A 54,858-nucleotide genomic window follows, 5' to 3' on the forward strand; every position below is an offset into this window, starting at 1 on the left:
AAGGTAAGCCATAGATTCCTGCGGGCTGTAGCTGTCTACTGGCGGCGCCATTTAAACCGATTGCCGGAAAGTATTGGCCGCCAATTTGTGCATTGACATTTTCTTGGGCAGAACGTAATGCGGCATCAGCAGCTCCGAGAGTAGGATTTTGTTGGAGCGCCTTTTTAATCAGGACATCTAACTCAGGGGATTTATAAAGCTCCCACCATTGCGCCTCAATATCTGCACCCTCAACAAACTCTTGCTCGGTCCCGCCTGGTACGCCTGGTGCAGTTGTGAGTTTTTGAGTAAGCGGGGACTCTGTATATCGAGAGGTCTTGGGTGGATCGGGTTGCTTAAAATCCGGGCCTACCGCGCACGCAGACAAAAACCCTGCAGACAAGAGCAGAAGCAAATGCAGTCGTGACAGAAGGTGTGCTTTTGGAAAAAACATGGCTTACAACAAATATCCTCTTTTACAAGAGTTATTTGAACACAGATTTCAAATCACAACCCTCTAACACTCTGATTTTTATAGCTAAATATGTCCACAACTATCGACAAGAGTCAAGTCTGAGAAAAAATTATTCGACAGTAACGCTCTTAGCTAAATTTCTAGGCTTATCCACATCAGTACCCCGTGCGCAAGCGGTGTGATAGGCCAAGAGCTGCAAAGGGACTACATGCAAAATCGGCGAGAGCTTGCCATAGTGCTCTGGAAGACGAATCACATTGATGCCGTCGCTATTCACAATCTCAGTATCGTGGTCAGCGAATACATATAACTTGCCACCTCGAGCTTTGACTTCCTGCATATTGGACTTGAGCTTTTCCAATAGATCATCTTTGGGAGCAACCGTTACTACCGGCATTTTGTCGGTTACCAGCGCCAAAGGACCATGCTTTAGTTCGCCTGCAGGATAAGCCTCTGCATGAATATATGAAATCTCTTTTAATTTCAGGGCGCCCTCTAAGGCAATTGGGTAATGTAGGCCGCGACCTAAAAATAAGGCATTCTCACATTTCGCAAACGCTTCACTCCAGGCAATAATTTGTGGCTCAAGTGCCAGCACCGCATGGATGGCTTTAGGTAGGTGACGCAATTCGCGTAGTAATTCTTTTTCATTTTCAGGCGAAATTTTGCCTGCACGCTTTGCTAATGAAACCGCTAATAGATAGAGTGCAAGTAATTGAGTGGTAAATGCTTTTGTAGATGCCACTCCGATCTCTGCACCAGCTTTAGTTAAAAAATGCCAATCGGTTTCTCGCACCATTGCGCTACTGGCAACATTGCAAATTGCCAAAGTGTAGCGGTGGCCTAAGGCTTTAGCGTGACGCAATGCAGCTAAGGTATCAGCGGTTTCACCTGACTGTGACACTACCACAATAAGAGTTTTAGGATTTGGCACGGTAGTGCGATAGCGATATTCGCTGGCAATCTCTACCTGCGTTGGAATACCTGCAATATCTTCTAACCAATATTTAGCAACACAAGCAGAGTAATAACTAGTTCCGCAAGCCAAGATCAAAATTTGATCAAAGCCTTTCCAATCTTCAGGATTAGCTTCAAACAATTGAGGACCAAAGGAAGCAATATTCGCTAGAGTGTCGCCAATTGCTCGGGGCTGCTCAAAAATCTCTTTTTGCATGTAATGCTGGTATGGGCCAAGATCAACCGAGTCTGCTTGGGCTGGCATTGCCTTACGATCACGCTGAACGGCATTACCGCCTTGATCAATAATCTGTACGCTATCGGCCTGCAAGATAGCTACATCGCCTTCTTCCAAATACATCATTTCCTGGGCGCGGCCGGCCAATGCAAGGGCATCGGAAGCCAGAAAGTTTTCATGGTCTCCCAGCGCTACTACCAATGGAGATCCAACCCGTGCACCAACCAATACCTTAGGACTATCTTGAGCAATGACACCAATAGCATAGGCCCCGTGTAATTGTGGCAATACAGAACGCACCGCAGCTGGTAAATCTTTTTGTGATTGAGCAATATACGCTTGATGAATTAAATGCGCGATGACTTCTGTATCAGTCTCGGAAGTAAATACATATCCGGCTGCCTTTAAATCTGTACGAAGCGTTTCATAATTCTCAATAATGCCGTTATGTACTACAGCGATTAATCCATTAGAAACATGTGGATGAGCATTTTGTGTGTCAGGCTTACCGTGTGTAGCCCAGCGGGTATGCGCAATACCTAAGGTGCCATGAAAGTCTTTGCCCTGCTCAGCCAATTCAGAAACACGTGCTGTAGTGCGGGCTCTTTCAATGGGGTGCGCAGAATCATCGCTATTGATTACGGCAAATCCACAAGAATCATAACCTCGGTATTCTAGGCGGCGTAAGCCTTCTACCAAAACGCCCACAATATTTTGATGTGATGCTGCGCCAACAATACCGCACATTATTTTTTACCCTTACTTGATTTTGATGCGGACTTCTTTGCGCTTACTTTTTTAACAATGGCCTTTTTGGCTAAAGGCATTTTCTCAACCTTGACAGGACGTTTCCAAGGCAAGGAAATTTGTTTAGCTCTAGAAATAGTCAGTTGATTTGCAGGTGCATCTTTAGTAAGGGTAGTACCAGCGCCTAGAGTGGCGCCACGCCCTACACGAACAGGCGCAACTAATTGCGTATCCGATCCAATAAACACGTCGTCTTCAATAATCGTTTTATGTTTATTAACGCCGTCATAGTTACAAGTAATTGTTCCAGCACCAATATTGACTCTAGAACCCACGATAGAGTCACCAACATAAGCTAAATGATTCGCTTTGCTATTAGATGCAATTTTGCTGTTCTTAACTTCAACAAAGTTGCCAATGTGAACATCATTTGCCAAGTCTGCACCAGGGCGTAAACGAGCATAAGGTCCGATGACCGATTGATTGCCCACTTTAGCGCCATCTATATGGCTATACGCCTGAATGGCTACTGCCTTACCAATCACGCTATTACGTATCACGCAATATGGGCCGACCTTTGTGCCACTAGCTAAGGTAACCGCTCCCTCAAATACACAACCTACATCAATAAATACATCTGTGCCACACTCAAGAGTGCCACGCACATCAATACGTGCAGGATCAGCAAGCGATATGCCTGCATCCATTAATTGATTGGCAATATTGAGTTGATGGACTCGCTCAAGTGCTGCCAACTGATCACGACTATTGACGCCGACAGTTTCAAACTCATGATCTGCTTGTGTAGTGCGAATGGGCACGCCGTCTTTTACAGCCATCGCAATCACATCAGTTAAGTAATACTCGCCTTGAGCATTGCTAGAGCGTAATGATTTCAACCATTTCTTCAAAGAATTGGTTGGAAGCACCATGATGCCGGTATTAATTTCTTTAATTGCTTTTTGAGAAGGCGTTGCATCCTTCTCTTCCACAATCTCTTGAACCGAACCTTCAGCATCACGGACGATGCGGCCATACCCCGTTGGGTTAGCGAGGTTTTGAGTGAGGAGCGCCAAAGCACAATCTTTACCACGCACACCATCAGCCAGCTTTTCTAACTTACTCAATGTTTTTTTACTGATCAGAGGCACATCTCCGTAAAGAACCAAGGTTGGCTCTTGCACGTCTAATTTAGAAAGGGCTTGCAATAATGCATGTCCTGTACCCTTTTGCTCAGCTTGAAGCGCAGTACTGACTTTTTCAAATGCGGAATCTTCTTTACTGACATCGGCTAAAAATGTTTTGACCTCAGCAGCACCATGACCCACCACAACGATGGGGCCGTTTTTAGTTGCCTTGCCCTGCAACGCCAATGCTGTTCCAAGAACATGCTGAAGAAGGGGCTTTCCTGCTAATGTTTGCAGGACCTTGGGCAGGGCGGACTTCATCCGCTTTCCTTGCCCCGCAGCCAATATGACGATATTCATAAAGGGGGATTATAAGTCCCCTGAATCAGGGTTCCACACGACAGTTCGTCTAATTCAGCCTCGTCAATTGCCTTATCGCCACTGGATCTAGCGGCTATCCCAGACAACTGTGTAGAAATCTCTAAATTTTGGAAATCAAATGCTTCGCCATCCATCAAATGTGAGGGAACGATGTGATGCATGGATCTAAAGAGATTTTCAACGCGTCCAGGATGCTTCTTTTCCCAATCGCGCAGCATTTCCTTCATAACCTGACGCTGCAAATTTGGCTGACTGCCACAAAGATCACAAGGAATGATCGGGAAATTCATATCAGCTGCATAACGCTCCAATAATTTTTCTGGAACATAAGCTAGTGGTCGAATCACAATGTGCTTACCATCATCAGAGCGCAACTTAGGCGGCATTCCTTTGAGCTTGCCGGCATAAAACATGTTGAGCATAAGTGTTTCAAGAATATCGTCGCGATGATGGCCCAAGGCAATTTTTGTCGCACCCAACTCATCAGCTACTCGGTACAAAATTCCTCGACGTAAGCGTGAACATAATCCACAAGTAGTTTTACCTTCCGGGATAACGCGCTTGACAATGCTATAGGTATCCTGCTCTTCAATGTGATATTGCACGCCCAAATTCTTTAAGTAGTTCGGGAGAATTTCTGCGGGAAAATTCGGCTGCTTTTGATCTAGATTGACTGCTACGATTTCAAAGTTGATTGGCGCACGTTCACGCAACTTTAAGAGAATGTCGAGCATGGCGTAACTGTCTTTGCCGCCAGAAACACAAACCATGACTTTATCGCCATCTTCAATCATGCCAAAGTCACCGATAGCTTGACCCACTAAGCGACAGAGTTTTTTCTCAAGCTTGTTTTCCTCGAAAATGACTTTACGAATATCGCCCATGATTAGTAAGTTCTTTACTTTGAATTAAGCTTGCTTGATACGAAATACTTCGACGCCAACGGATTGACAATCAGGGTACACATCTGGCTTGGCCGTACTAACGCATGCAGCCAATACCTTAGGGTGCGCCAACATGGCCGCAACGATGTCATCACAGAATGTTTCTTGTAAATGAATATGTCCCTGAGATGCCCGTGCCTTAATGGTTTCACGCATGAAATCATAATCTACCACTTCATGAAGCTGATCATTTGATGGGGTGTTCATCGATAAGGGAATATAAAGATCTACATTCAAAATAACCCGTTGCTCGGCTTTCTTTTCAAAATCATGAACACCAATATTGATATATATCTCGTAGTTCCGCAAAAAAAGCCGACGGCAATCTGCAAGGGCAGGGTGGGAAATAATCGCGCGCATGATTTGTTCTCTTTATTGTTTTTATGAATTGGTTTTAAACATCACATCACGTGTCGAAGGTAAAAGATGTTGCCCACCATCGACGTACAAAGTTGTACCAGTAATGGCATTTGCTTCTGCTAAAAAGACGGCTGCTTTAGCTACATCCAAAGGAGTAGAAGATTTATTCAGCGGTGTCATTTGATGGGCTTTTGTAAAGCCTTCAACTGTTTGATCGCCAGACAGTAATGAAATTCCAGGGGCTAAACCCACTACGCGTAGGTGAGGCGCAAAATCTAGCGCCAACACTTCAACAGAAGTTAATAAAGCTGCTTTCGATAGGGTGTAAGACAAATAATCTGGGTTGAGATTAATTAATTTTTGATCCAACAATTGAATCACCGATGGCAATATCACCTCTCCTTGCTCATCTAATTTTTTTGGTTTGCTTTTTTGATAGTGAAACATCAATTGAGAAAGCAAAATGGGGGCCGTCAAATTAACCTGCATATGGTCTTGCAGCATCTTGCTGCTTAAAGGGTTTGCAGAATTTGCGCGGTCATATTCAAAAATCGATGCGCTATTGACTAGGCAATGTAAATCTGGGAATCGCTGACTTACTGCGTTGAAAAGGTCTTTCACGGCAGATTCTTGAGAGAGGTCTGCCTGAAAGGCTTGCGCCTGGCATCCCAGATTCTGAATTTGGGTCACAGTTTCGCTGGCCTCAGACTCAGATCGCCCATAATGAACTGCCACATCCCAGCCCTGACGTGCAAATTGCATGGCAATTTCTCGACCAAGCCGCTTTGCGGCACCAGTCACTAAAACGGCCTTGTTTTGCGGGGATGGAGGTGTCGAACTGGGGTTCAATTAAATTCTCTTAGACTAGCGAGCTATGGATATTACCTTGACCAGCCTTGAAACGGAGCATAGCAAGCTTCTAAGCGCCAAAATAGCTGCCCAAATCGCCTCTGAGGGCGGTTGGATGTCTTTTTCTCGCTATATGGAGATGGCGCTATATGAGCCTGGTTTTGGGTACTACAGTGCGGGAGCCCATAAATTAGGGGCTGGGGGCGATTTCACAACAGCCCCTGAGTTGAGCCCCCTCTTTGGAGCGGCCATCTGCTCAACGCTGCTGCCAGTTCTGGAGGGGCTCAAGGAAAAGGGATTGCCAGCCCAAATTTTAGAGTTTGGAGCCGGCTCCGGAAAGCTAGCCCAATCCATCTTGACCCGCTTGCAAGATCTGGGTTTTTCTTTGGATCGCTACGACATTATTGAAATATCACCTGATTTAGCCCAAAGACAAAAAGCACTCTTAACCAGCACTCTGAATAATTCAAAATCTTCCACCCAATGTAATTGGTTAAGCGCCTTACCCGAAGACTACAAAGGCATCGTCCTGGCGAATGAAGTCATTGATGCTATCCCCTGCGATACCATCATTTATCAAAATGGATTTTGGTATTGGTACGGCGTTACTGTAAACGATGAAAAATTTTCATGGAAAGCAGGTAAGCCTGTAGAGCAACATTTACTTCCAGAAAATTTATTGCTTGAACATTTTTCTGAAGGCTATGTCACTGAACTGCATATACCCGCACATTCTTGGATGCGCCAAGTTGCCCAGCATCTTAATACTGGCTTGTTTCTAACGCTTGACTATGGCTTTCCAGAGGGTGAGTATTACCATCCTCAACGATTAGAGGGAACGCTGATGGCACACCATCGCCATCATGCTATTCAAGATCCTTTTTACCTACCGGGTCTTTGTGACTTAACGACCCACGTAGAGTGGTCTCAAATTGCTCGCTGTGCTCTTGAAGAAAATGCCGATGATGTGTATTTAACAAATCAAGCAGCCTATTTGCTGGATGCAGGCATTGGAGAAATTGCGCTCGAGTTAGGTGACCCAGGAAATCCAGAAGTCTTCTTGCCTATTTCAAATGCATTACAAAAATTATTATCAGAAGCAGAAATGGGCGAACTCTTTAAGGTGTTTGCCTTTTCAAAAAATCTAGATGCCTTACTGCCAGGCTATCAGCTTGAAGATCTACCCGGCCTGCGTGGCAGAAATAGACTCTAACTATCTATGAGTTAAGTGCAGCAGTAATAGCTGCCAATCTTGCAGACTCAAAGGCACTGCCAATGCGCTCACCATTCGAGCGGTCTTGCGCTTCAACCCCAGCAATAATCTCAGCCGTGTTTAATGCCTGTGTATTACGCATTGCCAAAACGAATGCGGCAACCGGAAACCCAATTTTTTGAGCAAGATTTAACAGTACCTGCACTCTATCGGGCTTGCGCCAAAGATCAGCCCGATTAAACCAGGCCAATATATCTACTGCTTGATAGACGCCATCAGGATGTTGTTTGACGAGTAAGCTCAGATCGCTAAAGATTTCACTAAAGTCGCGCACCTCTATTGGCATACGCACATCATCAGCCCAGGCGCGTATTTCAGTTGAGGGCAAATGCATCAAGGTAATTGCACAGCGCTCTTCAAGACTGCTATCAGCCACATCTAAATGCGCAATGAGTTCTTCTCGAAACACTTCATTTGCCAAAAGGGTTGCCAACTGAGGCGGGAGCATAGTACTTGCTGCGCCCGTATTGAGCAAAACTTGAAACATATGCATTGGCTTATGAGCAAGCAAACCCCTTGCAAGCTCTTGCCAAATACGCTCAGCAGAGAGCACCTCTAACTCGCCAGACTGAACAATTGACTGGAGTGCTAAAAGTGTTTCGTTGGCAATCGAGAATTCTGGGAAGCGCGCTGAGAATCGGGCGATACGTAATAAACGCAAAGGATCCTCAGCAAAGGCATCCGATACATGACGAAATACTTTGGCAGCTAAATCCTCTTGCCCGTTATAGGGATCAATGATGGGGCCTACCCACTGACCATTTCCGCTCACCTCTTGAGCCATGGCATTGATTGTTAAATCACGACGCTCAAGATCTTGTTCGAGACTAACGCTTGGATCGGCGTAAAAATGAAAGCCTTTATATCCCACGCCTGTTTTGCGCTCAGTTCTAGCAAGCGCATATTCAGCTTGCGTTTCTGGATGCAGAAAAACTGGGAAATCTTTGCCAACTGGTCGAAAACCTTTGGCAATCATCTCTTCCACACTAGACCCTACAACGACATAATCCACATCATGAATAGGCAAGCCCATTAAGGTATCCCGGATGGCTCCGCCAACGGCATACACTTTCATTACTGCATACCTTCCAAACTACGTCGGCTAACTTTAAAAACGTCTTTAAGCACATCAATGCCTTTTAGAGGAAGAATATTCGGCTGCTGCATTGAGGCAATGTTGTCACGCGACATCAAGGTCGGACCCGGTAAGAATTCAAATGCAAGGGCCTGCAAATACCCTACAAATGCTGGCACCGGAATAATGGCGCAAGAAGCGCCTGCCTTACGTTTAGCAAGCTCCACAATCTCTTTCATGGTGTAAACCGTAGGGCCTACCAAATCATAAGTTTGATGAATGGTCATTGGCATTGTCAAAGCACTAACAAAAGCACTTGCAACATCGTCCACACTGACGGGCTGAAACTGAGCAGTATGGTTAGCCAATGGCATTACTGGAAATAACTTAGTTAACTTAGCAAACAAATTAATGAATTGATCTTGCGCACCAAAAATGACAGAAGGTCTAAAGATTGTCCAATCGAGATTGCTAGCCCTCACTGCAGCCTCACCATCCCCCTTACTCCGCTGATACATTGAAGGGCCATTGGAATCCGCACCCAATGCACTCATATGTAAATAGCGCTTTAGGCCATTCATTTGCATGGCCGTAATAATATTTTTTGCTAGGTCTACGTGCGCTGCCTGAAATACCTTTCCGTAAGGCTGAGCAGGCTTGTCGTGGAGCACACCGACTAAATTAATCACTGCACCAGATGGACTCACACGCGAGCAAAGATCTTGTAGCGCATCAAACTCGTGAACATCTGCATCCTCTAAATGCACCTTTGGCAATAAACGCAATTCACGTCCAGCAGCCAAATGGCTGGTAGGAATTAAAACGGAATAGCCTGCAGACTGTAATTGCGCGGCTAAAACACGGCCTACAAAACCGTTGCCACCAATGAGGAGAATGTCATATTTCATGTGAGGCCTTTTATTGATGCTTGCTTATTATGGTAATTCAGTTTGAGTGGCTGCCTTAGGCGCAATCACACCAAGGCGCTGCTTCAAGGATTGGGTCTGCCCATTCATTACAGACGAATAGTAATTTGCATTTGACAACACATTTTTTACATACACACGCGTTTCGGTGAAGGGAATCGTTTCAGCAAAAATGGCACCTTCAGTCGGACTAGTCAATTTTTCGCGCCAGAGCTTTGAACGTGACGGCCCAGCGTTATATGCTGCAGATGCTAAAACCCATGATCCGTCTAGATCAATCAGCACCATATTTAAATAATTACTACCCAAGGTCAAATTCGTATTGGTATCACTTAATTTGTCATTGGTGTAATTGGTCATCCCAATTTTCTTAGCGACATACTTCGCCGTATTGGGCATAACTTGCATTAAGCCGGATGCGCCCACCGAGGAGGATGCATTCATGATGAAGCGAGACTCTTGACGTATCAGGCCATAAGCCCAAGCTAAGTTCAGATCAATTTGTCGAGCAATAGGGGATAACTCATCGCGAAAAGGGGTTGGATAACGCAAACTAAAGTCATGCTCTTGCTTAGTTCGATCGGCGGTATTAACGACACGGTCATACAAATGAATACGCTTTGCGTATTCTGCGGCTGCTAGCAATTGCTTATCCGTCATATTGCGCAATTCCCAATTCCACTCGCGATTACCTTCGAAACGCAAATTCATGGCATAAAGACGCTCACCTCGAATGAAACCTTTACGACTGGCCATAGCTTCAATTTCTTGATCAAAAACCTTAGTGCGCGATGGGGCGTTATTGGACTTACCGAGCTCTTCCCTAGCGAGCTGGCCATAAAAGTTATATTGCTCATCGAGCATCTCAAAGCTCTCTTTGGCTTTGGCATCTTGACCTTCGGCTTTTAATGCGCGCCCATACCAATATGTCCAGGCAGGATCGCGACTTCGTATAGCGGGATTCATGCCTTCAATCGCATTCTTCACTAAGGCCCAATCTTTGGCGCGTAGTCCTGCTCGCACTTTCCATTCCTGAGTTTCAGCAGAGAGCAATTCGTTATAGCCCAACTCTTGTTGCAAACGATAAGCATCGTCTGCATTAGGATCCAACTTTTTAGCTAAGAACTGTCCAATCACACCCCAAGCTAGCGCTTGATTCTCTTTGCTATAGCGCGAAGCGTTTTGAGAAAAGTCTCGATATGCTTTAGCAGGATCTGCTTTTGCAGCTTTCACAATCTCTGCAATGGGATCCTCACCACCAAGCCGTCTGGCCATAGTGTCATATCCCCTTTCACTCGCAGCCCGACCAATTGCCTTTGCTTCACTGGGTGTCATACCACCAGCCGCTACTAATGAAGGCACTAGCTCTTGGCATGCCTGCCCAAAATATCCGGGATCTAATAACACCGAGCGAGAATCCATCGCCAGCTTGGTGGGATTCTCTCCTTGAGATAACTTAGATAGCAAGGAGTAGCACTTCACCTGAGTGTCGTCATCCAAAACAAACTTTGCATACTCAGCATCAAAACGTGACCAGTCCTTTCTTTTCCCCAATACCAGCAACCAATCATTCCGCATCCGATCGGCCAAAGCAGTTCCCTGATATTGATTCAAAAATGCAACCACTTGAGAGTCTGCGCTGTAGTCACCCCTGGCGCCACCGGCACTATCAAATAACTGAGGCTTAATACGGAAATAAGCTACATAGTCATCAAAGGGATAGTTAACTAGACTGCCAGCTAGTTGCTGCGTCCGAAATACATCATTCTTTTTGGCTGCTTCGCGCAAATCAATAAACATGCGGTCTGCGTCCGAAATCTCCGGGGGAGCTGCTTTGCTCTCATATGATTTTGGTAACTTTGGCTTTTTTGGCTTTTCTGCAAAAGCAGAATTAGCAGCCAAAGCCAAGCCTAGAAAGAAGATTCCTGCCAAGTGACGACATTTTCTTTTTTGAACAGCAGACTTCATATTCACTATCAAACCCTATGCTTATTTACTTGGTGGTAATGTAATTACTATATCTGTTAATTTTCGCCTGATAATCATGGATATGCACGGTAATTCGCTAAAAACACTAAGACAAGATTTATTAAAGCGGCGCAAAGAATTTGCGGCGGGGCAAAATCATGCCCCCTCAACAAATCAGCTTATTAAAAACCTCAATCAATTTTTAACTGGTGCTGGTAGCGCAATTCAATCTATAGCCCTCTATTGGCCCATACAGGATGAAATTGACTTACGAACCACCTTGCTGGAGTGGGTCAAGACTCAGCCCAATAGAGAGTTAGCCCTACCCCTGGCGCGCCCTGATAAGCACCTTGATTTTTACCAGTGGCAGGAAGGTGATCGCCTTGTTCCCAGTCAGCACGGAATCCCTGAGCCCGATCCTCTACAGACTCAAAGACAAGCCCTCATACCGGACTGCATCTTGCTTCCCTGTGTAGGTTGGTCAAGCTCGCATGAGGGTAATGCAGCGCAGTACTGGCGGCTTGGATATGGGGGCGGATACTTTGATCGCACCTTGGCTCAACTCAGAAAAAAGAAGCCAAGCCTGATCTGCATCGGGATTGGCTTTGATTGGCAAAAACTGGATGATGCTCAGTGGTCAGCTCAAACGCATGATGAGCCACTGGATATGCTGGTCACTGAATCAGGCGTTTTTAGTTAAACCTAAATTATCAGTGATCGCCAAGACAGCATCGGCCTGATTTAAAGAGTAGAAGTGCAGGCCAGGCGCTCCAACTGCTAAAAGCTGGTCACATAAATCCGTTACTACCTCTTCACCAAAAGCACGAATAGAGGCAATGTCATCTCCATAAGACTGCAAACGTAAACGGATCCAACGTGGAATCTCAGCACCACAAGCATCGGAGAAACGGAGCAACTGCGTGCTATTCGTAATCGGCATAATGCCCGCAATCACAGGTTGGGTAACGCCGAGATCATAAGCCTCATCGACGAAGCGGAAATACGCATCACTGTTATAAAAATATTGTGTGACTGCGGAGTTAGCGCCAGCTTTCATTTTCTGCACAAAGAAGCCCACATCACTAGCGGGTGACTTAGCCTGAGGATGCGTTTCTGGATAGGCGGCTACATCAATATGAAACCAGTCGTCCGTCTCAGCACGAATAAATTCTACTAACTCATTAGCATGATGAAATTCGCCATACTGACCCATGCCAGATGGAAGATCTCCACGCAAAGCAACAATCCGTTTTATGCCTAAGGCTTTGTACTGTTGCAACATTTCACGTACGCTCTCACGAGAGCTACCTACACAGGAGAGATGGGGAGCAACTGCAGCACCTGCCGCATGAATATCGCTCACTACCTTTAATGTGCCAGACTGTGTAGAGCCACCGGCACCAAAGGTCACGGAATAAAATGCTGGCTTGAGAGTTTCACTCAAGCGCTCGCGCACGAGATGTAGCTTCTTCTCACCTTCAGGTGTCTTGGGTGGGAAAAATTCGACGCTTAATTCCATGATCTTGGGCATGTTTATCTAAAGTGGATTAATAACGGTAATGGTCAGCCTTGTATGGGCCTTCCTTGGTTACGTTAATGTAGGCAGCCTGCTGATCAGACAGCACTGTCAACTCCGCATTTAAAGTCTTGAGCTGCAAACGCGCAACCTTTTCATCCAGGTGCTTAGGCAAGGTATAGACGCCAACTGGATATTTGTTTGTGCCAACTGCATTCCACAATTCGATTTGCGCAATCACTTGGTTTGCAAATGAAGAGCTCATGACATAAGAAGGATGTCCAGTACCACAACCTAAATTCACTAAACGGCCTTTTGCCAAGATGATGATGCGCTTCTCAGGTTTGCCATTGGCTGCAGGGAAAATCACATGGTCAACTTGTGGTTTGATTTCTTCCCATTTGTATTTTTCAATACCAGCTACATCAATCTCATTATCGAAGTGGCCGATGTTACATACGATGGCTTGATTTTTCATCTTAGCCATGTGGTCATGGGTAATTACATGGTAGTTACCTGTTGCAGAAACAAAGATATCGGCCTTATCAGCAGCGTAATCCATCGTCACAACACGATAACCTTCCATTGCCGCCTGCAATGCACAGATTGGATCTACTTCAGTAACCCAAACTTGAGCAGACAAGGCGCGTAATGCCTGAGCAGAGCCCTTACCTACGTCGCCATAACCACAAACTACGGCTACCTTACCGGCAACCATCACATCGGTTGCACGCTTGATCGCGTCAACTAAAGACTCACGGCAACCATACAGGTTGTCGAACTTGCTCTTTGTAACTGAGTCATTAACGTTAATCGCTGGAAACTTTAGTTCGCCCTTAGCAAACATTTGATACAGACGATGTACGCCTGTCGTAGTTTCTTCTGTAACGCCTTTTACTTTTTCTAAGCGAGTGGAATACCAAGTTGGATCTTGTGCCAATTTTTTCTTAATGGCAGAGAACAAAATGGTTTCTTCTTCGCTAGTTGGATGATTCAAGCACGCTTGATCTTTTTCAGCGCGCGCACCAAGATGCAATAGCAAAGTCGCATCGCCGCCGTCATCCAAAATCATATTGGTGAAGCCGCCATCGGCCCACTCAAAAATACGGTGTGTAAAGTCCCAATACTGCTCAAGGGTCTCACCCTTAATAGCGAACACAGGCGTGCCATTCGCAGCGATTGCAGCAGCAGCATGGTCTTGAGTCGAGAAAATATTGCATGAAGCCCACTGCACTTCTGCGCCAAGCGCTTCTAGCGTCTCAATCAATACAGCAGTTTGAATGGTCATATGCAATGAACCAGTAATACGTGCACCACGTAAGGGTTGTTGTGCGGCAAATTCGTCGCGAATGGCGATCAAACCAGGCATCTCTGTTTCAGCAATAGCAATTTCCTTACGGCCAAAATCAGCCAAAGTAATATCCGCAATCGCGCAACGAGTGGCTACGAAGTTATTTAAGTCAGAAACGGTATTCATTAATGCTCCAGCTAAATACGATCCAATGCTGGAGTAGGAACTCGCTAGCCATTGAATCATGGGTTAGCGAGCGCGGTTGCAATTAGCAATTTCCGTTTAGGAGATCGCTCCCTTCAAGCCTGGGGAAGTACTGGGTCTCAGCATTCCTTGCAACGCTCCTTGAAGGTATGGCGTAATTGTAAACAATTACGCCATATTTGGCTTCAGTACAACGCAATACAGCTTATTTGATGCTTATAAGCCTGCTGCAGCACGTAATGCAGGTGCCTTGTCAGTTTGCTCCCAAGTAAATTCTGGCTCCTCACGACCGAAATGGCCATAAGCAGCAGTTTTACGATAAATCGGACGCAAGAGATTGAGCATCTTCACAATGCCTTTTGGACGCAAGTCAAAGTGCTCTGATACCAATTGAGCGATCTTCTCGTCAGAGATCTTGCCTGTTCCAAAGGTGCTCACCATGACAGACGTCGGCTTTGCAACACCGATCGCGTATGAAATCTGAATCAAGCACTTGCTTGCCAAACCTGCAGCAACCACGTTCTTAGCAACATAGCGACCAGCGTAGGCGGCAGAACGGTCAACCTTGGATGGATCCTTACCGGAGAAAGCGCCGCCGCCGTGAGGCGCTGCACCACCATAGGTATCCACAATAATTTTGCGACCGGTTAAACCGCAATCGCCTTGCGGACCGCCGATAACAAAGCGACCTGTTGGGTTTACCAAAAAGTTAATCGCACCTTTGATCAAATGCTTCGGCAATACTGGCTTGATGATCTCTTCGATCACCGCTTCACGCAATTTCTCAAGACCGATTTCTTCATCATGCTGAGTTGACAGAACAACCGTGTCAATCGAATCAGGCTTACCATCAACATAACGCAGGGTCACTTGTGACTTGGCATCTGGACGCAACCAGTTAAGGCGGCCATCGCGACGCAATTGAGATTGACGCTCCACTAAACGATGGGAGAGATGAATCGGCAAAGGCATCAGCTCTGCGGTCTCATCGCAAGCGTAACCAAACATCAGGCCTTGGTCACCAGCGCCTTGATCTAAACCGTCGTCATGCGCTTTATCCACACCTTGTGCGATGTCAGGACTTTGCTTGTCATAGGCAACCAATACCGCACAACCTTTGTAATCAATGCCATACGCAGTATTGTCGTAACCAATTTCACGCAGTGTGTTACGCGCTACTTGAATGTAGTCTACGTTTGCATTAGTTGTAATTTCACCAGCCAATACAACAAGACCGGTATTACATAAAGTTTCTGCAGCAACACGTGCTGTTGGATCTTGAGCCAAGATGGCATCCAAGATTGAATCTGAAATTTGGTCTGCTACTTTATCGGGGTGACCTTCAGAGACTGACTCTGAGGTAAAGAAGTAATCGTTTGCCATTGCCTATTCCTTTAAAAAATTAACACGCTCTATTGGACAACTCGACGTGCCAGGAACTACAACGGCGACGCTTTAGCAGAATTTATAAATCGCCCTGCAAGTTGTCTTAACTCAGCGATGGGAGAATTCTATCTGAAAAGCAGCAAATCCACCAAGACCAAATCAAATTTGGCCCTTACGGCAGCATTGAATATCATTAGGGGGTGCGAAAACCCCTTCTAAAACTTAGTCTTAATGTAATTGCAGCGCTTCCCTTGACTGTGGCTCAGGTGCTTGGGGCCTGCTTGGGCATTTTGGCTTATGTCGGATCGAAGCAATACCGCGGCCTATTCCGGCCACAGTACGAGGCTGTTGTCAGATCCAGAAATCTTCCCTTTAAGTTATGGCCTGCCATTAGAGCCTCTGGAATGCTTTTTTCAGACAGCTTATGGATTTGGCGCAACCCGGAGAAAGCCCTGGCCCTAGTAGAAGTACAGAATTGGGATCTAGTAGAAGCTGCCATCAGCGAAGGCCATGGCTTGGTGATGTTGACTCCCCATTTGGGTGGCTTTGAAATCATTCCGCGTGTTTTAGCACAGCACTTTCCAGCAACAATCCTGTACCGCCCTTCACGCCAAGCTTGGCTCAATGAAGTAGTTGAAGAGGGACGTGCCTATCCCAATATGCACTTTGTCCCCACCAATCTCCATGGTGTGCGACAAATGACACGCGCATTAACGCGTGGTGAAGCCATAGGTATCCTCCCCGATCAAGTACCCAGCGGTGGCGAGGGTGTGTGGGTGCCATTTTTTGGTAGGCCCGCTTATACAACTCCATTACCTGCGCGACTTGCTAATCGCAACAACACGCCTGTTGTGATGTTTACTGCCAAGCGCAAAGTCTTGGGTCAGGGTTGGTTGATGCAAGCAACGCGCTTATCTCCATTATCAGAAGACGCCACCCTAGGCGCAGCCGAACTCAATCTTGCGATTGAAAATGCAGTGCTAGTCGCACCTGAACAATTTATTTGGTCCTATAACCGTTACAAGCATCCAGCTGGTGCAGAATTGCCCCCAAAGGCCTAAGCAACTCGTTATCTTTTTTTAAAATGGCCTGGTTACACAACCTCTTCAATTTTTTAGCGCTTAGCCTTCTGCGCCTTTTTGCCTTTTTGCCTTACAGCTTTACCGTCCATGTGGGTTATGGGCTTGGCTGGTTAGCAGCCCACATTCCAAACGATCGCGCGCAAGTAGTTAAAACCAATCTACGCCTGTGCTTTCCCAATTTAAGTGAGCCAGAAATTGATGCGCTTGCCCTAGAGCATTGGAAATTATTTGGCCGAAGTGTAATCGAGCGTAGCCGAGTATGGCTTGGTACTAGCAATCAGATACTGTCATTTGTACATCTTGAATCCGCTGTTCCACTGGGTGATCGCAAACCACGCATTCTAGTGAATCCACACTTTGTTGGCCTTGAGGGAGGCTTCATGGCCCTCTCTGCATTGGGCATGAAGAATGACTGGCCACGCGGAGCAGGCCTCTATCAAAAAATGAAGAATCCCTTCTTCAATCAAAAAATGGTGGAGTGGCGTGACCGCTTTGGCGCCATGTCCATTGAACGGCAAAGTCGCCTACGCGATCTCATTCGCGAAACTCGCGCGGGTAATTTTGTCGTGATTGCACCCGATATTGATTTAGGTCCTCGCGACTCCATCTTTGCCCCCTTCTTTGGAATTCCCACAAGCACGGTGACCTCTGTCTCTCGTCTTGCAAAATTGAGCGGCGCTGAGGTTTGCCTCATGACCACTTTGCTAAATCCCAAAAAGACTGGCTATATCTGCACTATCTCTCGGCCACTACCGGATTTTCCCAGCGATGATCCAGATAAAGATACTGCGCGCCTAAATCTTTGGATAGAAGAACTTGTTCGTCAAAGACCAGCAGAGTACTATTGGGTGCATAAGCGCTTTAAACATCGACCGCCTGGTGAACCCAGTCTTTACAAGTAAACGGAATTTCTTTTGAGTACTAGCCCCTCGCCTTCACGCAAACTTCGCTTCACCAAAATGCATGGTGCAGGCAATGATTTCATTGTGCTCAATGGTATTGAACAAGACTTGAGCGATATCACGCGTGATCAATGGAAGAGCATGGCGCATCGTCAATTTGGTATTGGTGCAGATCAAATTCTCCTAGTTGAAAAAGCAACACGCCCAGATGCTGACTTTCGTTATCGTATTTTTAATGCCGATGGTGGTGAGGTAGAGCAGTGCGGCAATGGCTCACGTTGCTTTGTGCGCTTTGTTTTGGATCAAGGTCTTTCTAGCAAAAACCCCCTGAGAGTGGAAGTAGCTCATGCGGTGCTGACACTCAATGCGAAAATAGATGGTCAAGTTGAAGTCAATATGGGTGCCCCCATTTTTGAACCTGCTCTTATCCCCTTTAATCCAGAAGGGCTAGCAAGCCTTCAAGAGTTCCATGAAATGCTGTACGCTCTCGCGCTAAATGCTCCAGCACAACATGACGATTGGGTAGGAGTTCTGTCGATGGGTAATCCCCATGCCGTTCAAGTCGTTGCTGATGTCGATAGCGCACCAGTATTAGAAGAGGGGCCCGCAATTGAGAGTCACCCCGCCTTTCCAAATAGGGTGAATGCTGGCTATATGCAAGTCATCAATCGCAATGAAATTAAATTGCGTGTTTTTGAGCGAGGCGCTGGAGAAACACTAGCCTGCGGTACGGGCGCTTGTGCTGCAGTGGTATCTGGTATTCGCAGAGCCTTGCTTGACTCTCCCGTCACAGTTCATACCCGTGGTGGTGATCTGCACATTGCATGGGATGGAGTGATTGATGATGTCGCTCAGCCCGTGATGATGACCGGTCCAGCAACAACGGTGTTCGAAGGCGAGCTAGAAATCTAAACTACCTTACCCTTTAGATTCCATATTTTTCTCGATACGCTTTGACTGCAGGCAAATAAGCCGTCAGCTCAGTATCACTTGATGCTGTTAAGAAAGACATTAAATCTGCCAGGTTGGCGATGGCTATTACTGGCAATCCAAACTCTTGCTCAACCGCCTGTACTGCAGACTTTTCGCCTACCTCAGTAGCTGTTCCTGATCTTTCCATGCGATCTAATGCAATCAATACGGCCGCAGGTTCAGCTCCCGCTCCGCGAATGAGTTCAACAGACTCCCGAACCGATGTACCTGCCGAAATCACATCATCAATAATCACCACTCTGCCTTTCACTGGTGCGCCGACCAATGAGCCGCCCTCTCCGTGATCCTTTACCTCTTTGCGGTTATAGGCGTAAGGCACATTGATGCCCTCATCCGCCAAAGCAATGGCTGTAGCGGCCGCCAAGGTAATCCCTTTATATGCAGGGCCATAAAGCATGTCATATTGCATCTGAGACTCTTGCAGGGCTTTTGCGTAATATCGACCGAGAGCACTCAAGCGAGCGCCGTCATTAAAACCGCCAGCATTAAAGAAATATGGTGAAAGCCGTCCCGCTTTGGTTTTAAACTCCCCAAACGACAAAACCTTTGCCTCTAAGGCAAAACGAATAAAGTTATCTTGATTAGAATTTTTTGAGCTCATAGGCCTACATGTTACGCATCATTTCAGCGAACCTCAACGGTATCCGTTCTGCAGTCAAAAAAGGCTTTCTGCCATGGGCTGTGAAGCAAAAGGCGGACTTCATTTGCATGCAAGAGCTCAAGGCTCAACGCGAGGACTTAGAGGATGCCATTCTGAATCCAGAGGGATTGCATGGCTTCTTCCATCACGCTGAGAAAAAGGGCTACAGCGGTTGCGGCATTTATACCCCCCACAAACCAGATGAGGTTCTCTACGGCTATGGCAATGAAGAATTCGATGCCGAAGGACGCTACGTAGAAGCTCGCTTCAAAGAACTCTCCATCATTTCGGTTTATATGCCATCGGGCTCTAGCTCTCCCGAAAGACAAGAGGCCAAATACCGCTACCTGGATAGTTTTTTACCGCACCTCATTGCGCTAAAGAAATCCGGCCGCGAAATTGTTCTCTGTGGTGACGTCAATATCGCTCATCAAGAAATTGATCTGAAGAATTGGAAGGGGAACTTAAAAAATTCTGGCTTCTTGCCCGAAGAGCGCGCTTGGCTTACCAATCTCTTCAATCAAGTGGGTTATGTGGATGTCTATCGCAAACTGGAACCAGAGGCAGCAGAATCTTGCTACACCTGGTGGAGCAATCGCGGTCAGGCTTATGCCAAGAATGTAGGATGGCGGATTGACTATCACATCAGTACGCCTGGTATCGCTAACACTGCCAAAAAAACGGCTGTCTACAAAGAAGAGCGCTTCTCAGACCATGCACCACTCATGGTGGATTACGACTGGAAAATCTAATTTGAAAAATTAGTTGGGCTCTTTTTTAATTTGGACTATGTTGAAATGAATCGTGAGCCAAATTAATACTAGGACTGGGGCACCAATAATTGCAGTGCCATAGAAAAATGCTGGATAGCCAAATGAATCAACAAAGACTCCTGAAAAGCCAGCTAACCACTTAGGTAACAACAACATCATTGAGCTAAACAAAGCATATTGGGTTGCTGAATAACGGATATTAGTCAGGGCAGATAAGAACGCAATAAATGCCGCACTAGCAATACCTGAGCTCAGGTTATCGGCCGAGATCACCCAAACTAAGCCCCGAAGATCATGGCCCTGAGTGGCCAACCAAGCAAACAGTAAATTACTTACGGCTGACAGAATCGCTCCCAAAAACAAAATACGTAGAACACCAAAACGCAGTGTTAAGACGCCGCCAATAAATGCGCCGACCAAGGTCATGACAACACCAAACACCTTGCTCACTGCAGCAACTTCGTCTTTGGTGTAACCCATATCGACATAGAAAGGATTGGCCATAATGCCCATCACAACATCGCTAATGCGATATACCGCGATCAAGGACAAAATCAAAATGGCATGCCAGCGATAACGCTGAATAAATTCTGCAAAGGGCTCGATCAAGGTTTGATGCAGCCAAGCCTTAGCATTACGAGCCTTAGGAAGCTCTACTCGAATAGGCTCTTTACTCAACAAGGTTGTAATGACGCCAACACCAATTGAAGCGGCCATACATAAATAAGCAAACTGCCAAGCGCTCGCATCGTAAGAGCCAGAACCTGTTTCTGCCCGTGCAGCCAGCCACAGAACCCCTGCACCCGCCCAAATTAAGGCCAATCGATATCCCGTTTGATAGGTCGCTGCTAAGGCCGCTTGATGATCGCTATTGGCAGACTCAATCCGAAATGCATCTAAGGCAATATCTTGGGTAGCCGAACCAAATGCAACTAGGAGTGCGCACCATACAACCGCATTTAAGGCCAATTTAGGATCAACACTCGACATCCCAACCAAGCCCAAAATGATGAGGGCCTGAGCAAACAATAACCAACTACGCCTACGACCAAATAATTTAGTAAGCAAAGGAATTGGTAAGCGATCAACTAAGGGCGCCCACACCCACTTAAAGGCATAAATCAATCCAACCCAAGTGAGATAACCAATCGTGCTGCGATCAATACCGGCCTCTCGCAACCAAAAACTTAAGGTACCAAGAATGAGCAATAAAGGTAAGCCTGCTGAAAATCCTAGAAACAACATTCGCAAGCAGGGCCATTCGAGATAAACCCGAAAGTCCTTTAACCAAGACTGAACAGCTTTAGGCACGGCGAACGCGGAATAAGGCTAAGCTACCAAAGAAATTAGGCAATAAGGTCACTTGCCGACCCTCGTGCAAGATGCACTGATCAAGCACCTTTAATCCAATACTAGAGGCCAATTTTTCAAAATCATCGACCGTTAAGACACGCACGTTAGGCGTGTTGTACCACTGATATGGCAAGCTCTTGGATACCGGCATACGCCCGAGTCCAACCGCCAAACGATGAGACCAGTGACCGAAGTTTGGGAAAGACACCACCGACTCTTTTCCTACGCGCACTACTTCACGCAAGATCTTTTCAGTTTGGTGAATAGTCTGTAGCGTCTGAGACAAGACCACAGTATCAAAACTATTGTCTTCAAAAAGAGCTAGCCCACCTTCTAAATTTTGCTGAATTACATTCAGACCTTTTTGAACGCAAGCAAGAACGCGAGCATCGTCTATCTCTACGCCATAGGTGTGCACCGGTTTTTCTTTTTGTAAAAACTCCAAAAAGCTACCATCACCGCAACCTAAATCGAGCACCTCGCTATTGGGTGCGATCCAGTTCGATATGGCCGCGAAGTCTGCACGTTGATTCATGATTGGGCCTCGCGCATATGCTTAAAGTACGCTCTTACTAAGTTGTGATAGCGCTCATCATCCAATAAGAATGCATCGTGACCATGGGGTGCATCAATCTCTGCATAGCTCACCTCACTCTTGTTGCTCAGCAAGGACTTCACAATTTCACGACTACGGTCTGGTGGGAAACGCCAGTCAGTCGAAAAGCTCACCACTAGAAATTTAGCCTGGACTTCTGCCAAAGCCCGATCAAGGCTACCCTCATAGCGACGCGCTGGATCAAAGTAATCTAAGGCTCGAGTGATCAAGAGATAAGTATTAGCATCAAAGTAAGTGGAAAACTTATCGCCTTGATGACGCAAATAACTTTCTACTTCGAATTCAACATCAAAGCTAAAGCGGTAATCATTTGACTCGCCATTAGGCCGTTGCAATTCGCGCCCAAATTTTTCAGCCATATCATCATCTGATAAATAGGTAATGTGACCTACCATGCGAGCTAAGCGCAAACCGCGCTTCGGCACCACCCCATGCTCGTAGTAATTACCGCCATGAAAATCTGGGTCAGACAAAATAGCATTGCGCGCTACTTCGTTAAATGCGATATTTTGCGCACTCAATCTAGGGGTAGAGGCCACCACAATGCAATGCTCTAAGCGCTTTGGAAACTGAATAGCCCAAGCCATCGCCTGCATACCACCCAAGCTACCGCCCATCACAGCAGCAAACTTACGAATACCCAATTTATCTGCCAAGCGCGCCTGAGTATTGACCCAATCCTCAACAGTAATTACAGGAAAGTCAGCTCCATATGGCTTGCCTGAGGCAGGGTTGATGCTCATGGGTCCAGTAGATCCAAAACATGAGCCTAAGTTATTTACGCCAATGACAAAAAAATGATTGGTATCGACTGGTTTGCCAGGTCCGATCATGTTATCCCACCAACCAATATCCTCTGGATCTTCAGGACTTGGGCCAGCAACGTGGTGGGATGCATTTAGTGCATGACAAACTAGGACAGCATTACTTTTATCGGCATTGAGTTTGCCGTATGTTTCAATAACTAAATCGTATCCAGACAACATGGCGCCACTTTGCAAAGGCAGTGGCTCGGCAAAATGGATGGTATTTCTTGAGAGATGTAGCTCGCTCATTCTGAGAGAAGGATGCGCAAACTAATATCTGAGGCTTCTGTTGGCAACTTCTTAAAACCGCTGCGTGCAAAGCGGTGCCAGCGCCCCAATACAATGCTCATCAACATAGCGGCCCGAATACTGACCTCCTCTTGACCCACTTGCGCCCATGCGCCACCTTGAGTCTGAGCAATGCGTAATGCTTGTTTAAGTGAGGCTTCGACGCGATCCAAAACCTGTGTGATGCGCTCTTGAAGACGATCATCTTCCTGCAACAATGCATCGCCCAACAGAACTCGCGTCATTCCTGGATTCTTTTCAGCAAAGAATAAAAGCATCTGCAAAATCCCGCGTGCTTGCGCAAGCCCTGATTCTTCTTTTTGATTAATTTGATTAATCAACCCAAAAACTGTTTGCTCGATAAACGAAATGAGGCCTTCAAACATTTGCGCCTTACTGGCGAAATGGCGATAAAGAGCCGCTTCTGAAACTTGAATCTTGGCCGCTAAGGCTGCAGTAGTGACGCGCTCACCCTTTGGGTTTTGCAACATCTCCGCAAGTACCTGCAAGATCTGTAGGCGACGCTCGCCTGGCTTAGGACGCTTACGTGCCTTGCCACCGTCAGCATTGCTGTCGTTGATATCTGCTGGCTGTAAAGATTCACGCATGGTTTTCTACTTATCTGGAGCGGATCATCGTACCGAAGGCTTGCTCGGTCAAAATTTCTAATAACAAAGAATGTTCGATCCGGCCGTCGATGATGTGTACAGAGTTAACGCCGCTCTTGGCTGCATCTAAGGCCGATGAAATCTTTGGCAACATGCCTCCAGAAATCGTACCGTCAGCAAACAGAGCATCGATCTCGCGCGCAGTTAAGTCGGTCAAGAGCGTGCCATTCTTATCCATCACACCAGGAATATTCGTCATCATGACCAACTTTTCCGCATGCAGAATTTCAGCCATCTTGCCAGCTACAAGGTCAGCATTAATGTTGTAGGCCTGACCTTCCTCACTAAAACCAATCGGAGAAATCACAGGAATGAAGGCGTCGTCTTGTAAGGCCTTAACCACTGCTGGATTAATTGCATCAATCTCACCAACAAAACCTAGATCAATCATGCCTCCAGGCTTGTTTTCATCAGCCACTAACATTTTTTTAGCGCGAATCAGTCCACCGTCTTTGCCTGTCAAGCCTACAGCCTGACCGCCAAAGTGATTAATGAGCATCACAATATCTTGCTGCACTTCACCACCGAGAACCCACTCCACTACTTCCATAGTCTCTTCGTCAGTGACGCGCATACCCTGAATAAAAGTTCCAGTCTTGCCGATCTTCTTCAGAGCCTCATCGATTTGCGGGCCACCACCATGAACAACAACTGGATTCATGCCTACCAACTTAAGCAAAATGACATCGCGCGCAAAGCTTTCTTTGAGGCGCTCTTCCACCATGGCATTTCCACCATACTTAATGACGATTGTTTTGCCATGATAGGAACGGATATAAGGCAAAGCCTCTGCAAGAATCTCCGCCTTTAATAAAGGTGAGATGTCAGTGATAGTGGGTAATTGCTTAGTCATTGCAGCTTAAAAATTTATTCGCCAAATAATTTTTGGCGGAGTTCACGACGCTCTTGAGCCTCAAGAGATAAATTGGCGGTAGGTCTAGCGATGAGACGATTCAAGCCGATTGGCTCGCCGGTTTCCTCGCACCAACCATAGTCGCCAGACTCAATGCGAGCTAATGCTTGTTCAACTTTTTTCAACAACTTACGCTCACGATCACGTGTGCGTAACTCCAATGCATGCTCTTCTTCAATCGTTGCACGATCAGCTGGATCAGGCACCAAAATATTTTCGCGAAGATGCTCTGTTGTCTCTGAGGCATTTTTCAGAATGTCCTCTTTAAGGGTGAGCAATTTTTGACGGAAGAAATCCAGCTGCGCGGCACTCATATAGTCCTTGTCGGACATCTTGAGCAATTCGGCCTCTGTTAAAGGCGCTCCCTTTGGAGTCTTGGCGCTCGATGCTTTAGTGCTTGCTTTTGCAGCAGCTGCTGGTTTTGTTGCTGTTTTTACCGTCATTTCATTCTTTCCTGGATTTGAAGCATTATTGCCTCATTCTGCCAAAGTTTTACAGTCCTTTAATCAATATTGTTCAATATTCACCAATAATGACCGTGGCGGCGGATTGTACCCGAATCTCACTTCACCAAACATCCATCAAGCCCTGCCAATAGGGTGTCTTTGGGCAAATCAATGCCAATGAAAACCATCCTGGTTTGCTTGGGTTCTGCACCCCAAGGACCCGCCATATCGCTGCCCATCATCTGATGAACCCCCTGGAAGACCACTTTTCGGTTAGTTCCCTTTACATAGAGGACGCCTTTATAGCGCAACATCTTCTCCCCAAAAACCTCCAAAATGCCCCCCAGGAAGTCTTCCAACTTTTGATGATCAAAGGGTTTATCACTACGAAAAACAAAGGATTGGATGCGGTCTGTGTGCCCTGCATGTCCGTGATGATGGTCATGGCTGTGATCATGGCCACAGGTGCTGTGATCGTGATCATGCGTATGGTCATGACCACAATTTTCATGATCATGATCCTCTTGCTCCAAGAAATGGGGATCAATATCCAGCTTGGCATTCAAATTAAAACCCTTGAGGTCCAAGACGGCATTGAGTGGCACTACTCCCTTGGAAATACCTGCAATCGGCGCCCTTGGGTTCATATGCATGAGGCGATTACGCAAAGCCTCTACTTCAGCCGGAGTCACTAAGTCTGTCTTCGTAATGAAAATCTGGTCTGCGAAGCCAACTTGGCGCTGAGCCTCTTCATGCTCTGTAAGTTGCTGCGGGCCATGCTTGGCATCAACGAGTGTGACAACCGCATCTAAGACGTAGTGATCAGCAACATCATCATCCATAAAGAAAGTTTGTGCGACTGGGCCTGGATTAGCAACACCAGTAGTTTCAATCACCACACGATCAAAACTAATTTTCTTATCTTTACGCTGCTCCCATAGGGCGTTGAGAGCCTCCACTAAATCACCGCGAATGGTACAGCAGATACATCCGTTGCTCATCTGCACGATATTTTCTTGATTGTCTTGAACCAAAATATCGTTATCAATATTTTCTTCACCAAACTCATTTTCAATGACGGCAATTTTTTTGCCATGCTCTTCAGTGAGAATATGTTTTAACAAGGTGGTTTTGCCGCTTCCTAAGAAGCCAGTCAAAATCGTTACCGGGATTAATGCCATCAATGATCCAATCAAAATCTAGTAGTAATGCATTCCCAAAGTGGGAAACCTAATATCTTACCGAGTTCCTTAGCCTTTACCAGCCTTTGCACGAGGATGGGCTTTATCGTATGCCTGAGCGAGGTGCTGAAAATCTAGGGCGGTATAAATCTGGGTGCTAGCGATGCTGGCATGCCCTAGCATTTCTTGAACTGCACGCAAATCCTGTGAAGACTGCAACACATGGCTAGCAAAGCTATGTCGCATCATATGTGGGTGCACGTGGGTTGGTAGGCCAGCGCGAATAGCTAAGGTACGCAACCTAGCCTGAACCGTTCTTGGTGAGAGCCGCTTGCCCGTAGCAGACAGGAATAGACCGATAGAGTGCTCTGAATAAGCTCCAGCATCCCGTATTTCACGCCACGCCGTTAAGGATTGCATCGCAGGAGCGCCTACTGGAACCGAGCGTCGTTTGCCGCCCTTGCCCAAAACAGTGACTTCAGCAGCATCCCAATCTAACCAGCCCGCGGATTCTTGTAGGCGATCTTTGCTTTGCATCACATCAATTCCAAGCAACTCCGAAAGGCGCAAACCAGAGGAATACAGCAAATCAATAATGGCTGCGTCCCGAATAGACTCTAGATCTTTTTTCTCATTGGCCTCTTTTACTGCCTGATTGACTAAAGCTAATGCTTGCTCAACCGATAAGGCCTTAGGCAATGATTTGAGCCGCTTAGGAGCCTTGACATCATCTACTGGATTGGCAATTAAATGGTTCGCAACCTTACCCGCACGAGCATCCCGCCTCGCATCCTTCTCAGTAAGCCATGCGTACCAACCACGCCATGCAGAGAGAGCTCTTGCAATACTGCGAGACGACTTTCCTTGTGAATGCAAGCGACCCGCCCAACGACGAACATGGCCATTAGTCACCCTTAATAAATCAATCGAATCTTCCTGTGCAAATTGTTGCAGCTCACTTAAATCAAGTCGATACGCTGTCAAAGTATGCACAGAAAGTTGACGCAGAACATGCAACCCATGCAAATACTCTTGCATGAGAGGGTGTAAATCAGCCAGCTGTAGTTTCATAAGCCTGGATGCGATCCAAAGCTGCAGCGCTTAGCTCGGCAATCTGACGCAAATAGAATGCGCCCATATCCGCTGTGAAGCGGGTTTCATCTTTGCTGGCCAAAAGAAGGACAGCGGGAGATTGATTAATGCCGATACTTTTACCCAGTGGCAAGCCAATAGCCACCATGCTTTGCCACTCAGGCTCAATTTTGGTTTGACTGGCCAACAAATCCACACTGGCAGCAGCCAACTCTTTTGCAGATCCGCATAAAGGCGTGCCAACCCAAGGACTAAAAGCGGAATTAGGCGATAAGAGTTGAGCGGCATCTACTTCAAATACTTCAGCTAATCCTGTAGAAATTGCTTCTTCAACATCAGACTTGTTATTAGCCTTCATCAAACGCATCAGCCAAGCCACCAAGCTTTGCTGGGTTTTATCGTTACGACTTCCAAAGTGCAACATCTCGCTTAAACGTCGATTGAGCTCTTGATTCTGAGTACGTAATACCGTCATTTGTCGTTCTTGCAAAGAAATTGCACGATCTTCATGAGGATGTTTAATACGAATCTCATTAAAGAGATCTGCATAGCGCTCAAAAAATCCTGGGGTTGCACGCAACCACTCAGCGACTAATTCTTCTTGCTCGGCTTGTTTAGGATCAATTGCACTCATTCATTTCTTTCTTGATGTCTGGTATGAAGTTTCATCAACCCAATTTCTTACGTAACAACTCATTCACCTGCCCTGGGTTAGCTTTCCCTTGTGAAGCTTTCATGATCTGGCCTACCAAAGCATTAAACGCCTTTTCTTTGCCTGAGCGGAATTCTTCTACGGATTTTTGATTAGCTTGTAAAACCTGATCAATGATGGCTTCCAAGGCGCCGCTATCACTAATTTGCTTTAGGCCTTTAGCATCAATAATTTGATCTACGGTACTAATAGTCTTACCAGCCAAAGCCTCTTCCCAGAGAATGGCAAAAATATCTTTAGCAATTTTATTGGAGATCGTGCCATCTGCTACGCGAGTAAGCAGGGGCGCTAGATGCCCTGCTTTCAAGGGTGCATCTGCTGTAGTTATAGCCGCACGATTTACAGCCGAAGCAAATTCACCTGCAATTAAATTGGCAGCCGCTTTGGCTAAAGGCTTACCCACAATAGCCAGCAAGTCCTCAAATACTTTTGCGGTGTCACGATCTTGAGTTAACAACTGAACGTCGTAGGCACTTAAACCATAATCACTTTGCCATTGCTCACGCAGTTGCGCAGGAAGAGTAGGCATCTGACTGCGCACCTCTGCAATCCAAGCATCATCGATGATGACTGGCAATAAATCTGGGTCCGGGAAATAACGGTAATCATTGGCGTCTTCTTTGCTGCGCATACTTCGAGTTTCCTGGCGATCAGGATCGTATAGGCGTGTCTCTTGCACAACCGTTCCGCCATCCTCAATCAATTCAATTTGGCGACGCACTTCATACTGAATCGCTTCTTCCAGAAAACGGAATGAGTTCAGATTCTTAATTTCGCAACGTGTACCAAACTCCGCCTGCCCTTTTGGACGAACGGAGACGTTGGCATCACAGCGGAATGAGCCTTCTTGCATATTGCCATCGCAAACGCCCAACCAAACAACCAGGGTGTGTAAAGCCTTTGCATAAGCAACTGCTTCAGCCGCACTGCGCATCACTGGTTCAGTCACGATTTCTAACAAAGGCGTACCAGCGCGATTTAAGTCGATGCCACTAGATGGCTCACCATGGGGTCCAATGAAACCTTCCTCATGAACCGACTTGCCGGCATCCTCTTCCATGTGGGCGCGCGTCAACTCCACAGTTTTCACTTCATCACCAACCAAAATCTCGAGATGTCCACCAACTACAACCGGGATCTCCATCTGACTAATTTGATAACCCTTAGGCAGGTCTGGGTAGAAGTAATTCTTACGGGCAAAAATACTCGCTGGTGAAATCTTTGCACTTACCGCCAATCCAAAACGAATGGCATGCTCAACGGCTTGAAGATTGAGTACCGGCAGCACACCAGGTAAAGCCAAATCCACTGCACATGCTTGTGTATTAGGCTCGGCGCCAAAACGTGTGCTCGCACCACTAAATATTTTTGACTTTGTTTGTAACTGCGCGTGGGTCTCTAGACCAATAACAACTTCCCATTGCATCATGCCACCCCACTTGCTTGTCGCAAATGCCAATCACTGGCCTGCTGATATTGATGTGCTACTTGTAACAAACGCGCCTCAGAAAAATAATTGCCAATCAATTGCATGCCGATTGGTAAATTCTTTGTATTAAATCCACATGGAACAGACATGGCTGGTAATCCTGCCAAATTGGTAGAAAGCGTATAAATATCTTCCAAATACATTTGCACGGGGTCTTTTGATTTCTCCCCCAAACGCCATGCCACATCAGGGGCTACAGGCCCAAGGATGACATCACATTCTTTAAAGGCCGCTTGAAAATCAGCCGCAATAATGCGACGAATTTTTTGGGCTTGCAAATAATAGGCGTCGTAATAGCCGTGACAAAGTACATACGTGCCAATCAAAATACGGCGCTTTACTTCATCACCAAAACCTTGAGTGCGAGATTTTTGATACATGTCTCCGAGATCGCGATATTCATTTGCGCGGAATCCATAACGAACACCATCAAAGCGACTTAAATTGCTAGAAGCTTCTGCTGGCGCTAAAACGTAATACACCGGAATAGACAATTTGGTTTTTGGCAAAGTCACTTCAATTAACTTTGCCCCCAAACTCTCAAGCGCTTTTGCTGCGTCGTTAACGGATTTGGCCACATCACTTGCTAAACCATCAGCAAAGAACTCTTTTGGTAGACCAACGCGCAAACCTTCCAATGGTTTTGCAGCATTCGAATTATTTTCTTGCCAAGGCTGATTGAGATAACGTCCATAGTCTTCACCAGAGTCCGCTAATGAAGTGGAATCCCGCGGATCATGCGATGACATGGCTGAAAGCAGCAAAGCACAATCTTCCGCGGTCTTAGCCATGGGTCCTGCCTGATCTAATGAAGAGGCATAAGCAATCATGCCGTAGCGAGAAACGCGCCCATAAGTTGGCTTAATGCCAGTCAAGCCACAAAATGCGGCTGGTTGGCGTATGGAGCCTCCAGTGTCGGTACCAGTGGCAATAGGAGCCAGACCTGCTGCCACTGCAGCAGCAGAACCACCAGATGAACCCCCGGCGACATGCTCAGCATTCCAAGGATTTAAGACTGGGCCATAAGCGGAATTTTCATTAGATGAGCCCATAGCGAACTCGTCCATATTGGTTTTTCCAAGGCAAACCATTCCAGCACCATGGGGATTGGAATCATCTGGAATACCCAAGTTAGAAACCACTGTGGCATCAAAAGGGCTTTGATATCCCTCTAAGATTTTGGAGGCCGCAGTGGACTTCCAGCCCCTCGTTACAAAGACATCTTTATGGGCAATTGGGATACCAGTTAATTTACCCGATTGACCAGCAGCAATAATAGAGTCTGCTTTACTAGCTTGCTCTAAGCTTAAGTGAGCATTCACATCAAGGTATGCATTCCACTGTTTTCCAGCCTCAATTCGATCTAAAAAATACTGCGTTAGCTCGGTACTAGAAATCTCTTTTGCAGCCAAAGCTTTGGCCATTAAGGCGATAGGTGTGTTGTGCCAACTCATTCAATGACCCTCGGCACCAAGAAATACCCCTCTTGCTGAGCAGGGGCTGATTGCATGTTTTCAACACGATGGTCAGCCTCAGTCACTTGATCTTCTCGCAAGGGCTGGGCAATCTCTCGCAAAAATAGAATAGGGTGAGCAAGCGGCTCTAGTCCGCTTGTATCAACAGCCTGCATTTCCTCAACCAAGGAAAAAACAGCCTGCAATTGAGGTAAAACTGCCTCGGCTTCTGCCTGACTTAACTCAAGCCTGGATAGGTGCGCAATGCGCTGGACATCATCAAGTTTCATAGGGCGCTGGAGTATCATTCCTATATATTTTTATTAACATCTACTATTTTCCCACTACATCATGTTTGGTTTTTTCCGCAGCTACTTTTCCAATGACCTAGCCATCGACCTAGGAACCGCCAACACCTTAATTTATATGCGTGAGCGGGGTATTGTCCTCGATGAGCCCTCGGTAGTAGCAATTCGTCAAGAAGGCGGTCCTAACGGCAAAAAAACCATTTTGGCCGTTGGAAAAGAGGCAAAAGCGATGTTAGGCCGCGTTCCGGGAAATATTGAGGCAATTCGCCCTATGAAAGATGGTGTTATTGCTGACTTCACCATCACTGAACAAATGCTCAAGCAATTTATCAAGCTTGTGCATGAAAGTAAATTATTAAAACCCAGTCCACGCATCATTATCTGCGTGCCTTGTGGCTCTACTCAAGTTGAGCGTCGTGCCATTCGCGAATCTGCATTGGGTGCCGGTGCATCACAAGTATTTTTGATCGAAGAGCCAATGGCTGCTGCAATCGGTTCAGGCTTACCAGTTTCTGAAGCAGCTGGATCAATGGTAGTAGACATTGGTGGTGGCACAACCGAAGTTGGTGTGATGTCATTGGGCGGCATGGTTTACAAAGGCTCTGTGCGTGTTGGTGGCGACAAGTTCGATGAAGCCATCACGAATTACATTCGCCGCAACTACGGCATGTTGATTGGCGAACAAACTGCTGAGCTCATCAAGAAGACAATTGGCTCTGCTTTCCCTGGCGCTGAAGTGCGCGAGATGGAAGTGAAAGGTCGTAATCTTTCTGAAGGCATTCCACGAAGCTTCACCGTGACCAGCAACGAAATACTCGAAGCCTTAACCGATCCACTCAATCAAATTGTGACTGCAGTTAAGGCTGCGCTTGAGCAAATTCCACCTGAGTTGGCATCTGATATCGCCGAGCGCGGCATGATGCTAACGGGCGGCGGAGCCTTATTGCGCGACCTTGACCGCCTCTTGCTAGAAGAGACTGGCTTGCCAATTCATGTGGCAGAAGATCCTTTAACTTGCGTAGCTCGTGGTTGCGGTATTGCACTCGAGCGCATGGATAAGTTAGGCGGAGTGTTTTCGCACGAGTAAGCGACATACACGTCGACCAGGGAATTGCAACATAGCGCTCCACCACTTTTCAGACAGGGCATTCCGGCCTTACTTAAACTGATTGTCTGTCTGTCGATCAGCATTGCACTAATGCTGATCGATTTTCGTTTTAAAGCACTTGATCCTATTCGTAACAATGTAAATTGGGTTTTGCGCCCACTTGAATACGTCATGATGATGCCGCGCAATCTGTATGAAGCGAGCACAGAATATTTCACTACGCGTGGGACGCTAGATCAAGAAAATCAAACACTCAAAGTACGCCAAGCCGAACTCTCGCTGCTAGCAAATCAATCTGAGTTCTTAATGGTTGAAAACCAAAACTTACGAGAGTTAATGTCCTTGCAGAAACAAGTGCCATTCAAAACTTTGCCTGTAGAGATTTTGTTCAACCCCAGCAATCCAATCTCTCAACGGATTGTGATTAATCGCGGCAGTGAGGATGGCCTCAAACTGGGTAACCCGATTGCGAATGATGCCGGGATTTTGGGTCAGGTTGTTCGCATTTACGATCACTCTGCTGAGGTCTCCCTGCTCGAGGATCGGGATTTTGCTGTACCAGTCCAAGTGGCTCGAAATGGGCTCAGGGCAGCTGTTTTTGGAGCAGGACGTGGCAATCCCTTGGAATTACGCTATTTGCCGGTAGCCAGTGACCTCGAAGTTGGGGATATCTTGCTCACTTCTGGAATTGACGGGGTGTACCCACCCGGATTTGCTGTAGCAGTCATTAGCAAGATTGAACGTAATCTCGATAAAAACTCTTCTAATGTATTTTGCTCGCCCATAGCACCTGTGAATCGCTATCGCCAAGCGCTAGCCTTTTTATATGACGCCAAATTTGATGCCAAGGCGCCAAGTGACGCAAATAAAGCGGGGACGCCTGCTACCAATACTCCAGGTCGTCGACAAACTCGTGCGCGAGGAATGCAATGATCGATTTTGAGAGCGGCTATATTCTGCGCCCGGTAAATACGGTATTTATTTATTTCAGCTTGTTCTGCGCATTGATGCTCAATATGCTTCCCATTGGAAACTATGGCTGGGTTCCTGATTGGCTGATTCTATGCATTGTATTTTGGAATATTCATCAACATCGTTACGTCAATGTCTTCTCAGCATTCATTCTCGGACTGATGATGGATGTCCATAATTCTGACTTGCTTGGCTTGCACGCTTTTTGTTATGCGCTTGTGTCTTACATCGCCGTCTCATGGCACAGAAGAATCGTAGCGCTCACAGTGCTTTCGCAAGCCTTGCATCTACTGCCCATTTTTTTATTAGTCTCTTTATTCCCAGTCCTAGTTCACTGGCTCCTTAGCGGTTCCCTTTACTGGTGGGGCTTAATAGGCGCTATTCAAGCGGTGATTGAGGCACTTTTATGGCCAATCGCTACTAGAATTTTGCTGGCGCCTCAACGACGTCCTATTGACGTTGATCACAATCGCCCCCTCTAAGAAGCTGTATGGTTTCTTTTAAAAAGCCCAATCTCAATTCGTTTCAAGAGCGTATTCATATTGCGACTTTATTTGTCACGTTTTGCTTTTTGATTTTGGTTGCTCGCTTAGCGTGGTTACAGTTGGTTAGTCATAACAAGTATCATTTGCTCGCCGAAAGTAATCGCATTGCCTTAGTTCCAGCCCCCGCAAATCGCGGTCTCATTATTGATCGCAATGGCATCGTTATTGGTCGAAATTATTCTGCACTGACCTTAGATGTGAATGCCGCAGAGGTCAAAGGAAATGTAGACCAACTCATTGACGATCTTTCTCAAATTGTGCTGATTTCACCTCGAGATCGTCGTAATTTCAAAAGGTCGCTCGAAGATGCCCGCAATATGGGCACATTTCCCTTACGTTCAATGCTGACTGAGGCAGAAACTGCCCGATTTATGGCCAATCGCTACCGCTTTCCAGGGGTAGAAATACGAGCCAGAAGCTTTAGAGAGTATCCCTATAACGAGTTGGGATCCCATCTGGTTGGCTATATCGGTCGAGTCTCTCAACGAGATAAGGAGCGCATGCAGGCTGAAATTGAGGGCGCCAAGACCGATGATCCAGATGCATTGCAAGCCTCTTTTCTCCCAGGCATTCAATATGTTGGAAAGATTGGGCTAGAGCAAAGCTATGAAACGGTTTTGCGAGGCGTCCCTGGATACGATCAAGTTGAAATTACTGCCGGCGGAAAACCGGTACGCACCCTAGCAAGCTCACCATCAGTACCCGGAAAAAATGTGGTGCTCTCGGTAGATATCAAATTGCAATATTTGGTTGAGCAGTTGTATGGAAATTTTCGTGGTGCATTTGTTGCGATTGAACCTGAGACAGGTGATGTACTTGCATTCGTTTCTAAACCTAACTTCAACCCAAATGATTTTGTGGAAGGCATCGATTCAGTGACCTGGAAAGAGCTCAATGATTCTCCACAAAAGCCTCTATACAACCGACCTCTCAAAGGAATCTATCCGCCAGGTTCGACCTATAAACCCTTCATGGCTTTGGCTGCACTGGAAACCAAGAAGCGCACACCTTCTCAAACTATTTCCGATCCAGGATATTTTGATTTTGGAAACCATACTTTTCGAGACGATAAAAAAGGTGGTCATGGCATTGTTGACATGCAAAAGTCCATTGTTGAGTCTTGCGATACCTACTACTATTTATTAGCCCGAGATATGGGCGTGAATATGATGCATGACTTTATGAAGCCCTTTGGTTTCGGACAAATCACTGGCATTGATTTAAAGGGTGAGTCAAAAGGAGTTCTCCCATCAACCGATTGGAAGAGGAACACCTTCAAAAAACCAGAGCAACAAAAATGGTATGAAGGTGAAACGATTTCCTTAGGAATTGGCCAGGGCTATAACTCCTTTACGATTTTGCAATTAGCACACGCTATGGCAAACCTTGCTAACAATGGTGTCGTCATGAAGCCTCACTTAGTTAAAGCAATCGAAGATCCATTTACACGCAAGAGAACACTCACGACGCCAAAAGAAAGTTATCGGATTGAACTCAACCCGGAAAATATTGAAGTCATTAAAAAAGCCATGGTTGAGGTCAATATTTCCGGAACCTCTGCATCCGTATTTAAAGGCGCTGGCTATGTCGCTGGCGGCAAGACAGGAACTGCGCAGGTTTTCAGCTTAAATTCGAAAGAATATAACCACGGATCTACAGCAGAATTTTTACGCGATCATGCTTTATATATTGCATTTGCTCCCGCAGAAAAACCTACTATCGTCATTGCGATGGTTGTAGAAAACGCTGGCTTTGGTGCGCAATATGCAGCGCCAATTGCGCGTAAAGCTTTGGATTTTTATATCGAAGGCAAGTGGCCAAAGGAGGTTCCTGAATGGAAAAGAGCTCCATAAAAAAAATCAAGTCTATTTTCTTTGGTCTGTTTTCTGGACTTGATCGCCAGCTAGGCCTTATTCTGCTTGGCTTAGCGGCTATTGGCTTTTTTACCTTTTTATCATCAAGCCAAAATACTCCCGTTCTCATTGGAGATGAAATACGTAATCTTGCACTTTCATTTGCAGTGATGTGGATCGTTTCTCGTATCCCGCCGAAATGGCTGGAGATGGGAGCGGTATGGGTTTATGGAATTGGTGTTGCGCTATTGATTGCTGTTGCTACTTTTGGATTAATTAAAAAAGGTGCACGACGCTGGCTAAATATAGGAATTGTTATTCAGCCATCTGAGCTCATGAAAATTGCCATGCCTCTCATGCTTGCTTGGTATTTTCAGAAACGCGAAGGCATTCATAAAACCTGGGACTATGGAGTAGCTGCCATTATTCTTGCCATCCCTGTTTTCTTAATCGGACGCCAACCTGACTTAGGAACTGCGCTGCTCGTTTTTGCTGCGGGACTATATGTGATTATTTTGGCTGGCCTACCCTGGAAATGGATTCTGCCATTTATTGGTCTAGGTGTGATTGGCATTCTTTTAATTATTATTTTTGGTAGCACGATTTGTGCTCAGGATGTGGTGTGGCCTTTAGTTCACAACTATCAAAAGCATCGCGTTTGCACCTTGCTTGATCCTAGTAGTGATCCGCTTGGTAAAGGATTTCATACGATTCAGTCAATGATTGCCATTGGCTCTGGAGGCTTCTTTGGCAAAGGATGGTTCCAAGGTACACAAGCCCACTTAGAATTTATTCCCGAGAAGCATACTGACTTTGTGTTTGCTGTCTTCTCCGAGGAGTTCGGATTTATTGGTAACCTTATTTTGCTAGCGCTATTTTTTGCACTGATTAAAAGAGGCTTGGCGATTTCAGCAAGTGCTCCGAATTTATTCACTCGCTTATTAGGTGCATCAGTCACGATGATCTTTTTTACTTACGCCTTCGTTAATATTGGCATGGTAAGTGGCCTACTTCCCGTTGTGGGCGTACCTCTACCATTTATTAGCTACGGCGGAACAGCGTTAGTGACATTAGGGTTTGGGGCAGGCATATTAATGAGCATTCATCGTCATCGCCGCTTAGTGCAAAGCTAAAGCCCTAGAGAAAAGTTATCAGAAATAAAAAAGCCCGGCATGCCGGGCTTTTTTATCAACAAAGTAAGGATTACTTCTTACGCTTGTTAACTGAATCTTTAAATGCCTTACCAGCAGAAAACTTAACTGTTTTAGCAGCAGCAATTTTGAGCGGCTCGCCAGTTTTTGGGTTACGACCCATACGTGCAGCACGCTTACCAGAAGCAAAAGTACCGAAGCCGATCAGTTGAACTGAATCGCCTTTAGTAACAGCTTTAATGATTTGCTCAATTGCTGAATTCAATGCGAATTCAGCTTTGGCTTTAGAGATCTCCGCGTCGTCAGCAATCGCTGCGATTAGTTCGGCTTTGTTCAAGTGAAGCTCCTTATAGATATTGATGTCAGCGCACATTACGCTTACATGATTTTAACCACAAAAAATTACAAAAATAAAGCTGCGTTACAGCAATTTTTTAAAACAACTACATATTATTCATCCAAAACTACTATATCGGAAACAAAATATTCAGTATCTCCAAAACAACTTGTAGGCAATCCAATATGCTGTTCGTATTTTAGAGCTACTTTTTTTCCTAAATTAGCATTGATTTTTTGTGCAACTGCATCCTCACGCACCGTAAAGAGGAATTTTTCGGACAGTGTCCCTGGCATTGAAACAATTGCCAGCTCACCTTCCCAGGTTTTGCATATAAATCCCCGATTGGAGAATTTTTGGACATATCCCGCACGTTCACCGCTTCCATAGCTCCAGGTCAGCATGAGCCATGTATAGGCCGCAAGACCCACTAAGCCAATTAAAACAAGGCTTAAGAGCCATTTTGTAAAGCCATTCATGCGATATTCTCCTTGGTGAATCGTCCACATTTACCCTAATCGGGAATCGAAAACTCATCAATTAAGTATATTCGTATCTCATGCCGGTGCTTATTTCATAAGCAAATGAAGCACATTAGACAAAAGTCGAGAAAAGTTTATGGCTTCAGAATCTGCACAATTTGTTCGGGGCTGATAGATCCCCAAATTTCTAAGCGCTTTTTGCGACCATTTTGTCCAGAAATAAACTGAATCTGCTTTTGTGGAACTTTTAGTTGTTTTGACAGCCATGCCAGTAAAAGCTCATTGGCCTTGTTTTCCAGGGCTGGGGCTTGTAGCGATATCTTCAGGCAATCGTCGTAAGTGCCAACCACTTTTGTCTGCTTGGCGCCCGGCTGGCAATGGAGATTTAACGTAATTCCGTTAGGGGTTTTTTTTAACCAAATAGGCGTCATCAAAGTACTTTAAACTGAATGCATGATTATGAAAAACTCCCAGGCATTAGATCATCTATTTGCAAATAATCGCGAATGGGCAGATGAAATGATTGCCAAAGATGCTGATTTCTTTAAGCGCCTAGTCAACCAGCAGGCTCCACAATACCTTTGGATTGGCTGTGCTGATAGCCGCGTTCCTGCCAACGAAATTGTTAATTTACTTCCTGGTGAGCTCTTTGTGCACCGAAACGTGGCTAACGTTGTGGTGCACACAGACTTAAATTGTCTCTCTGTCATTCAATTTGCGATTGAGCTCTTAAAAGTGAAGCACATACTCGTGGTTGGTCATTATGGCTGTGCAGGTGTGCATGCCGCCCTGAGCGATCGCCGCGTAGGACTTGCCGACAACTGGTTGCGTCACGTGAAAGACGTACATCAAAAACATGAGCGTTACCTCGGAGAGGTATTGCCTACACCCAAACGTCAAGACCGCTTATGTGAACTCAATGTCATTGAACAAGTAGTGAATGTATGCGAAACCACGATCGTGCAAGATGCCTGGGCAAACGGTCAAGACCTTACAGTTCATGGTTGGGCATACCGCCTTGATACAGGCATAGTGAAGGACTTGGGAATGTCCTGTAGCTCTATAGAAGAGATGAAGGCGCGTTATGCCAAAACGCTTACGCGCTACGACGCCGAATAAAGCCAGCTTGCTTAAACCCCTTTCAAATTACGCTGGGCTGGGCTTTTTAAAGCTAGTTTCATTGCTTCCCTATAAAGCCATAGTCGCTTTTGGTCATGGTCTAGGCTATATCGCAGCTTGCGTGCCGGGTGAACGCAATCGCGTAGTTAAAACTAATCTTCGCCTCTGTTTCCCGAATTTGGATGTCACAGAAATTGATCGTCTTTCTAAACAACACTGGCGCTTACTCGGTCGAAGCATCGCAGAAAAAAGCATTATTTGGCATGGCAGTATCAAAAAATTAAGCAAGATGATTGAAGTCAAGTCTGCCGTCGATCTCTCCAGTAGAAAGCCACGAATCCTGGTCAACATGCATTTCACTGGAATTGAAGGCAGCATTATTTTGAGCGCTCTTGCTAAGGAAAAAAATTGGCCGCGGACTTCTGGTTTCTTTCAAAGAATGAAGAATCCTTTCTTTAATCAAAAAATTATTGATTGGCGTAATCGTTTTGGCGGCAACTCCATTGACCGTCAGGGCAACTCAATCGAAATCATTCGGGAAATTCGCAAGGGGAGCTTTATCATCATCGCCCCAGATATTGATTTAGGCTTAAAAGATTCTGAATTTGTTCCGTTTTTTGGAATTCAAACCAATACGATTACGGCAGTATCCCGTTTAGCAAAAATTACTGGTGCCGAAGTTTGCATGATGACAACCACATTGAAAGCAGATGGCTCAGGTTATCTCTGTGAAATTTCTAAACCTCTAGAAAATTTTCCGGGACCGGACCCCAAAGCAGATACAGCTCGTTTGAATGCTTGTTTTGAACATGAAATTCGTTTGCGTCCCGCTGAATATTATTGGGTGCATAAGCGTTTTAAAAATAGACCTCACGGGGAAGCAAACCCCTATTAAGCTTCTGAATTAGGCACTTTTGTCCTATCATTAAGGGATGAGTGAGCGTATTGGGCTATTTGCCGATCTCCACAGTAATTTAGAAGCATTCGAAGCATGCATGGCCAAGGCTGAAGAGCTCGGCGTTACACGCATGGTGTTTTTGGGCGACATCGTTGGCTATAACGCCGATCCCGCTGTGCTGATTGAACGAATTGCCGATTTGGTGAGTTCAAAAAAGGCGATTGCCGTGGTTGGGAACCATGACGAAGCCGTCTTCAAAGACTATCGCCTTCAGATGAATGCAAGTGCTAATGCAGCTATTGAGTGGACTAAGACTCAGTTACAAGATAACCATGTGCAATTCTTAAAAGAGCTGCCCCTGATCATCAAGGAAGAAAAGATTTGTTTTGTTCACGCCTCTGCACATAATCCTTCTGACTGGAACTACGTTACTGACAGCATGAGTGCATGGCGCTGTGTGCAAAACTCTGGGAAGAGCTATACCTTTGTTGGTCATGCGCATGAACAAGCACTCTTTTATCAAAGTGCCGTCGGCAAACTCATTCGTTTTGCGCCACATCCTGGTGATGAAATTCCAGTGCTACAACATCGCCAGTGGGTAGGGGTTGTTGGCTCTTTGGGGCAGCCTCGCGATGGAAATCCAGAAGCTTGTTTTGCCGTGTTTGAGCCAGACTCTGAAGCGCTCACATTTCATCGAGTGCCTTATGACTGGTTTACGGCCGCTGAAAAGGTAAGACGCGCAGGATTACCTGAAGACTTAGCTAATCGCCTCATCACTGGCAGGTAAATTTCTGCTGCCCTATGTCCATTAATCCCAATATTGAAGCTGTCGACGAAATCTTTCAAGAAGGAAAGGTTGTTGATGGATTCACCTTGGGGAAAGAGGTCCACCGCGGTGGCATGGCAAGCCTTTACTCTGCCACCAAAGAAGGTATCGACGTCCCCATACTTCTTAAGATTCCTCGAGTTGGAAAAGATCAACCCGTTGAAAGTTTGATCGGCTTTGAAACCGAGCTCACTATTTTGCGCTCCCTTAAAAGCCCTTATGTACCGAAATATCTGGGCTCCGGGAATATGGCTACACGCCCATATATTGCGATGGAACGCGTTGAGGGAAAGCCGCTAGAAGAGTTTATTAAAGAAGGCAAAACCTTTTCTGTTGATGAAGTGATCCGCATTGGTGCTGATCTTGCTCAGGCTGTGCAGTCACTTCATGCACAGGATGCAATTCATCTGGATATCAAACCAGAAAATATTTTGATAGATGACAAAGGCAAACTCACCTTAATTGATTTTGGTTTGTCGCATCATGCTCGCTATCCTGATTTACTCGCAGAAGAAATGCGTAAAGGGGTAGGCTCTGCACCGTATATTTCTCCCGAGCAAGTAGCCGGCATTCGATCAGATTCACGCAGTGATATTTTTTCAATTGGCGTGATCATGTATGAATTACTCACTGGTGAATTGCCTTTCGGCAATCCACAGAGTATGAGCGGTCTGCGTAAAAGAATGTGGGCGCAAGCCTTTCCACCTCGCGCTATTCGCAAGGAAATCCCTCGCTGGTTACAAGAGGTAATCTTAAGATGTTTAGAGCCCAGCGCTGCCGATCGCTATCAAAGCGCTACTCGATTACGTCAGGTATTACGTGATCATGAGAGCGTAAAGCTGACTGAACGCGCCGATCGCTTAGAGCCTTTAAGCTTTTGGGAAAACCTAAAACGTATGTTTAAGGCGGCGGGATATGAGCCCTCTCCAAGCCCTCGCCCAAGTATGGGAAATCAAGATGCACCCCTGATGATTGCAGCAATAGACACTCGGCAATCTGATGAAGACTTGCGAGAGCGCATGCAAACAACAGCAAAAAATTTATTGCAGGCCTATCCAGAAAGTCGACTGGTTTGTATTAGCACCATCAGCAGTACGCCAACCTTTGAAGGCAATCAGGAAAATGAAACTGCAAGCGGTATTGTGCGCGGACACTTAGTCCAACTCATGGAGTGGGCAAAACCTCTCAAACTTCCGCCTGAAAGAATTTCATATCACGTACTTGAAGCCATGGACCCTGCATCGCGCATTGTCGAATTTGCCAAAGACAATGACGCCTCCTTAATTTTGATTGGCGCATCTCATAAGTTGCCAAACATAGTGACGCCATGGAGAACCTCAATGACCAAGATTGTTGAAGAGGCGCCGTGCAGTGTGCATATCGTGCGTACATAAACTCAATCAGAAGCAAAAAGGTGTTTAGGCATAGCGTGTCGCTACAGATGGCAAAATACTTCCCAAGTTACTGAATCTATTGAATATTTTTTATTTATTGAGACTAACTTAGAAACCATTTCTATCTTCAATCTGCATATTCCTCCAAGCCCAAACAGGTTTACTACAGTACATATCAACTTGGAACTGAAGAAATGAATTGATGTCGGATAATGCAGTCATGGAAGAAAAAGTCCGCGTCTCCAAATTATTATCTGAATTAGGTCTTTGCTCACGTCGTGAGGCAGATTCTTATATTGAGCAAGGCTTAGTCACGGTAGATGGCGAAGTGGTCAATGAATTAGGAGTGCGTGCATTTAGGCATCAGAAAATTGAGCTTCAATCTGTTGCTAAAGCTCAACAAGCTTCGCGTATTACTGTCATTCTCAATAAGCCCGTCGGTTTTATTTCTCATTACGATGACGAGCAAGAGTATCAACCTGCAGCCTCTTTGATAACCCCAGACAATTACTTTGCTAGCCCCTTAGATAAAGGCAAGAATCCGCGCTTTAATACCAAGGGCTTAGCCCCTGCAGGCCGCTTAGATATTGACTCTACCGGCATGTTAGTTTTAACTCAGGATGGTCGAGTAGCCAAATTATTGATTGGCGAAAATAGCCCAATTGAAAAAGAATATTTGGTTCGCGTAGAAGGCATGCTGTCATTTGAAGATTTAGATCGCCTCAGGCATGGTCTATCGCTTGATGGTGTAGCGCTTAAACCAGCTCAAGTCAGTTGGCAAAATGAAGATCAACTCCGCTTTGTATTGCGAGAAGGTCGTAAACGCCAAATTCGGCGCATGTGTGAGATGGTTGGACTAAAAGTAATCGGACTAAAACGCGTCAGAATGGGACGAATTTCATTAGGCCCACTGCCCCCAGGTCAATGGCGATTTTTAAAGCCCGGCGAACAGTTCTAAGCGAGGCCGCCCGCTTATAATCCAGTCCAAACCGATTATTAAGCGCAGAATTACCATCGACACAAATACCCCAAACACCCCAGGAGCAGAAGTATTAAGGCGCCGTAGCTTTGCCATCATCTCTCACCCAGATGCGGGCAAAACGACGCTTACGGAAAAGCTATTGCTCTATGCGGGAGCCATTCAAATTGCCGGTAGCGTTAAGGCGCGCAAAGCAAGTCGACATGCAACCTCTGACTGGATGGAAATTGAAAAGCAACGTGGTATTTCGGTTGCAAGCTCAGTAATGCAAATGGAGTATCGCGATTGCATTATTAATCTATTAGATACGCCAGGCCACCAAGATTTCTCTGAGGATACCTATCGCGTTTTAACCGCAGTTGACTCAGCCCTGATGGTGATTGATGCTGCAAACGGCGTGGAATCACAAACCTTACGCTTGCTTGAAGTGTGTCGCGCTCGTAATACGCCCATTGTTACCTTCATCAACAAGATGGACCGCGAAGTCAAGCCGCCTATGGAGCTGATGGATGAAATCGAAACAGCACTTGGGATTGAAGTCGTTCCATTTACTTGGCCAGTTGGCATGGGCAAATCTTTTGCTGGTGTGATTGATATTGCCAAATCGCAAATGCGCATGTTTAAAGCAGGTGAAGATCGTGTTACAGAAGATTCACATGCAATTGTGGATGTGAATGATCCAGCCTTAAAAGAGCGTCTCGGTACCGACCTTGAAAACGCTTTGGCAGAAGTCGAGTTAATTAAAAGCGCCATGCCCGCATTTGATCAAGAAGCTTTCTTGGCTGGGCGTCAATCCCCCGTGTTCTTTGGCTCAGCGATCAATAACTTCGGTGTACGTGAAATTTTGAACACCCTAGTAGAGCTCGCACCATCGCCAGGCTCTCGCAAAGCCCTTCAGCGGGAAGTCAGCCCTGCTGAGAACAAATTTTCTGCTGTGGTTTTTAAGATTCAGGCAAATATGGATCCAGCACATCGTGACCGTGTCGCTTTCTTGCGCATCTGCTCAGGACACTTTCAGCGGGGCATGAAATTAAAAATTTGCCGTAATGGCAAAGAAGTTCGTACCAATAACGCCTTATCTTTCTTGTCACAAAGACGAGATATTTTGGATGAGGCTTTTCCCGGCGACATTATTGGCTTACCCAATCATGGCCTATTAAGACTGGGTGACACCCTCACTGAAGGGGAGCAACTTCAATTTACTGGCTTACCATTTTTTGCCCCTGAGATTTTCCGTATGGTTGAATCCGCAGATCCATTACGTTCTAAGCAATTGAGAACAGGATTGATGCAACTGGGCGAAGAGGGCGCAATTCAAGTCTTCCGCCCTATGGCCGGTGGCACAATGCTGCTGGGCGCATTTGGGCAATTGCAGTTTGAGGTAGTAAGCCATCGCCTTCAAACAGAATATGGCGCTGAAGTGCGCTTATTACCCGCACGCTACAGTCTCGCTCGCTGGGTAAGTTCAGACGATCCTGTGGCGTTAAAAAAATTCACACAAGAAAATATTCATCGCATGGCCGAGGATGTTGTTGGTGCTGCAGTGTTCTTAGCAACACATAAATCAGAGCTCGATGTTGCTCAGCAACGCTGGGAATCCATTCAGTTCCACGCCCTTAGAGAGCATGCTGGCTTAATCTACCAGTCCGACCTAGCGGGCTAAGCCCTGCTGAGTCAGGGTTTAGCGCTGCATCTTGCAATCAAACACCACCAAAAATTGAGTATCACTACTTCTAAATGATGCTGTCTTACCAAATTGCGCGCAATAGGAATTTGCATTTCCGGTCAGCTGCTCAATCGATTCGCCACTGCTGTTGATATAGGTAACATGATTTGCATCGGATGCATCTGTATACACGGCAGCACAAGATACTAAGTTCAACACACAGAATGCTGTAAATAAGTACGCTTTCATTTCAGCCTTTTAACTAATGAGCTTGTAACCCATTCAGCAAATGGGCGATAGAGCAAGATGCACACGATCGCTACCGGATAGGCCACTTGCCAGGATTCAAACCAGGATCCAAGAAACTTACTATCCATACTGTAACGAACAAAGGAGATGGCCAAGGTAATAGTCAGAGACATAAGACCCCCCATTACCAGAGCAAAAATAAATTTAGGGAGAGTGATCATAATCTAAGCATAAAGTAGGCATCTTGAGGATGTGAAAAAATGCGCCTCCATAAAGCCAAAGTGATTATTGAAAATAGATACATCCATAATGGATCAATCATAGCGCCTGAGGCTTTTAACTGTTATTCTGAAACGGTGATCACTATTCTGCGCCCTAGATAGGGGAATCATGTGAAGCAACATCACAGATTCATCATTCCAATACTCTAGGAAAATCCAATGGCAGTAAATCAAAATCAAAAAAATCGTAAGAGTAATTCTATGCTTACTAAAACAGGGAAGACTCGTTTAGGCCCCCTGAATATTGCTCAACTCACTAAATTACTAGAGTCAAGCACCAAGCCAAAAGAAAAAGATAAGGTTCAGCGAGCACTCAATAAGCTCAATGCTGCATCAGCCTAAATACCAAGCCCCGCAATATCGGGGCTTTTTACTTTCTAGGCCCTCTTGATTAACATTCTCTTGCCTAGAATGACAGTAGACACTACGAGAACTGCAAAGATTAAATTCATCCAAGTCAGCGGCTCACCCAACAACACACTTGCAGCCAGCAAAGTGCAAAACGGCTGAATTAATTGGACTTGGCTTACTCGTGCAATTCCTCCGATAGCAAGGCCCTCATACCAAAAGAAAAATCCCAGAAACATGGGAAAAAGACTTAGGTAAACAAAGATACTCCAAGCCATGGCACCAGCCTCTAAATAGATCGGCATAAATGTGAGGTAACTGAACACAATATTAAATGGCAAAGATATAACCAGCGCCCAAGAAATCACCGCGCGGGGATTCATTCGCCTGGAGAGCTCTCCACCCTCAACATACCCAATGCAGGCACAAATACCTCCAAGTACTAACAAACCATCTACCAGCGTAAAACTACCCGAGCTTTTTAATAGCGCGTAAGTCACGACTAGAGCGGCGCCTAATAAGGAGACTAGCCAAAACCCTATTGAGGGGCGCTCACCAAAACGCACGACCCCAATGACGGTAGTAGCCAAGGGCATCATGCCGAGAATGACTGCCCCATGAGATGAAGAGCCATAGGCCATTGCCACCGTAGTCAGAATCGGAAAACCAAAGACTACCCCTAAGGCAATCACCACAAACTTGGGGATATCGGCCTTTGCCATCATAGGCTCACGCTGAATTAGTAGATATGCCAGGGCAAACAAGCCAGCTAGAGCGGCCCTCCCGAAAGCAATGAAATAGGGGTCAAAGCTTTGTATCGCAATCTTGCTTACTGGCAAAGTCAGACTAAAAATGAGAATGCCAATAAATCCAATGAGCATTCCTTTAGTTTCTTTATTCACTATCACCCTTTTAATCTGATTGAATCGATTGTATTAACAAACTCCAAGGCATGGGCTGTAATATCCAATACATGATGAGCAAAAGTATTCAAATTCAAGCTATCTATATCGCCCCTCAAGCTGGGGCTCCTATGCAATCTATCGAAATAGCAGAACTTGTTGCTGGCGCAGGTATTAAAGGCGATCGCTACGCACTCCAAACAGGTGCCTTCTCACAGAATTTGCCTCAGAAAATTCGCCACATTAGCTTAATTGCCCAAACAGGCATAGATATTGCTAATGAATGGCTTAAAGCTGGCGAAGAACCCCTTTTTACCGCCTCAGAAACCCGACGTAATATTGTCTTGAGCAATATCACAGCAGCAGAATTAAACGACTATGTTGGTAAGACCTTTTTTGTAGGAAATATTGAATGCAAAGGTGTCGAACTTTGCGCTCCTTGCCAAAGGCCCGCAGAACTTTTAAATAAATCTGATTTTATGAATGCTTTTGCAGGGCGAGGCGGCTTGCGTGCAGAGGTGCTAACTTCTGGAAATATAAAAATAGGGGATGCTTTTGTGTCGGCATCAACAAATAATTGATGATTACCTATCGTGATGATGCCAAGATTACGGCAGCGCAGGCTATCGATCTGTATATTCGCTCAACCCTTGGAGAGCGAAGGCCTGTCGACAGTCCACAAACATTTGAAGCCATGCTCAAACACGCCAATCTCACAATCACCGCCTGGGATGGGGATCAATTGGTTGGGATTTCTCGATCTCTGACAGATTTTGCTTACGTTGCTTATCTCGCTGATCTAGCCGTAGATCAACAATATCAAAAACAGGGAATTGGTAAGGCGCTCATCGAAGAAACTAAAATACGACTGGGGCAAAACTGCATGATTGTTTTACTTGCAGCGCCGAAAGCCAATGACTACTACCAACATATTGGCTTTGAACATAATCCACGAGCTTGGACAATCAAAAAATAATTTAGCCTTTATGATGGCATCATGAATACAACTCGCTTTTGTTTGGTACGTCATGGTGAAACGGATTGGAACGCTGAAAGGCGTCTACAGGGTCACACTGATATCGATTTAAACCCACGTGGTATAGCCCAAGCGGCGCAGATGGCAAAAGCCATTAAAGCAATTGACCTGCAATTTGATGTACTGTACACCAGTGATTTACAACGTGCGGCCAAAACTGCAAACGCCATCGAAACTTTATTTAAGATAAAAGCAATTGTGGATCCCTCTTTAAGAGAGAGGCATCTAGGTGTATTGCAAGGAGTTAGTACTGCAGAGGCGCCACAATTTGATGCTGAGCTGTGGAAAAACCATCTGAGCAGAGACATACACGAAGAATTGCGTGGTGGAGAGAGCATTGCACAATTTGCACAACGCATACATCAGGCGTTAGAAAAAATTCGGCAGCAGCATCTTGGCAAAACGATCCTACTAGTCAGTCATGGTGGCGCGCTAGACATGATGTATAGGCTTGCTAACAACCAGGCCCTCGATGCCGAAAAGGCAGTCTCCGTTCCTAACGCTTCGCTCAACTGGATTAGTCACGACGGCAGCGCATGGAAGGTAGATCGCTGGGCAGACACTAGTCATCTAGATAGCTTAGCCCTGGACAACCTCGATCTATAGTTAAAGCAACAATGGACCACTGAACAGTGGTCCATTGACTAAAACCAGCACATCACTTCATTAACTGCTTTGTTTGCTGGTTTGCACAGTAATTCACAATCACATCTGCGAAATTCAAGTAACGCGAACTACTTTTTCTAAAACTATCTAGCTCTGCAGCAACTGGTGAAGCTTGTGATTTAAATCCAGCATCTTCATATCCAGGATGATATGGGGCCTCTTCAACAAATTGATTTGTCATACATTTACCTTTAGTCAGCAATAGCTCAACTGCATACACAATTGAACAAAATAAATTGATTTAAATGGGTGCTGATCCGCAGCAGCAGATCAAAATCATTGCAGCCTATGTAATAAGAGTGTGCATACAAATTCTCCCAAAAAGCAGCCCATCAGACACATGAACCATGTGGATGGATGCCGCTCCCCCTGTCCCTGATACCTGAGAGATTCACACTAAGCCTAGCTTAGTGCTTGCTCCTTCGGTGCACCATAAAGATGGTGGCTCTCCAGACGGCTATTTAGGATAAGCAGTACCTTCCTGGTGGATACCTGAGCGTTCATGGGAGTTTGCGCCTTCGGTGGAGGGATGCCCCTCGCTCTCCTGCTTTTCCAAATTATATCGTGATACTTTTGTATTTTGCTAGAGGCTTATTCGATCAAACCATGAAATTAAGGAATGAGCTGGCTAATCTCAATTAGGTTGAGATCGGGATCTCGTACATAGACAGACATAATTTTGGCTGTAGCCCCAGTACGCATTACAGGCCCCTCAAGAATAGGCCATTGCATTTTTTCTAAATTGGCAATGACATCTGCAATCGGCCTATCCGCAATAAAACAGAGATCTAAGGCGCCGGGAGTTGGAATGTGTGATTTTGGCTCAAACTCCTTGCCTTTGATATGCAGGTTAATTTTTTGATTACCAAATTTAAATGCTTTTCGCTCAACAGGCGGGGTTCCGCCGATAAATGATTCGAGCTGCATTCCTAATACATGCGTATAGAAGTGGATACACTCCGCCTCTTTAGCGGTTGTTAATACCAAGTGGTCTAAGTGATCAATCATCTCAATTTTTTCAAAAGAGCCGCTACCAAGGCAATACGGGCAACACAGGCTTAAGACCCGCCTTTTGAATCGTAGGTGCCGCTTGGGGAGACGCCAGGAAAGCGATTAAGTCGCGTGAAGCATTTAGGTTGTTCACGTTTTTAGTGATTCCGGCAGAAAATAAAACCGTCTTTTGTGCCTCAGGTGGTAGCTCGCCAATAAAGTCCACCCCAGGAATTGACAATAACTCACTGACTTGCTGAAAGCCAAGCTCCGCCTCTCCTCGAGCCACCACTGAGGCTACGCGTTCACTAAAAATCTTTCTGGCAGTTTTATCCATTTGCTCGGAGATTCCCATTTTTGGGAACAACTCGGTGGATAGATAAACTCCGCTAGCGCTGGCAGAGTAAGCTACAGATTTGGCGTTGAGCAAAGCCTGCTTAAGTCCTGCCATGGTGCTGATATCAGGCTTAGGAGCACCCGCTTTCACGACGCCTCCCATTACTGAGGCCACCAAATCGACTCGCGTGCCAGGCTGAACTTCGCCACTTTTAATAAAGCCCTCTAGAGCTGGTGCAGCCAAAATCAATACATCAAACTTTTCTCCTCGCCCTAATCGAGTAGGAATAGAGTCTTGGGCTGCCCCCATAGAAGACCCATAAGAAATAATCACTTTATTTGGTGATCGCTTTTCGTATTCAGGAACCAATACTTTTAATGCGTCAGCGAAGGCACCTGAGGTAATCACTTGGATATCTGCTGCAAAAGTTGTGCTTGATAAAAACACACTGCAGACAAATACAAATATTGAGCTCTTCAATTTGTTCATTATGTTTATATTTTTTACTCGTGTTTGTCTCAAAGAAAAATTAGTCGATAGTAATTTTTCCACTCTTTACTAACTATATGGGTATTTTTTCATTGACGCAATTGCTGTATATTAATTCTCTAGTTGGCATGCAAATAAATCCATAGGGGGCGTAAATGCACATTCGATCATATTTTTACATTCTTATCATGTGCTGTATTTCATCAATCGCAGTTGCTCAAAACTCAAAATTCTCAGGGCCTTATGCCCAATTTGGCATTGGCTATCAAACTGCATCGCCTTCATTTTCAAATACGAGCTTAAGCGCTGCAGGGCAGAGTCTTACGCCAACTATTTCAGTTTCAAATGCGAGCGGGTTTACAGGCACACTTGCAGCTGGATATAACTTCCTCTCAGGCACACCCTTATTATTAGGCCTAGGTATTGAATACACACCCTTTCCGACTTCAAATGCTACCGCATCCGCAAGTTATAGCGGCAGCGTAGGATCTTATTCAGATTCTGCTTCAGTTCGTGTCAATAACTCATTAAATATTTTTCTTGCACCCGCTTTGGCGCTGGATCAAGACAAGCTTCTATACGGCAAAGTCGGTTACACAGGGTCTAGTGCTAATGGGGTCAATACCGACTTTTACATGGGGGGTACTAGCTTAGGTTTTGGCTATAAACAAATTATGAGCTCAGGCCTGTATGGCTTTGCTGAGTACAACTACGTTAATTATGGCAGTCTGAATCGATCCCTCAGCGGAACCTTAAAAACGCCAGGCAATGTTAGCGTTCCAGCCACACTGAGTTCCACCGTGACTGCAACCTCCACAACCCTACTCTTTGGCTTAGGCTACCAGTTCTAAATTAAAAACCAATGCAGGCGACTGGCATATCTTGAAAAGGGGTGCCAGGAATACAGTTAACGCCAACTGGTGATGTGCTGCTTGCAAGACATCCACTCAAAAGAAATGTCAGCATCACAGCCATCAATATTAGTAATTGCTTTTTCATATGAACTCCTATTGATATTTTTTCCATGCTCTCGGAAACACTAAAGTATGTGCTTCCCCATTTTCTAGCATGGCATCCAAATTACTTTCTTGAAGTTTTTTTACCAAATCTTGCGTATAACTCGCACCAGCAGCGAGCACTTCATGTGGAAGCGCAAGTTCTGTTGAAAGTGTAATCTCTAAATCCATATTTTTTTGTAATTTCCATAAATTACTTAACAACTTTTCATAGGGCACATCAAAAAGGGGCGTATAAATAAGGTATTGAGGCCATGTATCAACCCGCCATTGGCGAATGCTCTGCAAATGAAGATCGCCAAATACTAATCGCTCAATATGCGCGCCTGTTTGAGTGCTAATTAAATCTAAAGCCTCTTGAATGCTGGCCTTGTAATCAGTATTCGGGGACAAAGGTACAAGACATAAAGCTAACTTGAAAAATTCTGCCTGCTTTGCAATGTTTTTAATATGAATATCCTGAATGGATACTCTGCTGGTTAGGGCACCAAAACTTGTAAGCAAAATCACTTTTTTATTTTCTTGAATCAAGTGATCTAAAGCCAGAAAACTATCTTTGCCGCCTGACCAAAATAAAACATCAATGTTTTGATCTTTTCCAGACCAATTCATGAGCACGGGCCCAGCCATCGACTGCTTGGTGAGATTGGGGTCACCCACATTAATGTGTCCATAAGGGCAATGCCTACAAGAGTTTCCGCAACAAGAGCCCTTTCTCAAAAGCGCTTTACTGGTGAGAACCTGATAGCCTGAAGCTGGATCGATATAGGTATCGCGCCCAGCAGCACAGGCTGCGCGATGTAACTCGTCAATATCTGTACTCACATCAGAACCTCTTGAGTATATGAGGCCTGGGGATATTGCGAAATAGACTGTAGTGCCCTTAATTGAATCTGATCTCTCAGTTGCTGATTGTTCACCAGCTCAACACAATGATCAATAAGATCTTCATATTGCGCAGCATAAATTCCATCCTGATAAATGGGATCTATTGAGGTTGTCTTATTCACCTCCCCAACAACAGCTACCGAGTTAGTGAGCAAATAAAAAACTCTGACTATCTCAAAAAGTTGCGACTCATAGTAATGGTGATTGAGGACTACTTTTGAGCGCTCAACCCACTCATCTCGCTCTTTGCCGTAGACGCCAAACAATACTTTTACCTTGAGGCCCTTAGCTTCAAGCCCATCTAATATGACTTTTCTTCTCTCATTTACTGAACCATAAAATAAGACATCAATTTCTTTGGGGACGCCTGAGTCAAGTCGCGCAAGTTCTTTTTGAAATCCGATCTTGAATAATTTTGTTCGATCAATGCCAAGCTGATTGAATTTTGCAATGTTCTTGGGGCTGTAATCCCAAATTTGAAAATGCTTAGCCCATGCAAAGATCGGTTTATTCCAATCAGTCTCTCCATAGACTTGTTCGGTATTTAGAATAATCGTGGAAGCAGGAATCTGAGCAATGAAACTGGGGTCCAAAAGGTGGCAGCCAATCAATATATTGCTAGCTGAAGGCTCCATATTATTAAAGCCAAAGCCAACTTCATGGCCAAGCTCCTTAAGCGAAAAATACAATAGCTCGCCCAACTCTAAAAAGGCATATGAGTGTATGTAATTGTCTGGCTTGACTAAGCAAATATTAAATCGGGTCATTGAGCGCTTATGAAGACTTGCTTGCTATGAGATCTGCATAGGCGATACATAACCACTGGCCACCCACATTTTTCCAGATACTTAAACGGGGAGAGTAGTCGGGAGTAAGTTCTTTGCCATCGAGGTATTCAAGCGCCGCAAGCCAAAAACTGACAATTAGGTTATCGCCGGACTGAGTAACCTTGAAATCTTTAAATTTGACAGGGCCAAGATTCATGCCCTTCATCAAAGTCATGGCACTTGCACGATCACAGGCGCCGCCCATACCTACAAATTGACAAGCAGGATCGAGCATCTTTTCAAGAGCATCCCAATTTTTTTCTTGGAGATATTGAACAGATAGGCGCTCTAATTTCTCGCCTTGTTCTGCAAGCTCAATTTGGCTTAATTGCTGCTCCATATGATCCCCTGAATAAATTAGGATCATCATACAAGACTCTATTCCTTAGGCTTTTCATCTAGAGCTATCTATCGCCATCTAGCGCTTTGATTGAAATCGAGCTAGCTCCGCACTTGTCCTACTTTTTTAATTCTTCAATTTTTCCCTTTCTTGCTGGTATTGCTGAAAGTTTGGGGTAGGAATGGGGGCTAAATCTTTAGAAGGATTTTTAGCCTTATCTTGCGAGCGCACACCCTCATAAAAGGATTCAGGACTGATCGTGTTGCAGGCACTGACCATTACCAAAGCGCCCAGAATGCAAGACGTCTTGAAAAAGGGGTGTCGAATGAAAGAGAACATCGTGATTGGCTAAGATACTCGCCCAGATGTGAGAGCAGAATGCTAAAACTTGAGTAGCGTCCACTCACTCAGGTTTATTTTGCCATCCTTGTCTTTGTCGGCAGCATCAAAGTTTAGACTGGAGATGCCCGCCTGCTTCGCCTCTTCACGAGAAATATGGCCATCTTTATTTTTGTCAATCACTACAAATGAACGTGTTGGAGTGGTGGCTTTGTTTGTGTCAGTACTCGCAGGAGTTTGAGCAATAGCCAGCAAGGGTGACAAGAAAAAGGCTGCTGCTATCAAAGAATATAGGGCTTTCATCTGAACTCCAATATAAGGTTGTTAGCAAGATACTAGCAGGGCGAGCTGCATTCCACCCACATCCTTAAATTACTTCCAATACTTTGCTTAATGAATTTCCTTCGAAATTGGGCTTCTCTCCAATTTCCTCATATGGATGCCCGAGACGGTTTACCCAGAACACCTCAAATCCAAACCACTTTGCTGCAAGGGCATCCCATGCATTACTGGACACAAAAAGAATCTCTTCTTTTTTAACTGGAAATGCCTTTAATAAGAGTTCATAAGCCTGTGGGGCTGTTTTGAATAAGCGAACATCCTCAACTGTGACCACCTGATCTAAATAAGGCTTTAAGCCATTACTCTCCACCACGGTCGCTAACATCTCCTTACTACCATTAGACAGAATGGCAGTAGCAATACCTTTGTCCTTAATAGCCTTTAATACTTTGAGGCTGTCATTAAAACCTGTTAGTTTGGCGTATTGATCCATCAGGCGTTTTTCATCAGACTCTCTTAAATCGAGATTCATACGCTTACAAACATATCGCAAAGATCGAATAGTCAACTCCCAAAAAGGCAAATAGTATTTACTCCCCGAAGGATTGGGATCGCTCATTGTGACTAAACGGGTGTATTCAATTTGACGATCGCGCCACATTAATGACAGCGCCTGTCCATGGCCGGGAAATATTTCTTCTGCAAGTTGCCCCATGGAGTAAACATCAAACAATGTTCCATAGGCATCAAATGCGATTAATTTATACATATCAACCCTAGTCTTTAAATTTAGAAAATGAATCTTTAGGAAAAGTCATCAGGCCCGCATGAGATTTATGGGCATATTTTTCGATTGCTTCTTTTATATTGGATTGCATTATCTATCCAAGTAACTTAAATAGAGCCAAACCCAAATTCAAAATAGCTAGAGTGATTAGCGTACCGAATGTAAGCTTCATGCCTAGCACGCGCTGACTAAAGTCTGGTGGGGGCGTATTAATTCCTTTTGCATGAATCAAGCGACCCGCAATTAAAACGATGCCTGGAATGGCAACCAACCACCAAGGCGCTCCATTAAGTTCGAGGCAGGCAAGCAGGAGAACTCCAAAGGGGGCGTACTCGGCAA

At 45.5% G+C, this 54,858-nt stretch carries 63 protein-coding genes and 2 riboswitches (2 of these 65 cut by a window edge); of the genes, 22 read left to right on the plus strand and 41 right to left on the minus strand.

Annotated features, from left to right (window positions below; genetic code table 11):
• From ICN41_RS06535 to ICN41_RS06560, 6 genes are all read right to left on the minus strand, one after another.
• Positions 1-433, minus strand: the beginning of a protein-coding gene (locus tag ICN41_RS06535) for an efflux transporter outer membrane subunit (RefSeq protein WP_216292134.1). 1,109 nt of this gene lie to the left of the window's left edge; only the first 433 of its 1,542 coding nucleotides appear in the window; the start codon lies at positions 431-433; its stop codon lies beyond the left edge, outside the window.
• A gap of 130 nt (positions 434-563) precedes the next feature.
• Positions 564-2,396: a glutamine--fructose-6-phosphate transaminase (isomerizing) gene (glmS, locus tag ICN41_RS06540; protein WP_216292136.1), complete on the minus strand. Its 1,833-nt coding sequence runs from the start codon at positions 2,394-2,396 to the stop codon at positions 564-566.
• A complete protein-coding gene (glmU, locus tag ICN41_RS06545) occupies positions 2,396-3,883 on the minus strand; it encodes a bifunctional UDP-N-acetylglucosamine diphosphorylase/glucosamine-1-phosphate N-acetyltransferase GlmU (protein ID WP_216292137.1) in 1,488 nt (495 codons plus the stop codon). The genes glmS and glmU overlap by 1 nt, the downstream gene beginning before the upstream one ends.
• Positions 3,880-4,788 carry a tRNA 2-thiocytidine(32) synthetase TtcA gene (ttcA, locus tag ICN41_RS06550; RefSeq protein ID WP_216292138.1) on the minus strand — a complete coding sequence of 303 codons (909 nt, stop codon included), beginning with the start codon at positions 4,786-4,788 and terminating at the stop codon, positions 3,880-3,882. The genes glmU and ttcA overlap by 4 nt, the downstream gene beginning before the upstream one ends.
• A gap of 24 nt (positions 4,789-4,812) precedes the next feature.
• Positions 4,813-5,208 (minus strand): dihydroneopterin aldolase, encoded by a 396-nt coding sequence (locus ICN41_RS06555; RefSeq protein WP_216292139.1) that lies wholly within the window; start codon positions 5,206-5,208, stop codon positions 4,813-4,815.
• Between the two features lie 21 nt (positions 5,209-5,229).
• Positions 5,230-6,057, minus strand: a complete 828-nt coding sequence (locus ICN41_RS06560) for an SDR family oxidoreductase (RefSeq protein ID WP_216292140.1) — start codon at positions 6,055-6,057, stop codon at positions 5,230-5,232.
• A 25-nt stretch (positions 6,058-6,082) separates the two neighbouring features.
• On the opposite strand from ICN41_RS06560, the gene ICN41_RS06565 reads away from it, so the two are divergent.
• Positions 6,083-7,270 (plus strand): class I SAM-dependent methyltransferase, encoded by a 1,188-nt coding sequence (locus ICN41_RS06565; protein WP_216292141.1) that lies wholly within the window; start codon positions 6,083-6,085, stop codon positions 7,268-7,270.
• A gap of 4 nt (positions 7,271-7,274) precedes the next feature.
• Here the strand turns inward: ICN41_RS06565 and ICN41_RS06570 are convergent, their stop codons facing one another.
• The 3 genes from ICN41_RS06570 to ICN41_RS06580 are packed head-to-tail and all read right to left on the minus strand — an operon-like array spanning position 7,275 to position 11,299.
• The gene (locus ICN41_RS06570; RefSeq protein WP_216292142.1) at positions 7,275-8,405 is read right to left on the minus strand and encodes a polynucleotide adenylyltransferase; all 1,131 of its coding nucleotides are present in this window, start codon (positions 8,403-8,405) and stop codon (positions 7,275-7,277) included.
• Positions 8,405-9,313: a complex I NDUFA9 subunit family protein gene (locus ICN41_RS06575; RefSeq protein ID WP_216292143.1), complete on the minus strand. Its 909-nt coding sequence runs from the start codon at positions 9,311-9,313 to the stop codon at positions 8,405-8,407. The genes ICN41_RS06570 and ICN41_RS06575 overlap by 1 nt, the downstream gene beginning before the upstream one ends.
• Before the next feature lie 27 nt (positions 9,314-9,340).
• Positions 9,341-11,299 (minus strand): lytic transglycosylase domain-containing protein, encoded by a 1,959-nt coding sequence (locus tag ICN41_RS06580; RefSeq protein ID WP_216292144.1) that lies wholly within the window; start codon positions 11,297-11,299, stop codon positions 9,341-9,343.
• Positions 11,300-11,381: 82 nt separating this feature from the next.
• Between ICN41_RS06580 and ICN41_RS06585 the strand changes: the two genes are divergently transcribed.
• Positions 11,382-11,999, plus strand: coding sequence for a 5-formyltetrahydrofolate cyclo-ligase (locus ICN41_RS06585; protein WP_255537921.1), 618 nt, complete (start codon positions 11,382-11,384; stop codon positions 11,997-11,999).
• On the opposite strand, the gene metF is transcribed toward ICN41_RS06585, so the two are convergent.
• From metF to metK, 3 genes are all read right to left on the minus strand, one after another.
• A complete protein-coding gene (metF, locus tag ICN41_RS06590) occupies positions 11,982-12,818 on the minus strand; it encodes a methylenetetrahydrofolate reductase [NAD(P)H] (RefSeq protein WP_216292145.1) in 837 nt (278 codons plus the stop codon). The two genes, ICN41_RS06585 and metF, sit on opposite strands and share 18 nt — an antisense overlap.
• Before the next feature lie 28 nt (positions 12,819-12,846).
• Positions 12,847-14,292, minus strand: coding sequence for an adenosylhomocysteinase (ahcY, locus tag ICN41_RS06595; protein ID WP_216292146.1), 1,446 nt, complete (start codon positions 14,290-14,292; stop codon positions 12,847-12,849).
• A gap of 61 nt (positions 14,293-14,353) precedes the next feature.
• Positions 14,354-14,459: riboswitch (S-adenosyl-L-homocysteine riboswitch) on the minus strand.
• A gap of 67 nt (positions 14,460-14,526) precedes the next feature.
• Positions 14,527-15,693, minus strand: a complete 1,167-nt coding sequence (gene metK / locus ICN41_RS06600) for a methionine adenosyltransferase (RefSeq protein WP_216292147.1) — start codon at positions 15,691-15,693, stop codon at positions 14,527-14,529.
• A 203-nt stretch (positions 15,694-15,896) separates the two neighbouring features.
• Between metK and ICN41_RS06605 the strand changes: the two genes are divergently transcribed.
• The 3 genes from ICN41_RS06605 to dapF are packed head-to-tail and all read left to right on the plus strand — an operon-like array spanning position 15,897 to position 18,592.
• The gene (locus ICN41_RS06605) at positions 15,897-16,757 is read left to right on the plus strand and encodes a lysophospholipid acyltransferase family protein (RefSeq protein ID WP_216292148.1); all 861 of its coding nucleotides are present in this window, start codon (positions 15,897-15,899) and stop codon (positions 16,755-16,757) included.
• Positions 16,758-16,780: 23 nt separating this feature from the next.
• Positions 16,781-17,680, plus strand: a complete 900-nt coding sequence (locus tag ICN41_RS06610; protein WP_216292149.1) for a lipid A biosynthesis acyltransferase — start codon at positions 16,781-16,783, stop codon at positions 17,678-17,680.
• 57 nt (positions 17,681-17,737) lie between these two features.
• Positions 17,738-18,592 carry a diaminopimelate epimerase gene (gene dapF / locus ICN41_RS06615; protein WP_216292229.1) on the plus strand — a complete coding sequence of 285 codons (855 nt, stop codon included), beginning with the start codon at positions 17,738-17,740 and terminating at the stop codon, positions 18,590-18,592.
• A 13-nt stretch (positions 18,593-18,605) separates the two neighbouring features.
• Here dapF and pyrE read toward each other — a convergent pair whose 3' ends face one another.
• Positions 18,606-19,274 carry an orotate phosphoribosyltransferase gene (gene pyrE / locus ICN41_RS06620; protein WP_216292150.1) on the minus strand — a complete coding sequence of 223 codons (669 nt, stop codon included), beginning with the start codon at positions 19,272-19,274 and terminating at the stop codon, positions 18,606-18,608.
• Between the two features lie 8 nt (positions 19,275-19,282).
• Here pyrE and ICN41_RS06625 point away from each other — a divergent pair, with 8 nt between their 5' ends.
• Positions 19,283-20,065 carry an exodeoxyribonuclease III gene (locus ICN41_RS06625; RefSeq protein WP_216292151.1) on the plus strand — a complete coding sequence of 261 codons (783 nt, stop codon included), beginning with the start codon at positions 19,283-19,285 and terminating at the stop codon, positions 20,063-20,065.
• 9 nt (positions 20,066-20,074) lie between these two features.
• Here ICN41_RS06625 and ICN41_RS06630 read toward each other — a convergent pair whose 3' ends face one another.
• From ICN41_RS06630 to gatC, 12 genes are all read right to left on the minus strand, one after another.
• Positions 20,075-21,397 carry an AmpG family muropeptide MFS transporter gene (locus ICN41_RS06630; RefSeq protein WP_370629105.1) on the minus strand — a complete coding sequence of 441 codons (1,323 nt, stop codon included), beginning with the start codon at positions 21,395-21,397 and terminating at the stop codon, positions 20,075-20,077.
• Positions 21,390-21,974: a methionine biosynthesis protein MetW gene (gene metW / locus ICN41_RS06635; protein ID WP_216292152.1), complete on the minus strand. Its 585-nt coding sequence runs from the start codon at positions 21,972-21,974 to the stop codon at positions 21,390-21,392. The genes ICN41_RS06630 and metW overlap by 8 nt, the downstream gene beginning before the upstream one ends.
• Positions 21,971-23,110, minus strand: a complete 1,140-nt coding sequence (locus ICN41_RS06640; RefSeq protein WP_216292153.1) for a homoserine O-acetyltransferase — start codon at positions 23,108-23,110, stop codon at positions 21,971-21,973. Before ICN41_RS06640 ends, metW begins: the two co-directional genes overlap by 4 nt.
• The gene (gene slmA / locus ICN41_RS06645; RefSeq protein ID WP_216292154.1) at positions 23,107-23,757 is read right to left on the minus strand and encodes a nucleoid occlusion factor SlmA; all 651 of its coding nucleotides are present in this window, start codon (positions 23,755-23,757) and stop codon (positions 23,107-23,109) included. The genes ICN41_RS06640 and slmA overlap by 4 nt, the downstream gene beginning before the upstream one ends.
• A gap of 10 nt (positions 23,758-23,767) precedes the next feature.
• Positions 23,768-24,670 carry an acetylglutamate kinase gene (gene argB / locus ICN41_RS06650; protein ID WP_216292155.1) on the minus strand — a complete coding sequence of 301 codons (903 nt, stop codon included), beginning with the start codon at positions 24,668-24,670 and terminating at the stop codon, positions 23,768-23,770.
• 14 nt (positions 24,671-24,684) lie between these two features.
• On the minus strand, positions 24,685-25,062 hold the full coding sequence (gene dksA, locus ICN41_RS06655) for an RNA polymerase-binding protein DksA (protein WP_087908894.1): 378 nt from the start codon (positions 25,060-25,062) through the stop codon (positions 24,685-24,687).
• A gap of 230 nt (positions 25,063-25,292) precedes the next feature.
• On the minus strand, positions 25,293-26,357 hold the full coding sequence (locus ICN41_RS06660; RefSeq protein WP_370629106.1) for a GTP-binding protein: 1,065 nt from the start codon (positions 26,355-26,357) through the stop codon (positions 25,293-25,295).
• A 69-nt stretch (positions 26,358-26,426) separates the two neighbouring features.
• Positions 26,427-27,428, minus strand: a complete 1,002-nt coding sequence (locus ICN41_RS06665; protein WP_216292157.1) for a tyrosine recombinase XerC — start codon at positions 27,426-27,428, stop codon at positions 26,427-26,429.
• Positions 27,409-28,083: a DUF484 family protein gene (locus ICN41_RS06670; protein WP_216292158.1), complete on the minus strand. Its 675-nt coding sequence runs from the start codon at positions 28,081-28,083 to the stop codon at positions 27,409-27,411. Before ICN41_RS06670 ends, ICN41_RS06665 begins: the two co-directional genes overlap by 20 nt.
• Before the next feature lie 34 nt (positions 28,084-28,117).
• Positions 28,118-29,587: an Asp-tRNA(Asn)/Glu-tRNA(Gln) amidotransferase subunit GatB gene (gene gatB, locus ICN41_RS06675; RefSeq protein WP_216292231.1), complete on the minus strand. Its 1,470-nt coding sequence runs from the start codon at positions 29,585-29,587 to the stop codon at positions 28,118-28,120.
• Positions 29,587-31,104 carry an Asp-tRNA(Asn)/Glu-tRNA(Gln) amidotransferase subunit GatA gene (gatA, locus tag ICN41_RS06680; protein WP_216292159.1) on the minus strand — a complete coding sequence of 506 codons (1,518 nt, stop codon included), beginning with the start codon at positions 31,102-31,104 and terminating at the stop codon, positions 29,587-29,589. The genes gatB and gatA overlap by 1 nt, the downstream gene beginning before the upstream one ends.
• Positions 31,101-31,394 carry an Asp-tRNA(Asn)/Glu-tRNA(Gln) amidotransferase subunit GatC gene (gatC, locus tag ICN41_RS06685; protein ID WP_216292160.1) on the minus strand — a complete coding sequence of 98 codons (294 nt, stop codon included), beginning with the start codon at positions 31,392-31,394 and terminating at the stop codon, positions 31,101-31,103. The genes gatA and gatC overlap by 4 nt, the downstream gene beginning before the upstream one ends.
• A 61-nt stretch (positions 31,395-31,455) precedes the next feature.
• Between gatC and ICN41_RS06690 the strand changes: the two genes are divergently transcribed.
• The 5 genes from ICN41_RS06690 to rodA are packed head-to-tail and all read left to right on the plus strand — an operon-like array spanning position 31,456 to position 37,023.
• Entirely contained in the window at positions 31,456-32,499 is a 1,044-nt protein-coding gene (locus tag ICN41_RS06690; RefSeq protein WP_068319852.1) for a rod shape-determining protein, read from the plus strand.
• 24 nt (positions 32,500-32,523) lie between these two features.
• A complete protein-coding gene (mreC, locus tag ICN41_RS06695) occupies positions 32,524-33,453 on the plus strand; it encodes a rod shape-determining protein MreC (protein ID WP_216292161.1) in 930 nt (309 codons plus the stop codon).
• Complete coding sequence (mreD, locus tag ICN41_RS06700) at positions 33,450-33,974, plus strand: rod shape-determining protein MreD (protein WP_216292162.1); 525 nt, start codon at positions 33,450-33,452, stop codon at positions 33,972-33,974. Before mreC ends, mreD begins: the two co-directional genes overlap by 4 nt.
• 8 nt (positions 33,975-33,982) lie before the next feature.
• Complete coding sequence (mrdA, locus tag ICN41_RS06705) at positions 33,983-35,890, plus strand: penicillin-binding protein 2 (RefSeq protein WP_216292163.1); 1,908 nt, start codon at positions 33,983-33,985, stop codon at positions 35,888-35,890.
• Positions 35,872-37,023 (plus strand): rod shape-determining protein RodA, encoded by a 1,152-nt coding sequence (rodA, locus tag ICN41_RS06710; protein ID WP_216292164.1) that lies wholly within the window; start codon positions 35,872-35,874, stop codon positions 37,021-37,023. Before mrdA ends, rodA begins: the two co-directional genes overlap by 19 nt.
• A gap of 70 nt (positions 37,024-37,093) precedes the next feature.
• Here the strand turns inward: rodA and ICN41_RS06715 are convergent, their stop codons facing one another.
• The 3 genes from ICN41_RS06715 to ICN41_RS06725 form a co-directional block, all read right to left on the minus strand.
• Positions 37,094-37,414: an HU family DNA-binding protein gene (locus ICN41_RS06715; RefSeq protein ID WP_143742185.1), complete on the minus strand. Its 321-nt coding sequence runs from the start codon at positions 37,412-37,414 to the stop codon at positions 37,094-37,096.
• A gap of 77 nt (positions 37,415-37,491) precedes the next feature.
• Positions 37,492-37,857, minus strand: coding sequence for a hypothetical protein (locus ICN41_RS06720; RefSeq protein ID WP_216292165.1), 366 nt, complete (start codon positions 37,855-37,857; stop codon positions 37,492-37,494).
• A 137-nt stretch (positions 37,858-37,994) separates the two neighbouring features.
• Positions 37,995-38,291 (minus strand): DUF167 domain-containing protein, encoded by a 297-nt coding sequence (locus tag ICN41_RS06725; protein WP_216292166.1) that lies wholly within the window; start codon positions 38,289-38,291, stop codon positions 37,995-37,997.
• Between the two features lie 22 nt (positions 38,292-38,313).
• Between ICN41_RS06725 and can the strand changes: the two genes are divergently transcribed.
• From can to ICN41_RS06755, 6 genes are all read left to right on the plus strand, one after another.
• Positions 38,314-38,979 carry a carbonate dehydratase gene (can, locus tag ICN41_RS06730; protein ID WP_216292167.1) on the plus strand — a complete coding sequence of 222 codons (666 nt, stop codon included), beginning with the start codon at positions 38,314-38,316 and terminating at the stop codon, positions 38,977-38,979.
• The gene (locus ICN41_RS06735) at positions 38,945-39,874 is read left to right on the plus strand and encodes a lipid A biosynthesis acyltransferase (RefSeq protein ID WP_255537922.1); all 930 of its coding nucleotides are present in this window, start codon (positions 38,945-38,947) and stop codon (positions 39,872-39,874) included. The genes can and ICN41_RS06735 overlap by 35 nt, the downstream gene beginning before the upstream one ends.
• 37 nt (positions 39,875-39,911) lie before the next feature.
• Positions 39,912-40,664: a metallophosphoesterase gene (locus tag ICN41_RS06740; protein WP_216292168.1), complete on the plus strand. Its 753-nt coding sequence runs from the start codon at positions 39,912-39,914 to the stop codon at positions 40,662-40,664.
• A gap of 14 nt (positions 40,665-40,678) precedes the next feature.
• Positions 40,679-42,097 (plus strand): protein kinase, encoded by a 1,419-nt coding sequence (locus ICN41_RS06745; RefSeq protein WP_216292169.1) that lies wholly within the window; start codon positions 40,679-40,681, stop codon positions 42,095-42,097.
• Between the two features lie 220 nt (positions 42,098-42,317).
• The gene (locus tag ICN41_RS06750; RefSeq protein ID WP_216292233.1) at positions 42,318-43,055 is read left to right on the plus strand and encodes a pseudouridine synthase; all 738 of its coding nucleotides are present in this window, start codon (positions 42,318-42,320) and stop codon (positions 43,053-43,055) included.
• Between the two features lie 55 nt (positions 43,056-43,110).
• The gene (locus ICN41_RS06755; protein WP_216292234.1) at positions 43,111-44,739 is read left to right on the plus strand and encodes a peptide chain release factor 3; all 1,629 of its coding nucleotides are present in this window, start codon (positions 43,111-43,113) and stop codon (positions 44,737-44,739) included.
• A gap of 18 nt (positions 44,740-44,757) precedes the next feature.
• On the opposite strand, the gene ICN41_RS06760 is transcribed toward ICN41_RS06755, so the two are convergent.
• Together ICN41_RS06760 and ICN41_RS06765 are read right to left on the minus strand one after the other, a co-directional pair.
• A complete protein-coding gene (locus ICN41_RS06760; protein ID WP_216292170.1) occupies positions 44,758-44,991 on the minus strand; it encodes a hypothetical protein in 234 nt (77 codons plus the stop codon).
• Positions 44,988-45,212, minus strand: a complete 225-nt coding sequence (locus ICN41_RS06765) for a DUF2798 domain-containing protein (RefSeq protein WP_216292171.1) — start codon at positions 45,210-45,212, stop codon at positions 44,988-44,990. The genes ICN41_RS06760 and ICN41_RS06765 overlap by 4 nt, the downstream gene beginning before the upstream one ends.
• 219 nt (positions 45,213-45,431) lie before the next feature.
• Between ICN41_RS06765 and ICN41_RS06770 the strand changes: the two genes are divergently transcribed.
• Positions 45,432-45,614, plus strand: a complete 183-nt coding sequence (locus ICN41_RS06770) for a hypothetical protein (RefSeq protein ID WP_216292172.1) — start codon at positions 45,432-45,434, stop codon at positions 45,612-45,614.
• A gap of 35 nt (positions 45,615-45,649) precedes the next feature.
• Here ICN41_RS06770 and ICN41_RS06775 read toward each other — a convergent pair whose 3' ends face one another.
• Positions 45,650-46,522 carry a DMT family transporter gene (locus ICN41_RS06775; protein ID WP_216292173.1) on the minus strand — a complete coding sequence of 291 codons (873 nt, stop codon included), beginning with the start codon at positions 46,520-46,522 and terminating at the stop codon, positions 45,650-45,652.
• Positions 46,523-46,596: 74 nt separating this feature from the next.
• On the opposite strand from ICN41_RS06775, the gene ICN41_RS06780 reads away from it, so the two are divergent.
• From ICN41_RS06780 to ICN41_RS06790, 3 genes are read left to right on the plus strand one after another with little or no spacing between them, the layout of a single operon-like run.
• Complete coding sequence (locus tag ICN41_RS06780; protein WP_255537923.1) at positions 46,597-47,103, plus strand: MOSC domain-containing protein; 507 nt, start codon at positions 46,597-46,599, stop codon at positions 47,101-47,103.
• Positions 47,103-47,498 carry a GNAT family N-acetyltransferase gene (locus ICN41_RS06785; protein WP_216292174.1) on the plus strand — a complete coding sequence of 132 codons (396 nt, stop codon included), beginning with the start codon at positions 47,103-47,105 and terminating at the stop codon, positions 47,496-47,498. The genes ICN41_RS06780 and ICN41_RS06785 overlap by 1 nt, the downstream gene beginning before the upstream one ends.
• Positions 47,499-47,519: 21 nt before the next feature.
• Entirely contained in the window at positions 47,520-48,164 is a 645-nt protein-coding gene (locus ICN41_RS06790) for a histidine phosphatase family protein (protein WP_216292175.1), read from the plus strand.
• Positions 48,165-48,216: 52 nt separating this feature from the next.
• On the opposite strand, the gene ICN41_RS06795 is transcribed toward ICN41_RS06790, so the two are convergent.
• The 3 genes from ICN41_RS06795 to ICN41_RS06805 all read right to left on the minus strand — a co-directional run bounded on the left by ICN41_RS06795 (position 48,217) and on the right by ICN41_RS06805 (position 50,040).
• Positions 48,217-48,405 carry a hypothetical protein gene (locus tag ICN41_RS06795; protein WP_216292176.1) on the minus strand — a complete coding sequence of 63 codons (189 nt, stop codon included), beginning with the start codon at positions 48,403-48,405 and terminating at the stop codon, positions 48,217-48,219.
• A gap of 178 nt (positions 48,406-48,583) precedes the next feature.
• A riboswitch (glycine riboswitch) is annotated at positions 48,584-48,687 on the minus strand.
• A 149-nt stretch (positions 48,688-48,836) separates the two neighbouring features.
• On the minus strand, positions 48,837-49,232 hold the full coding sequence (locus tag ICN41_RS06800; protein ID WP_216292177.1) for a VOC family protein: 396 nt from the start codon (positions 49,230-49,232) through the stop codon (positions 48,837-48,839).
• Between the two features lie 22 nt (positions 49,233-49,254).
• The gene (locus ICN41_RS06805; protein WP_216292178.1) at positions 49,255-50,040 is read right to left on the minus strand and encodes a substrate-binding domain-containing protein; all 786 of its coding nucleotides are present in this window, start codon (positions 50,038-50,040) and stop codon (positions 49,255-49,257) included.
• Between the two features lie 188 nt (positions 50,041-50,228).
• Here ICN41_RS06805 and ICN41_RS06810 point away from each other — a divergent pair, with 188 nt between their 5' ends.
• The gene (locus tag ICN41_RS06810; RefSeq protein ID WP_216292179.1) at positions 50,229-50,891 is read left to right on the plus strand and encodes an outer membrane beta-barrel protein; all 663 of its coding nucleotides are present in this window, start codon (positions 50,229-50,231) and stop codon (positions 50,889-50,891) included.
• 1 nt (position 50,892) lies between these two features.
• Here ICN41_RS06810 and ICN41_RS06815 read toward each other — a convergent pair whose 3' ends face one another.
• From ICN41_RS06815 to ICN41_RS06845, 7 genes are all read right to left on the minus strand, one after another.
• Positions 50,893-51,039, minus strand: a complete 147-nt coding sequence (locus ICN41_RS06815) for a hypothetical protein (protein WP_216292180.1) — start codon at positions 51,037-51,039, stop codon at positions 50,893-50,895.
• Positions 51,040-51,047: 8 nt separating this feature from the next.
• Positions 51,048-51,881 carry a DUF5522 domain-containing protein gene (locus tag ICN41_RS06820; protein ID WP_216292181.1) on the minus strand — a complete coding sequence of 278 codons (834 nt, stop codon included), beginning with the start codon at positions 51,879-51,881 and terminating at the stop codon, positions 51,048-51,050.
• Complete coding sequence (locus tag ICN41_RS06825; protein WP_216292182.1) at positions 51,878-52,711, minus strand: hypothetical protein; 834 nt, start codon at positions 52,709-52,711, stop codon at positions 51,878-51,880. The genes ICN41_RS06820 and ICN41_RS06825 overlap by 4 nt, the downstream gene beginning before the upstream one ends.
• A gap of 7 nt (positions 52,712-52,718) precedes the next feature.
• Positions 52,719-53,111 carry a nuclear transport factor 2 family protein gene (locus ICN41_RS06830; protein ID WP_216292183.1) on the minus strand — a complete coding sequence of 131 codons (393 nt, stop codon included), beginning with the start codon at positions 53,109-53,111 and terminating at the stop codon, positions 52,719-52,721.
• Positions 53,112-53,492: 381 nt separating this feature from the next.
• Complete coding sequence (locus ICN41_RS06835; RefSeq protein WP_216292184.1) at positions 53,493-53,753, minus strand: EF-hand domain-containing protein; 261 nt, start codon at positions 53,751-53,753, stop codon at positions 53,493-53,495.
• Positions 53,754-53,817: 64 nt separating this feature from the next.
• Positions 53,818-54,501, minus strand: a complete 684-nt coding sequence (locus tag ICN41_RS06840; protein ID WP_216292185.1) for a haloacid dehalogenase type II — start codon at positions 54,499-54,501, stop codon at positions 53,818-53,820.
• Between the two features lie 112 nt (positions 54,502-54,613).
• Positions 54,614-54,858, minus strand: partial view of an MAPEG family protein gene (locus ICN41_RS06845; protein WP_216292186.1) — the 3' portion only. Its footprint extends 154 nt past the window's final position; only the last 245 of its 399 coding nucleotides appear in the window; its start codon lies off the right edge, out of view; it ends in the stop codon at positions 54,614-54,616.

The sequence above is a fragment of the Polynucleobacter sp. 15G-AUS-farblos genome, assembly GCF_018882445.1.
Taxonomy (GTDB): Bacteria; Pseudomonadota; Gammaproteobacteria; order Burkholderiales; family Burkholderiaceae; genus Polynucleobacter.

Excerpts from the sequence above, each read along its gene's own strand:
- glmS (WP_216292136.1), bottom strand. The coding sequence starts at position 2,396 with ATGTGCGGTATTGTTGGCGCAGCATCACATCAAAATATTGTGGGCGTT.
- glmU (WP_216292137.1), bottom strand. The coding sequence starts at position 3,883 with ATGAATATCGTCATATTGGCTGCGGGGCAAGGAAAGCGGATGAAGTCC.
- ttcA (WP_216292138.1), bottom strand. The coding sequence starts at position 4,788 with ATGGGCGATATTCGTAAAGTCATTTTCGAGGAAAACAAGCTTGAGAAA.
- ICN41_RS06555 (WP_216292139.1), bottom strand. The coding sequence starts at position 5,208 with ATGCGCGCGATTATTTCCCACCCTGCCCTTGCAGATTGCCGTCGGCTT.
- ICN41_RS06565 (WP_216292141.1), top strand. The coding sequence starts at position 6,083 with ATGGATATTACCTTGACCAGCCTTGAAACGGAGCATAGCAAGCTTCTA.
- ICN41_RS06570 (WP_216292142.1), bottom strand. The coding sequence starts at position 8,405 with ATGAAAGTGTATGCCGTTGGCGGAGCCATCCGGGATACCTTAATGGGC.
- ICN41_RS06575 (WP_216292143.1), bottom strand. The coding sequence starts at position 9,313 with ATGAAATATGACATTCTCCTCATTGGTGGCAACGGTTTTGTAGGCCGT.
- ICN41_RS06580 (WP_216292144.1), bottom strand. The coding sequence starts at position 11,299 with ATGAAGTCTGCTGTTCAAAAAAGAAAATGTCGTCACTTGGCAGGAATC.
- ICN41_RS06585 (WP_255537921.1), top strand. The coding sequence starts at position 11,382 with ATGCACGGTAATTCGCTAAAAACACTAAGACAAGATTTATTAAAGCGG.
- metF (WP_216292145.1), bottom strand. The coding sequence starts at position 12,818 with ATGGAATTAAGCGTCGAATTTTTCCCACCCAAGACACCTGAAGGTGAG.
- ahcY (WP_216292146.1), bottom strand. The coding sequence starts at position 14,292 with ATGAATACCGTTTCTGACTTAAATAACTTCGTAGCCACTCGTTGCGCG.
- metK (WP_216292147.1), bottom strand. The coding sequence starts at position 15,693 with ATGGCAAACGATTACTTCTTTACCTCAGAGTCAGTCTCTGAAGGTCAC.
- ICN41_RS06610 (WP_216292149.1), top strand. The coding sequence starts at position 16,781 with ATGGCCTGGTTACACAACCTCTTCAATTTTTTAGCGCTTAGCCTTCTG.
- dapF (WP_216292229.1), top strand. The coding sequence starts at position 17,738 with ATGCATGGTGCAGGCAATGATTTCATTGTGCTCAATGGTATTGAACAA.
- pyrE (WP_216292150.1), bottom strand. The coding sequence starts at position 19,274 with ATGAGCTCAAAAAATTCTAATCAAGATAACTTTATTCGTTTTGCCTTA.
- ICN41_RS06625 (WP_216292151.1), top strand. The coding sequence starts at position 19,283 with ATGTTACGCATCATTTCAGCGAACCTCAACGGTATCCGTTCTGCAGTC.
- metW (WP_216292152.1), bottom strand. The coding sequence starts at position 21,974 with ATGAATCAACGTGCAGACTTCGCGGCCATATCGAACTGGATCGCACCC.
- ICN41_RS06640 (WP_216292153.1), bottom strand. The coding sequence starts at position 23,110 with ATGAGCGAGCTACATCTCTCAAGAAATACCATCCATTTTGCCGAGCCA.
- slmA (WP_216292154.1), bottom strand. The coding sequence starts at position 23,757 with ATGCGTGAATCTTTACAGCCAGCAGATATCAACGACAGCAATGCTGAC.
- argB (WP_216292155.1), bottom strand. The coding sequence starts at position 24,670 with ATGACTAAGCAATTACCCACTATCACTGACATCTCACCTTTATTAAAG.
- dksA (WP_087908894.1), bottom strand. The coding sequence starts at position 25,062 with ATGTCCGACAAGGACTATATGAGTGCCGCGCAGCTGGATTTCTTCCGT.
- ICN41_RS06660 (WP_370629106.1), bottom strand. The coding sequence starts at position 26,357 with ATGGCATTAATCCCGGTAACGATTTTGACTGGCTTCTTAGGAAGCGGC.
- ICN41_RS06665 (WP_216292157.1), bottom strand. The coding sequence starts at position 27,428 with ATGAAACTACAGCTGGCTGATTTACACCCTCTCATGCAAGAGTATTTG.
- ICN41_RS06670 (WP_216292158.1), bottom strand. The coding sequence starts at position 28,083 with ATGAGTGCAATTGATCCTAAACAAGCCGAGCAAGAAGAATTAGTCGCT.
- gatB (WP_216292231.1), bottom strand. The coding sequence starts at position 29,587 with ATGCAATGGGAAGTTGTTATTGGTCTAGAGACCCACGCGCAGTTACAA.
- gatA (WP_216292159.1), bottom strand. The coding sequence starts at position 31,104 with ATGAGTTGGCACAACACACCTATCGCCTTAATGGCCAAAGCTTTGGCT.
- gatC (WP_216292160.1), bottom strand. The coding sequence starts at position 31,394 with ATGAAACTTGATGATGTCCAGCGCATTGCGCACCTATCCAGGCTTGAG.
- ICN41_RS06690 (WP_068319852.1), top strand. The coding sequence starts at position 31,456 with ATGTTTGGTTTTTTCCGCAGCTACTTTTCCAATGACCTAGCCATCGAC.
- mreD (WP_216292162.1), top strand. The coding sequence starts at position 33,450 with ATGATCGATTTTGAGAGCGGCTATATTCTGCGCCCGGTAAATACGGTA.
- mrdA (WP_216292163.1), top strand. The coding sequence starts at position 33,983 with ATGGTTTCTTTTAAAAAGCCCAATCTCAATTCGTTTCAAGAGCGTATT.
- rodA (WP_216292164.1), top strand. The coding sequence starts at position 35,872 with ATGGAAAAGAGCTCCATAAAAAAAATCAAGTCTATTTTCTTTGGTCTG.
- ICN41_RS06715 (WP_143742185.1), bottom strand. The coding sequence starts at position 37,414 with ATGTGCGCTGACATCAATATCTATAAGGAGCTTCACTTGAACAAAGCC.
- ICN41_RS06720 (WP_216292165.1), bottom strand. The coding sequence starts at position 37,857 with ATGAATGGCTTTACAAAATGGCTCTTAAGCCTTGTTTTAATTGGCTTA.
- ICN41_RS06725 (WP_216292166.1), bottom strand. The coding sequence starts at position 38,291 with ATGACGCCTATTTGGTTAAAAAAAACCCCTAACGGAATTACGTTAAAT.
- can (WP_216292167.1), top strand. The coding sequence starts at position 38,314 with ATGATTATGAAAAACTCCCAGGCATTAGATCATCTATTTGCAAATAAT.
- ICN41_RS06735 (WP_255537922.1), top strand. The coding sequence starts at position 38,945 with ATGCCAAAACGCTTACGCGCTACGACGCCGAATAAAGCCAGCTTGCTT.
- ICN41_RS06740 (WP_216292168.1), top strand. The coding sequence starts at position 39,912 with ATGAGTGAGCGTATTGGGCTATTTGCCGATCTCCACAGTAATTTAGAA.
- ICN41_RS06745 (WP_216292169.1), top strand. The coding sequence starts at position 40,679 with ATGTCCATTAATCCCAATATTGAAGCTGTCGACGAAATCTTTCAAGAA.
- ICN41_RS06750 (WP_216292233.1), top strand. The coding sequence starts at position 42,318 with ATGGAAGAAAAAGTCCGCGTCTCCAAATTATTATCTGAATTAGGTCTT.
- ICN41_RS06760 (WP_216292170.1), bottom strand. The coding sequence starts at position 44,991 with ATGAAAGCGTACTTATTTACAGCATTCTGTGTGTTGAACTTAGTATCT.
- ICN41_RS06765 (WP_216292171.1), bottom strand. The coding sequence starts at position 45,212 with ATGATCACTCTCCCTAAATTTATTTTTGCTCTGGTAATGGGGGGTCTT.
- ICN41_RS06770 (WP_216292172.1), top strand. The coding sequence starts at position 45,432 with ATGGCAGTAAATCAAAATCAAAAAAATCGTAAGAGTAATTCTATGCTT.
- ICN41_RS06780 (WP_255537923.1), top strand. The coding sequence starts at position 46,597 with ATGAGCAAAAGTATTCAAATTCAAGCTATCTATATCGCCCCTCAAGCT.
- ICN41_RS06785 (WP_216292174.1), top strand. The coding sequence starts at position 47,103 with ATGATTACCTATCGTGATGATGCCAAGATTACGGCAGCGCAGGCTATC.
- ICN41_RS06790 (WP_216292175.1), top strand. The coding sequence starts at position 47,520 with ATGAATACAACTCGCTTTTGTTTGGTACGTCATGGTGAAACGGATTGG.
- ICN41_RS06795 (WP_216292176.1), bottom strand. The coding sequence starts at position 48,405 with ATGACAAATCAATTTGTTGAAGAGGCCCCATATCATCCTGGATATGAA.
- ICN41_RS06800 (WP_216292177.1), bottom strand. The coding sequence starts at position 49,232 with ATGATTGATCACTTAGACCACTTGGTATTAACAACCGCTAAAGAGGCG.
- ICN41_RS06805 (WP_216292178.1), bottom strand. The coding sequence starts at position 50,040 with ATGAACAAATTGAAGAGCTCAATATTTGTATTTGTCTGCAGTGTGTTT.
- ICN41_RS06810 (WP_216292179.1), top strand. The coding sequence starts at position 50,229 with ATGTGCTGTATTTCATCAATCGCAGTTGCTCAAAACTCAAAATTCTCA.
- ICN41_RS06815 (WP_216292180.1), bottom strand. The coding sequence starts at position 51,039 with ATGAAAAAGCAATTACTAATATTGATGGCTGTGATGCTGACATTTCTT.
- ICN41_RS06825 (WP_216292182.1), bottom strand. The coding sequence starts at position 52,711 with ATGACCCGATTTAATATTTGCTTAGTCAAGCCAGACAATTACATACAC.
- ICN41_RS06830 (WP_216292183.1), bottom strand. The coding sequence starts at position 53,111 with ATGGAGCAGCAATTAAGCCAAATTGAGCTTGCAGAACAAGGCGAGAAA.
- ICN41_RS06835 (WP_216292184.1), bottom strand. The coding sequence starts at position 53,753 with ATGAAAGCCCTATATTCTTTGATAGCAGCAGCCTTTTTCTTGTCACCC.
- ICN41_RS06840 (WP_216292185.1), bottom strand. The coding sequence starts at position 54,501 with ATGTATAAATTAATCGCATTTGATGCCTATGGAACATTGTTTGATGTT.